Origin of the sequence: Ruegeria sp. HKCCA4633 (assembly GCF_013034605.1) — a bacterium.
Taxonomy (GTDB): Bacteria; Pseudomonadota; Alphaproteobacteria; order Rhodobacterales; family Rhodobacteraceae; genus Ruegeria.
Genome location: NZ_WQGJ01000001.1, coordinates 854,198 through 908,680, shown reverse-complemented (window position 1 = coordinate 908,680; position 54,483 = coordinate 854,198). Strand labels below are relative to the sequence as shown.

The 54,483-nt window shown below is 57.9% G+C and carries 59 protein-coding genes and 3 tRNA genes (2 of these 62 only partly in view); 40 read left to right on the top strand and 22 right to left on the bottom strand.

Annotated elements, in window-relative coordinates:
- Nucleotides 1-399: the final stretch of a proline--tRNA ligase gene (gene proS / locus GOV85_RS04525; RefSeq protein WP_171175410.1), read on the top strand. It extends 942 nt beyond the left edge of the window; only the last 399 of its 1,341 coding nucleotides appear in the window; its start codon lies off the left edge, out of view; its stop codon occupies nucleotides 397-399.
- A gap of 91 nt (nucleotides 400-490) precedes the next feature.
- On the opposite strand, the gene GOV85_RS04520 is transcribed toward proS, so the two are convergent.
- The gene (locus tag GOV85_RS04520; protein ID WP_171175409.1) at nucleotides 491-850 is read right to left on the bottom strand and encodes a hypothetical protein; all 360 of its coding nucleotides are present in this window, start codon (nucleotides 848-850) and stop codon (nucleotides 491-493) included.
- Between the two features lie 357 nt (nucleotides 851-1,207).
- Between GOV85_RS04520 and GOV85_RS04515 the strand changes: the two genes are divergently transcribed.
- Together GOV85_RS04515 and GOV85_RS04510 are read left to right on the top strand one after the other, a co-directional pair.
- A complete protein-coding gene (locus tag GOV85_RS04515) occupies nucleotides 1,208-2,503 on the top strand; it encodes a lipoprotein-releasing ABC transporter permease subunit (protein ID WP_171175407.1) in 1,296 nt (431 codons plus the stop codon).
- On the top strand, nucleotides 2,496-3,182 hold the full coding sequence (locus GOV85_RS04510) for an ABC transporter ATP-binding protein (RefSeq protein WP_171175405.1): 687 nt from the start codon (nucleotides 2,496-2,498) through the stop codon (nucleotides 3,180-3,182). The genes GOV85_RS04515 and GOV85_RS04510 overlap by 8 nt, the downstream gene beginning before the upstream one ends.
- Here the strand turns inward: GOV85_RS04510 and GOV85_RS04505 are convergent.
- The gene (locus GOV85_RS04505) at nucleotides 3,166-3,603 is read right to left on the bottom strand and encodes a DMT family transporter (protein ID WP_171175403.1); all 438 of its coding nucleotides are present in this window, start codon (nucleotides 3,601-3,603) and stop codon (nucleotides 3,166-3,168) included. The genes GOV85_RS04510 and GOV85_RS04505 overlap by 17 nt on opposite strands.
- Nucleotides 3,604-3,695: 92 nt before the next feature.
- Here GOV85_RS04505 and GOV85_RS04500 point away from each other — a divergent pair, with 92 nt between their 5' ends.
- Nucleotides 3,696-4,100, top strand: a complete 405-nt coding sequence (locus GOV85_RS04500) for a cytochrome c (protein ID WP_171175401.1) — start codon at nucleotides 3,696-3,698, stop codon at nucleotides 4,098-4,100.
- Here the strand turns inward: GOV85_RS04500 and GOV85_RS04495 are convergent.
- From GOV85_RS04495 to GOV85_RS04485, 3 genes are all read right to left on the bottom strand, one after another.
- Nucleotides 4,091-4,783: a hypothetical protein gene (locus GOV85_RS04495; RefSeq protein ID WP_171175399.1), complete on the bottom strand. Its 693-nt coding sequence runs from the start codon at nucleotides 4,781-4,783 to the stop codon at nucleotides 4,091-4,093. The genes GOV85_RS04500 and GOV85_RS04495 overlap by 10 nt on opposite strands.
- 42 nt (nucleotides 4,784-4,825) lie before the next feature.
- Nucleotides 4,826-5,488 (bottom strand): DNA-3-methyladenine glycosylase I, encoded by a 663-nt coding sequence (locus GOV85_RS04490; protein WP_171175397.1) that lies wholly within the window; start codon nucleotides 5,486-5,488, stop codon nucleotides 4,826-4,828.
- A gap of 176 nt (nucleotides 5,489-5,664) precedes the next feature.
- A complete protein-coding gene (locus GOV85_RS04485; protein ID WP_171175395.1) occupies nucleotides 5,665-5,907 on the bottom strand; it encodes a hypothetical protein in 243 nt (80 codons plus the stop codon).
- Between GOV85_RS04485 and GOV85_RS04480 the strand changes: the two genes are divergently transcribed.
- The 5 genes from GOV85_RS04480 (at nucleotide 5,906) to GOV85_RS04460 (ending at nucleotide 11,339) form a co-directional block, all read left to right on the top strand.
- Nucleotides 5,906-6,856, top strand: a complete 951-nt coding sequence (locus GOV85_RS04480; protein WP_171175393.1) for an ABC transporter substrate-binding protein — start codon at nucleotides 5,906-5,908, stop codon at nucleotides 6,854-6,856. The two genes, GOV85_RS04485 and GOV85_RS04480, sit on opposite strands and share 2 nt — an antisense overlap.
- A gap of 8 nt (nucleotides 6,857-6,864) precedes the next feature.
- Nucleotides 6,865-7,914, top strand: a complete 1,050-nt coding sequence (locus GOV85_RS04475) for a glycine betaine/L-proline ABC transporter ATP-binding protein (protein WP_171175391.1) — start codon at nucleotides 6,865-6,867, stop codon at nucleotides 7,912-7,914.
- A complete protein-coding gene (locus tag GOV85_RS04470) occupies nucleotides 7,911-9,977 on the top strand; it encodes a proline/glycine betaine ABC transporter permease (RefSeq protein WP_171175390.1) in 2,067 nt (688 codons plus the stop codon). The genes GOV85_RS04475 and GOV85_RS04470 overlap by 4 nt, the downstream gene beginning before the upstream one ends.
- 105 nt (nucleotides 9,978-10,082) lie before the next feature.
- Entirely contained in the window at nucleotides 10,083-10,748 is a 666-nt protein-coding gene (locus GOV85_RS04465; RefSeq protein WP_171175388.1) for an NnrU family protein, read from the top strand.
- Between the two features lie 69 nt (nucleotides 10,749-10,817).
- Nucleotides 10,818-11,339, top strand: a complete 522-nt coding sequence (locus GOV85_RS04460) for a DUF2478 domain-containing protein (RefSeq protein ID WP_171175386.1) — start codon at nucleotides 10,818-10,820, stop codon at nucleotides 11,337-11,339.
- Nucleotides 11,340-11,658: 319 nt separating this feature from the next.
- On the opposite strand, the gene GOV85_RS04455 is transcribed toward GOV85_RS04460, so the two are convergent.
- Nucleotides 11,659-11,742, bottom strand: a tRNA-Tyr gene (locus GOV85_RS04455).
- Between the two features lie 116 nt (nucleotides 11,743-11,858).
- Here GOV85_RS04455 and rlmB point away from each other — a divergent pair.
- From rlmB to GOV85_RS04435, 4 genes are all read left to right on the top strand, one after another.
- Nucleotides 11,859-12,629: a 23S rRNA (guanosine(2251)-2'-O)-methyltransferase RlmB gene (gene rlmB, locus GOV85_RS04450; RefSeq protein ID WP_171175384.1), complete on the top strand. Its 771-nt coding sequence runs from the start codon at nucleotides 11,859-11,861 to the stop codon at nucleotides 12,627-12,629.
- A gap of 15 nt (nucleotides 12,630-12,644) precedes the next feature.
- Nucleotides 12,645-12,926, top strand: a complete 282-nt coding sequence (locus GOV85_RS04445; RefSeq protein WP_171176233.1) for a hypothetical protein — start codon at nucleotides 12,645-12,647, stop codon at nucleotides 12,924-12,926.
- A 103-nt stretch (nucleotides 12,927-13,029) separates the two neighbouring features.
- Nucleotides 13,030-13,482, top strand: coding sequence for a YHS domain-containing (seleno)protein (locus GOV85_RS04440; protein ID WP_174836676.1), 453 nt, complete (start codon nucleotides 13,030-13,032; stop codon nucleotides 13,480-13,482).
- Nucleotides 13,483-13,678: 196 nt separating this feature from the next.
- Nucleotides 13,679-14,149, top strand: a complete 471-nt coding sequence (locus GOV85_RS04435) for a CoA-binding protein (protein WP_171175380.1) — start codon at nucleotides 13,679-13,681, stop codon at nucleotides 14,147-14,149.
- On the opposite strand, the gene GOV85_RS04430 is transcribed toward GOV85_RS04435, so the two are convergent.
- The 3 genes from GOV85_RS04430 to hisF form a co-directional block, all read right to left on the bottom strand.
- Nucleotides 14,146-14,718: a hypothetical protein gene (locus GOV85_RS04430; protein WP_171175378.1), complete on the bottom strand. Its 573-nt coding sequence runs from the start codon at nucleotides 14,716-14,718 to the stop codon at nucleotides 14,146-14,148. The genes GOV85_RS04435 and GOV85_RS04430 overlap by 4 nt on opposite strands.
- Nucleotides 14,719-14,786: 68 nt before the next feature.
- The gene (locus GOV85_RS04425; RefSeq protein ID WP_171175376.1) at nucleotides 14,787-15,104 is read right to left on the bottom strand and encodes a phosphoribosyl-ATP diphosphatase; all 318 of its coding nucleotides are present in this window, start codon (nucleotides 15,102-15,104) and stop codon (nucleotides 14,787-14,789) included.
- Nucleotides 15,101-15,862 carry an imidazole glycerol phosphate synthase subunit HisF gene (hisF, locus tag GOV85_RS04420; RefSeq protein ID WP_171175374.1) on the bottom strand — a complete coding sequence of 254 codons (762 nt, stop codon included), beginning with the start codon at nucleotides 15,860-15,862 and terminating at the stop codon, nucleotides 15,101-15,103. The genes GOV85_RS04425 and hisF overlap by 4 nt, the downstream gene beginning before the upstream one ends.
- Before the next feature lie 174 nt (nucleotides 15,863-16,036).
- Between hisF and GOV85_RS04415 the strand changes: the two genes are divergently transcribed.
- On the top strand, nucleotides 16,037-16,429 hold the full coding sequence (locus tag GOV85_RS04415; RefSeq protein ID WP_171176230.1) for a DUF302 domain-containing protein: 393 nt from the start codon (nucleotides 16,037-16,039) through the stop codon (nucleotides 16,427-16,429).
- Between the two features lies 1 nt (nucleotide 16,430).
- On the opposite strand, the gene hisA is transcribed toward GOV85_RS04415, so the two are convergent.
- A complete protein-coding gene (gene hisA, locus GOV85_RS04410; RefSeq protein WP_171175372.1) occupies nucleotides 16,431-17,150 on the bottom strand; it encodes a 1-(5-phosphoribosyl)-5-[(5-phosphoribosylamino)methylideneamino]imidazole-4-carboxamide isomerase in 720 nt (239 codons plus the stop codon).
- Nucleotides 17,151-17,284: 134 nt separating this feature from the next.
- Here hisA and GOV85_RS04405 point away from each other — a divergent pair, with 134 nt between their 5' ends.
- A complete protein-coding gene (locus GOV85_RS04405) occupies nucleotides 17,285-17,686 on the top strand; it encodes a DUF2147 domain-containing protein (RefSeq protein ID WP_171175370.1) in 402 nt (133 codons plus the stop codon).
- A gap of 3 nt (nucleotides 17,687-17,689) precedes the next feature.
- Here the strand turns inward: GOV85_RS04405 and hisH are convergent, their stop codons facing one another.
- Both hisH and hisB read right to left on the bottom strand, forming a co-directional pair.
- The gene (gene hisH, locus GOV85_RS04400; protein ID WP_171175368.1) at nucleotides 17,690-18,328 is read right to left on the bottom strand and encodes an imidazole glycerol phosphate synthase subunit HisH; all 639 of its coding nucleotides are present in this window, start codon (nucleotides 18,326-18,328) and stop codon (nucleotides 17,690-17,692) included.
- An 85-nt stretch (nucleotides 18,329-18,413) separates the two neighbouring features.
- A complete protein-coding gene (hisB, locus tag GOV85_RS04395) occupies nucleotides 18,414-19,001 on the bottom strand; it encodes an imidazoleglycerol-phosphate dehydratase HisB (protein ID WP_171175366.1) in 588 nt (195 codons plus the stop codon).
- A gap of 154 nt (nucleotides 19,002-19,155) precedes the next feature.
- On the opposite strand from hisB, the gene GOV85_RS04390 reads away from it, so the two are divergent.
- Nucleotides 19,156-19,395, top strand: coding sequence for an Lrp/AsnC family transcriptional regulator (locus GOV85_RS04390; RefSeq protein WP_050602861.1), 240 nt, complete (start codon nucleotides 19,156-19,158; stop codon nucleotides 19,393-19,395).
- On the opposite strand, the gene GOV85_RS04385 is transcribed toward GOV85_RS04390, so the two are convergent.
- From GOV85_RS04385 to GOV85_RS04375, 3 genes are all read right to left on the bottom strand, one after another.
- Nucleotides 19,392-20,258 carry a GNAT family N-acetyltransferase gene (locus tag GOV85_RS04385; RefSeq protein WP_209509441.1) on the bottom strand — a complete coding sequence of 289 codons (867 nt, stop codon included), beginning with the start codon at nucleotides 20,256-20,258 and terminating at the stop codon, nucleotides 19,392-19,394. The genes GOV85_RS04390 and GOV85_RS04385 overlap by 4 nt on opposite strands.
- An 81-nt stretch (nucleotides 20,259-20,339) precedes the next feature.
- Nucleotides 20,340-20,414: transfer RNA gene (locus tag GOV85_RS04380), tRNA-Gly, on the bottom strand.
- Between the two features lie 33 nt (nucleotides 20,415-20,447).
- Nucleotides 20,448-20,522, bottom strand: a tRNA-Gly gene (locus GOV85_RS04375).
- Nucleotides 20,523-20,670: 148 nt separating this feature from the next.
- Here GOV85_RS04375 and GOV85_RS04370 point away from each other — a divergent pair.
- On the top strand, nucleotides 20,671-20,823 hold the full coding sequence (locus GOV85_RS04370; protein ID WP_171175362.1) for a hypothetical protein: 153 nt from the start codon (nucleotides 20,671-20,673) through the stop codon (nucleotides 20,821-20,823).
- 13 nt (nucleotides 20,824-20,836) lie between these two features.
- On the opposite strand, the gene GOV85_RS04365 is transcribed toward GOV85_RS04370, so the two are convergent.
- The 4 genes from GOV85_RS04365 to GOV85_RS04350 all read right to left on the bottom strand — a co-directional run bounded on the left by GOV85_RS04365 (nucleotide 20,837) and on the right by GOV85_RS04350 (nucleotide 27,834).
- Nucleotides 20,837-21,220 carry an MAPEG family protein gene (locus GOV85_RS04365; RefSeq protein ID WP_171175360.1) on the bottom strand — a complete coding sequence of 128 codons (384 nt, stop codon included), beginning with the start codon at nucleotides 21,218-21,220 and terminating at the stop codon, nucleotides 20,837-20,839.
- Between the two features lie 78 nt (nucleotides 21,221-21,298).
- A complete protein-coding gene (locus tag GOV85_RS04360) occupies nucleotides 21,299-24,736 on the bottom strand; it encodes a pyruvate carboxylase (protein WP_171175358.1) in 3,438 nt (1,145 codons plus the stop codon).
- 161 nt (nucleotides 24,737-24,897) lie between these two features.
- On the bottom strand, nucleotides 24,898-26,019 hold the full coding sequence (locus tag GOV85_RS04355; protein ID WP_171175356.1) for an alpha-hydroxy acid oxidase: 1,122 nt from the start codon (nucleotides 26,017-26,019) through the stop codon (nucleotides 24,898-24,900).
- A gap of 39 nt (nucleotides 26,020-26,058) precedes the next feature.
- Entirely contained in the window at nucleotides 26,059-27,834 is a 1,776-nt protein-coding gene (locus tag GOV85_RS04350; protein ID WP_171175354.1) for a diguanylate cyclase, read from the bottom strand.
- A gap of 180 nt (nucleotides 27,835-28,014) precedes the next feature.
- On the opposite strand from GOV85_RS04350, the gene GOV85_RS04345 reads away from it, so the two are divergent.
- Nucleotides 28,015-30,417: an ATP-dependent helicase gene (locus GOV85_RS04345; RefSeq protein ID WP_171175346.1), complete on the top strand. Its 2,403-nt coding sequence runs from the start codon at nucleotides 28,015-28,017 to the stop codon at nucleotides 30,415-30,417.
- 4 nt (nucleotides 30,418-30,421) lie between these two features.
- On the opposite strand, the gene GOV85_RS04340 is transcribed toward GOV85_RS04345, so the two are convergent.
- Entirely contained in the window at nucleotides 30,422-30,712 is a 291-nt protein-coding gene (locus GOV85_RS04340) for a DUF1330 domain-containing protein (RefSeq protein WP_171175344.1), read from the bottom strand.
- Between the two features lie 371 nt (nucleotides 30,713-31,083).
- Nucleotides 31,084-31,308: a DUF1127 domain-containing protein gene (locus tag GOV85_RS04335; RefSeq protein WP_171175342.1), complete on the bottom strand. Its 225-nt coding sequence runs from the start codon at nucleotides 31,306-31,308 to the stop codon at nucleotides 31,084-31,086.
- Nucleotides 31,309-32,300: 992 nt separating this feature from the next.
- On the opposite strand from GOV85_RS04335, the gene mraZ reads away from it, so the two are divergent.
- The 10 genes from mraZ (at nucleotide 32,301) to GOV85_RS04285 (ending at nucleotide 42,392) form a co-directional block, all read left to right on the top strand.
- Nucleotides 32,301-32,804 (top strand): division/cell wall cluster transcriptional repressor MraZ, encoded by a 504-nt coding sequence (gene mraZ, locus GOV85_RS04330; protein ID WP_171175340.1) that lies wholly within the window; start codon nucleotides 32,301-32,303, stop codon nucleotides 32,802-32,804.
- 4 nt (nucleotides 32,805-32,808) lie between these two features.
- Nucleotides 32,809-33,801 carry a 16S rRNA (cytosine(1402)-N(4))-methyltransferase RsmH gene (rsmH, locus tag GOV85_RS04325; protein WP_171176228.1) on the top strand — a complete coding sequence of 331 codons (993 nt, stop codon included), beginning with the start codon at nucleotides 32,809-32,811 and terminating at the stop codon, nucleotides 33,799-33,801.
- Nucleotides 33,798-34,166 carry a cell division protein FtsL gene (locus GOV85_RS04320; protein WP_171175337.1) on the top strand — a complete coding sequence of 123 codons (369 nt, stop codon included), beginning with the start codon at nucleotides 33,798-33,800 and terminating at the stop codon, nucleotides 34,164-34,166. The genes rsmH and GOV85_RS04320 overlap by 4 nt, the downstream gene beginning before the upstream one ends.
- On the top strand, nucleotides 34,163-35,950 hold the full coding sequence (locus GOV85_RS04315) for a penicillin-binding protein 2 (protein ID WP_171175334.1): 1,788 nt from the start codon (nucleotides 34,163-34,165) through the stop codon (nucleotides 35,948-35,950). The genes GOV85_RS04320 and GOV85_RS04315 overlap by 4 nt, the downstream gene beginning before the upstream one ends.
- A gap of 22 nt (nucleotides 35,951-35,972) precedes the next feature.
- Nucleotides 35,973-37,472, top strand: a complete 1,500-nt coding sequence (locus tag GOV85_RS04310) for a UDP-N-acetylmuramoyl-L-alanyl-D-glutamate--2,6-diaminopimelate ligase (protein WP_171175332.1) — start codon at nucleotides 35,973-35,975, stop codon at nucleotides 37,470-37,472.
- Nucleotides 37,469-38,863 (top strand): UDP-N-acetylmuramoyl-tripeptide--D-alanyl-D-alanine ligase, encoded by a 1,395-nt coding sequence (gene murF / locus GOV85_RS04305; protein ID WP_171175330.1) that lies wholly within the window; start codon nucleotides 37,469-37,471, stop codon nucleotides 38,861-38,863. Before GOV85_RS04310 ends, murF begins: the two co-directional genes overlap by 4 nt.
- A 36-nt stretch (nucleotides 38,864-38,899) precedes the next feature.
- The gene (gene mraY / locus GOV85_RS04300; RefSeq protein WP_171175328.1) at nucleotides 38,900-39,982 is read left to right on the top strand and encodes a phospho-N-acetylmuramoyl-pentapeptide-transferase; all 1,083 of its coding nucleotides are present in this window, start codon (nucleotides 38,900-38,902) and stop codon (nucleotides 39,980-39,982) included.
- A complete protein-coding gene (locus GOV85_RS04295; RefSeq protein ID WP_171175326.1) occupies nucleotides 39,979-40,524 on the top strand; it encodes an AAA family ATPase in 546 nt (181 codons plus the stop codon). Before mraY ends, GOV85_RS04295 begins: the two co-directional genes overlap by 4 nt.
- Nucleotides 40,521-41,918 carry a UDP-N-acetylmuramoyl-L-alanine--D-glutamate ligase gene (gene murD / locus GOV85_RS04290; protein WP_171175324.1) on the top strand — a complete coding sequence of 466 codons (1,398 nt, stop codon included), beginning with the start codon at nucleotides 40,521-40,523 and terminating at the stop codon, nucleotides 41,916-41,918. Before GOV85_RS04295 ends, murD begins: the two co-directional genes overlap by 4 nt.
- Before the next feature lie 99 nt (nucleotides 41,919-42,017).
- Nucleotides 42,018-42,392, top strand: coding sequence for a glycine zipper family protein (locus GOV85_RS04285; RefSeq protein ID WP_171092324.1), 375 nt, complete (start codon nucleotides 42,018-42,020; stop codon nucleotides 42,390-42,392).
- On the opposite strand, the gene GOV85_RS04280 is transcribed toward GOV85_RS04285, so the two are convergent.
- Nucleotides 42,389-43,570, bottom strand: coding sequence for an NAD(P)/FAD-dependent oxidoreductase (locus GOV85_RS04280; RefSeq protein WP_171175322.1), 1,182 nt, complete (start codon nucleotides 43,568-43,570; stop codon nucleotides 42,389-42,391). The two genes, GOV85_RS04285 and GOV85_RS04280, sit on opposite strands and share 4 nt — an antisense overlap.
- A gap of 300 nt (nucleotides 43,571-43,870) precedes the next feature.
- Between GOV85_RS04280 and ftsW the strand changes: the two genes are divergently transcribed.
- The 12 genes from ftsW to ftsZ all read left to right on the top strand — a co-directional run.
- Nucleotides 43,871-45,034: a putative lipid II flippase FtsW gene (ftsW, locus tag GOV85_RS04275; RefSeq protein ID WP_171175320.1), complete on the top strand. Its 1,164-nt coding sequence runs from the start codon at nucleotides 43,871-43,873 to the stop codon at nucleotides 45,032-45,034.
- Nucleotides 45,034-46,131, top strand: coding sequence for a UDP-N-acetylglucosamine--N-acetylmuramyl-(pentapeptide) pyrophosphoryl-undecaprenol N-acetylglucosamine transferase (locus tag GOV85_RS04270; RefSeq protein ID WP_171175318.1), 1,098 nt, complete (start codon nucleotides 45,034-45,036; stop codon nucleotides 46,129-46,131). The genes ftsW and GOV85_RS04270 overlap by 1 nt, the downstream gene beginning before the upstream one ends.
- The gene (gene murC, locus GOV85_RS04265) at nucleotides 46,128-47,537 is read left to right on the top strand and encodes a UDP-N-acetylmuramate--L-alanine ligase (protein ID WP_171175316.1); all 1,410 of its coding nucleotides are present in this window, start codon (nucleotides 46,128-46,130) and stop codon (nucleotides 47,535-47,537) included. The genes GOV85_RS04270 and murC overlap by 4 nt, the downstream gene beginning before the upstream one ends.
- Nucleotides 47,538-47,612: 75 nt before the next feature.
- Nucleotides 47,613-47,861, top strand: a complete 249-nt coding sequence (locus GOV85_RS04260) for a DUF2484 family protein (protein WP_171175314.1) — start codon at nucleotides 47,613-47,615, stop codon at nucleotides 47,859-47,861.
- Entirely contained in the window at nucleotides 47,858-48,124 is a 267-nt protein-coding gene (locus tag GOV85_RS04255) for a DUF2484 family protein (protein ID WP_171175312.1), read from the top strand. Before GOV85_RS04260 ends, GOV85_RS04255 begins: the two co-directional genes overlap by 4 nt.
- Nucleotides 48,125-48,145: 21 nt before the next feature.
- Nucleotides 48,146-48,439 carry a hypothetical protein gene (locus tag GOV85_RS04250; protein ID WP_171175310.1) on the top strand — a complete coding sequence of 98 codons (294 nt, stop codon included), beginning with the start codon at nucleotides 48,146-48,148 and terminating at the stop codon, nucleotides 48,437-48,439.
- Nucleotides 48,436-49,362, top strand: a complete 927-nt coding sequence (gene murB, locus GOV85_RS04245; protein WP_171175303.1) for a UDP-N-acetylmuramate dehydrogenase — start codon at nucleotides 48,436-48,438, stop codon at nucleotides 49,360-49,362. Before GOV85_RS04250 ends, murB begins: the two co-directional genes overlap by 4 nt.
- A gap of 109 nt (nucleotides 49,363-49,471) precedes the next feature.
- Nucleotides 49,472-50,389, top strand: a complete 918-nt coding sequence (locus GOV85_RS04240) for a D-alanine--D-alanine ligase (RefSeq protein ID WP_171175301.1) — start codon at nucleotides 49,472-49,474, stop codon at nucleotides 50,387-50,389.
- A complete protein-coding gene (locus tag GOV85_RS04235; protein ID WP_171175299.1) occupies nucleotides 50,377-51,384 on the top strand; it encodes a cell division protein FtsQ/DivIB in 1,008 nt (335 codons plus the stop codon). Before GOV85_RS04240 ends, GOV85_RS04235 begins: the two co-directional genes overlap by 13 nt.
- A gap of 8 nt (nucleotides 51,385-51,392) precedes the next feature.
- A complete protein-coding gene (gene ftsA / locus GOV85_RS04230; protein WP_171176226.1) occupies nucleotides 51,393-52,727 on the top strand; it encodes a cell division protein FtsA in 1,335 nt (444 codons plus the stop codon).
- A complete protein-coding gene (locus GOV85_RS04225) occupies nucleotides 52,714-53,133 on the top strand; it encodes a hypothetical protein (RefSeq protein WP_171175298.1) in 420 nt (139 codons plus the stop codon). Before ftsA ends, GOV85_RS04225 begins: the two co-directional genes overlap by 14 nt.
- Nucleotides 53,134-53,480: 347 nt before the next feature.
- On the top strand, nucleotides 53,481-54,483 hold the 5' portion of the coding sequence (gene ftsZ, locus GOV85_RS04220) for a cell division protein FtsZ (protein ID WP_171175296.1). The gene runs 602 nt beyond the window's last position; only the first 1,003 of its 1,605 coding nucleotides appear in the window; it begins with the start codon at nucleotides 53,481-53,483; the stop codon falls past the right edge of the window.

Here is a 54,483-nt window from a genome sequence, read left to right as displayed (position 1 = left end):
GGCAGCCACGGTATCGGCGTCAGCCGCTTGGTAGGTGCGATCATCGAAGCAAGCCATGACGATAAGGGCATCATTTGGCCCGAGGGAGTAACGCCGTTCCACTGCGGTATCGTGAATCTGAAACAGGGTGATGAACGAGCAGATGCGGCCTGTGACAAGATATATTCGGCGCTGACCGCTTTGGGTCTGGAGCCGTTGTATGATGATCGAAAAGAACGGGCTGGGGGCAAGTTTGCAACCATGGACCTTATCGGTCTGCCTTGGCGCATCACCGTGGGTCCACGTGGTCTGAAGAATGGTGTGGTTGAACTGACTTGCCGCCGCACTGGTGAAAGCGAAGAGCTAAGCCCCGAAGCGGCTGTCACCAAAGTTGCAGAAATCTATCAGCAGATCGCCTGATCGCGATCATCGGATGCTGCGCTGACAGTCACGGCGAGTACATCAGATCTGGCCGCTAACTGAGGCCAAAGCAAAGCGACCGGCCCGGGCCTTAATTTTGGTCTGGTGTCGGACGCTCTGCCAGAACGTCGCCATCGGCGTCGTCGCCTCGAGCGACCACAATGGGACGACCCAGACGGCTGACCAGTTCACGAAACTCGAGGCCCAGAAACCGTAGCCCACAAACGCGTGCGTCGGTTGTTCGATCCGTGATGCACAAACGGCCCTGGCGAAACACCAGTCGATATCCTTTTTCTTTTAGGATGTCTGCCAAATTGCTCCAGCTTGCCGCGCTGACAAAGATCGGCCGAATGGCCGCGCGCAGCAGTGCTGCTGTTTCACAATCCAGTTCTGTTGATGCCCTGCGAGTCGGAATTGAGCCCGCGCCATTGGTAGAAATTTGAAAATTCATTGAGCGACCCCCGCTCGTTAAATGCGTTCCCCCGTAGTTAGGGTGACAAAGTTTCCAAAAATAATCAAAATGAGTAATAAAATTTCACCATCATTGTTGCCTTTTCGATTCACAGACTCACGAAGCGCGATGATTAACTTCATAACTGAAACAATCCGGTCGTGTCTGTGAAGGTCTTCACAACTCATGGTATAACGCTACGTTTCGAAGTCATCCATTTTGCGGCGACTTATCTGTGGTGACCCGAATCAATGCGGCTCATTCGGGCCGAGGTATGGGGTCTTTGCGACTACCGGCTTGACCATCGGGAGAAATGCCGAAACTGTCGCCGCAAACAAGAAACACCCCGGAGCAGGCATGGCCAAGACACCCCCGCCCTTTGCCCCTTTTGAATGGAAGATCGCCTGGCGTTACCTTCGGGCCCGCAGGGCTGAAGGTGGTGTAAGTGTGATGACGTGGATTTCTCTGATCGGTATCACGCTTGCAGTGTTCGCACTGATTGCGACGTTGGCGGTTCGGTCGGGCTTCCGTGCGGAATTTGTGGGCACAATTCTGGGTGCCAACGCACATGTGACAGTCTATTCGTCCGGGGAAATTGATGATCAGGGTCAGGTCGACCGAACGATAGCCGATTACGAAGATCGCGCAGCCCGGATCGCGCAGGTCGCCGGAGTTGAACGGGCTGCGCCTTTGGTAAAAGGGCAGGTGTTGATCACCAATCGCGACCGCAGCAGTGGGGTTGAGGTGTTTGGCATCCGACCCGACGATCTGTTCGATTTGCCGGGTATCGCCCAGGCAGAGCAGGCCGCAGGCGATCTGACAGAGTTTCAAACAGGTGAAGATGTCATCGCCATTGGATCCGGTGTTGCGCGCAGTATCGGAGTCACCGTGGGGGATGTCGTCAAGCTGACCTCGCCAAATGGGGTCAAGACCGCCTTTGGCACTTCACCGCGTGTAAACGCGTATCGCGTTGTCTATGTGTTTTCAGCTGGTCGCTACGACATCGACCGCACCCGCGTGTATATGCCGTTTTCGCAAGCTCAGAGTTTCTTCAACCGTGAAGGTGTTGCGGATGAGATCGAAGTGATGGTGCAGCAGCCGGAAAGTCTGGGTCCAATTCTGATTTCGATCATTGAGGCCTCGGGCGAACGCAGTCAGATATGGACATGGCAGGATGCGTCCGGCGGCTTTCTTCGCGCGCTGGAAGTTGAAGACAACGTGATGTTCATCATCCTTTCGATTCTGGTTCTGATTGCCGCGATGAATATCGTTTCGGGCCTGATCATGCTGGTTAAAAACAAGGGTCGAGACATCGGCATCCTGCGGACCATCGGTCTGAGCGAAGGGTCCGTTCTGCGGGTCTTTTTCATCTGCGGTGCATTCACCGGCCTGATAGGAACGGCGATGGGTGTTATTCTGGGATGCCTATTCGCAATCTACATCGATCCGATCTTTTCTTTTGTGAATTACGTGATGGGCGGTGGTGTCTGGGACCCGTCGATCCGCGGCATTTACGCTTTACCGGCCGAGTTGCACCTGAGTGACGTGCTCAAGGCCATCGGCCTGTCGCTTGGCCTGTCTTTCATCGTCACCTTTTTCCCAGCCCGTCGTGCGGCACGGCTGAACCCGGTCGAGGCGTTGCGTTATGAGTGATGTCACATTGCGTCTGAGCGGGCTGACCAAAACCTACCTAAAGGGCACACCGGGCGAGGTGCAGGTACTACGTGGGGTCGATCTGGACTTACGCGCGGGGGAGGCCGTTGCGATGGTTGCTCCGTCAGGTGCGGGCAAATCAACGCTTCTTCACATCGCGGGCCTGTTGGATAGGCCCGATGAAGGCTCGGTCGAGATTGCCGGTCAGAGCGTGACCGGCAAGGGTGATCGTACCAGAACTGCACTACGTCGGCGGGACGTCGGGTTCGTGTATCAGTTTCACCACCTTCTGCCCGAATTCACAGCTTTGGAAAACGTCACCCTGCCACAACTGGCGAATGGCGTTTCTGAAAAAGCTGCGCAGGCACGGGCTATGGACCTTCTGGATCGGGTTGGCGTCGCCCCACGTGCCAGCCACCGCCCTGCGGCGTTGTCGGGCGGGGAACAACAGCGTGTGGCCTTTTGCCGGGCGCTGGCCAACGCACCGCGTGTTTTGTTGGCGGATGAGCCGACCGGCAATCTGGACCCGGAAACCTCGGATCAGGTTTTTGACGCGCTGATGGCACTGGTGCGCGACGAAGGGCTTTCGGCCTTGATTGCGACCCACAACCTGGATCTGGCGGCTCGTATGGACCGAATGGTCAAGCTTGAGGGCGGGGTGCTCAGGCCAGTTGCGTGATTGCAACGCCTATGGCCATTACGGCGATTCCGCCGGCTCGTATCCATGTCAGTGGCGTGATCTGAGCGCCAAATAGGCCGAAATGGTCAATCGCCGCTGTGCTGATCAATTGCCCCAGCAATACAAAGAAAACCGCGTTACCGACACCGAAGTGCGGGGCCACGTGGGTGATCGACAGAACATAGAACGAGATCAGAACACCGGCCAGCAACAAGTGTTTCGGGGTCGCAGCCACCTTGGAAAGCGCTTCGAGACCCGGAAATAGAAGCATCACTAAGGCCGACGCGATAAAGGCGATCGCAAACAGGATCACGGCGGCGGTGGTTGGGGAGCCAATCAGCTTGCCTAGGGCCGCGTTCAACGCCGCAAGAATAGGGACGCCGATCCCGGCTGCCAGCATAATCGCTGCGTATTGTGTCATGGCCCGTGCCCTCCGCCTGCGTTGATCTGGATCATTGCGCCAAGACATCCGCCGGGCAACCCTTCAATTGTCAATCTTGACAGGAGGATAGGATGTTCAAGGCAACCCTTGGTGCGCTGGTATTGTCGGTTTCAGTCGTATCGTCTCAGGCCGCTTTGGCGCAGGACGCCAAGATCGGACAAGAACTTTACATGCACTATTGTGCAACCTGTCATGGGATTGATGCGACCGGGCAGGGGCCTATGGCCAGTGTGTTGGTCGTGCAGCCGACTGATTTGACCGATTTATCCGGCCAGGATGGTCTTTTCCCAACCGCCCGCGTAGTTGGCCGGATCGATGGACGGGACCCTTTGGTCAGCCACGGCAGCCCGATGCCGGTGTATGGCCCGTATTTTGATGGGCAGGACACATCGATGAAAACGCCGCAGGGACAGCCGATCCTGACAAGCCAGCCTATTGTGGATCTGGTGGCCTATCTGGAAACGCTTCAGGACTGACTGCAAATCCCGTCTACTTCGGCTTCGCTCCACGGCAAAAGAACCGCTCGTTCACGCCCTTTTTCCGGCAACGGAGACAGGTCGAAATGTGCGCCCAACATAGTGTGGAGCCTTGCTGTGCGTTCGGCCTGAGGGTCCAGCGCACGGCAGCAAACGTATTCTTCGACGATCGCGCCCTGCTGTTCGAAGCCGTAGGACAAAAAGTCAGGCGAGGTGTCCAGATCGAACAGATACGGATCCCGCCGCCCGCCATGCTCCGCCGCGGCCCGTAAAGGGTGATAGCCGGTGGTTGCGCGATTTTGCCATTGCCAGACATGGGTCAGTTCATGGGCCAGCAGCATCGCGGCAATCAGGTTCATCTGATCGGGGAAGTCGGTCATATAATCTTCCAGATACCAGTCGCGCGCAAAGTAGACCTTGTTGAAAAGGGCGACGGCAGCTGGTTTGCCTGTCACAAGCCCAGCTTCGACCGGCGGCAGAATAAGCTCGCGGCAAGCCTGACGTGGGCGTTCCTCTCGGAAATACGTCACCGGGGCGACCGGAGCCCCTTCGACCAGACGCACACTATCCAGGTTCAGTGTTTCTCCTTGGATGCTTTCTGCAAACACGCGCTCTGGCTCTGTCAGCGGACGACCGCAGGACGATAGAAACAAGAAAGAAACTAGAAATACGCGCAGAACCATACGTAGAATCCTAGTCTGCCGCGCCGGTTCCGCAAACCGTTTTCACAGGCTCATGGCCAGCACCCGGCTGATTTCGGTCAAGGACCGCCCGGATTGGTCCATCCATGTATTAAAAGCTTTCTGGACGGCCAACATCGCTTTCTTGGACGTGGCAGGTTTGTCGATCACGCCTTCGGCGATCAGCCGGGCGGTAACGTCCTGGGACAGAATAAAACTGTCACGTCCTATGAAACGCATCGCGTATTGCGCAGACGCACCGCCCAGTCGCGACCCGCGCTTGGCCAGCAGTGCCAGCAAGTTGATGTAATCTGCCGAGGGCCAGCCCCCCAGTACTTTGCCCGCACCGCCTTCTTCGCGCAGTTCCATCAGAAACGCGGCATTGTCACGAACGGCTGCGATCTTGGTGCCGTTGCGAACGATTCGTTTGTCTTGCAGCAACGCATCGAATTTTTCGTCATCCATAAACGCGCATCGACCCACGTCGAACCCGTCAAATGCCACCTCGAAACCATCCCATTTGTTCTCGATGACCTTCCAGTTGAACCCGGCCTGAAAAACACATTTGGTTAACATGGCAAGCCAACGATCTTCGGGTATTGCTGCCAGTTCCTCAGGGCTTTTGGGTTTGTGCAGCATGGCTTGCAATGCATCCGGCCCGCCGTGCCGTGATGCTGAGATGTCGAAGATTTCGTCAAAGGTGCGCATTTGTTCAATCTCAAGGTTATGCTGAAAATGTTTATCGTTTGTTCCGGTTTTGCAATGGGGAATCAGTTCTTGCGCGTTGAATCGGTGGATAACGGGCTTTGACCTTGACGATGAAAAAACGGGCTTTTGCAAAGTATTTCTCGACAAACGGTCGAAATTTGGTTTTGATTGACTCGTCAGTCAATGTCCCGTGTGAAAAACAGGGGCATGGGACAGGTCGGGTTGAGCGCCGCAAGTGCGCTTAAGTGGAGCGAAAAAGAAAGAGTAGGGCGAAAGACTTTGCTTTTCACAATCGCCACACTTTCCTTTTCCGACAAAGTTTGTGCATGTTGCGACATGATGGTGTCGTCAAACAAGAGACCCGGCAGGAAGGTCATAACCGGGTTCAGGAAAACAATTAAGACTGGGAGAAAGTCCATGAAGAAACTGAGTGTAAGCCTAATGGCTCTGAGTGTTGCAGGTGCGGCGCAGGCGGCGGACATGGGCGCTGTGGATGAACCGATCAAACTGGCGATCAATGAATGGACCGGTCAGCACGTGACCACACATGTGGCGGGTGAGATGCTCAAGGCAGCTGGGTACAACGTCGAATATGTGACAGCGGGTATGATGAACCAGTTCCAGGCGCTGGCCGATGGCGACATCGACGCGACACTGGAAATCTGGTCGTCCAACGTGTCAGACGAATACGCCAAGAAGATCGACGAAGGCACCGTGGTTGAAATCGGTGATTTGGGCTTGGATGCCAAAGAGGGCATTGCGTACCCGGCACACGTGGCGGATCTGTGCCCGGGCCTGCCCGCGTGGGAGGCACTGAAGGATTGTGCGCAGGTTTTCGCAACCGCTGAAACTCTGCCCGGTGGCCGTCTTGTCGACTATCCGGCCGATTGGGGCACACCCGGCGCAGACCGCATGACCGGCCTGGAACTGCCGTTCAAAGCAGTTCCGGCGGGGTCCGAGGGTGCCCTGATCGCCGAACTGCGCGCCTCGACCGAGCGTAAATCACCGCTGCTGATCACCTTCTGGCAGCCGCATTGGGCGATGTCGGCCTACGACGTTCAGTTCGTCGACCTGCCTGCGGGAGAAGAGGCGTGCTTTAATGATCCGGCATGGGGCCCGAACCCCAATGCAGTGAATGACTGCGATTTCTCGCCGTCTCGCATCTTCAAGGCCAGCTGGAGCGGTATGGAAGACAAGTGGCCCGCCGCTTATGAAATCCTGTCAAACTATCAACTGGCGGTCGAAGACCAGCAACCGATGATGGGTGCGATCGACGTTGATGGCGGTCAGGTCGAAGAAGTTGTTGCTGCGTGGATGGCCGAAAACGAAGGCAAGTGGCGTCCGGTTGTTGACTCAGCGACGCAGTGAGCACGTAAGTGACTGACGCGACTATGCCAGCCATTGCCTGCCAGAACCTCTGGCAGGTCTTTGGCCCCGGCGCTGAAAAGGCCCTGACCGACGCGCTGTCTCGGTCAGGGAATGACGCTGATAAGGCCGCCTCCGATCTGCGGGAAAACGGATTCATCCCGGCGGTGCAGGATGCCAATTTCGAGGTCAAAGAAGGCGAACTGTTCGTCATCATGGGCCTGTCAGGCTCGGGTAAATCCACGTTGATCCGTTGTATCTCGCAACTGTTGCCCGGCACGGGAGGCGAGATTCGGGTCGACGGCGCAAATGTCATCGGAGCCTCAAAGAAGGCCTTGACCGAGTTGCGCCGCAAAAAGCTGGGTATGGTGTTCCAGCACTTTGGCCTGTTCCCGCACATGACCGTTGCCGAAAACGTCGCTTATCCGCTGCGCGTGCAAGGCGTGAGCAAAAAGGAACGTCTGGCAAGGGCGCAAGAAGTTATCTCACTCGTCGGTCTGGAAGGGCGCGAAGACAGCTTTCCTCGCCAGCTTTCAGGTGGTCAGCGTCAGCGAGTAGGCATCGCGCGGTCCTTGGCCGTGAACCCCGATATCTGGTTTCTGGACGAGCCATTTTCGGCCCTCGACCCGTTGATCCGTCGCCAGTTGCAGGACGAATTTCTGCGCATTCAGGCGACATTGAAGAAGTCTATCGTCTTCATCACCCACGATATTCAAGAGGCGCTGAAACTCGCTGACCGCATCGCGATCATGCGCGACGGCAAGATCGTTCAGATCGGTACCCCAACTGATATCGTGCTGCGACCGGTTGATGATTATGTGCGCGAGTTTTCCAAGGACGTGGCCAAGGGTCAGCACGCCAAGGTCGCTTCGGTCATGCGGAGCGAGGCGGAATGTGGTCCGGACGATCCCGGCCTGACCACTTCGATGACGCTGGATGCCGCCCTTGCGCATTGCATGGAACTGTACGAGCCCGTGCCGGTGCGGGATGCCAGCGGCAATGTCGTCGGCACGGTTCATCCCTCGGATCTGGCCTCCGCATTGCAGGTGGACGAAGCATGACCGCTGTCACTGATCTTCCGACGCAACACAGCGCGTACCTGACGGCGGGTGCGAAGGCTGCTTTGATCACGGTCATCGTCGGTGCGGTTTGCCTTGCGTTTGAGGGCATCGCCCCGTGGCTGGCCAAATGGCCTGCCGCATGGGAACTGCCTGCAACCCAATGGGTTGGGGCATTTCTTGACTGGTTTCTCAACCTGATCAAACCGGCGATGCGGCTGTTCTCGGACATGATGACCTATCCAATGAACTGGGCGAATTTCGTGTTAGGCAATACGCCATGGCCCATTCTGATCGGGATTGTGACCGCGCTGGGCTGGTATCTGGGCGGAATGCCCATGGCCGCGTTGGGTTTTCTGGGGCTCAGTTTTGTACTGGCGTCCGGCTATTGGGCTGAGAGCATGAATACGCTGGCCCTTGTTGCCGTGTCGGTCCCGGTGGCACTTATTTTGGGGGGTGGTATCGGCATCCTTGCCAATGAAGTGCCGAAGGTTAAAACCTTTGTTCAAGCCGTTCTGGATGTGATGCAGACGGTGCCGACCTTTGCGTATCTGACACCGCTTTTGCTGCTGTTCGGCTTTGGGCCTGTTGTTGGCCTGATCGCCTCGGCCATCTACGCTGCGCCGCCTATGGCGCGCAATGTGATGCTGGGGTTGGAGCGGGTCGAGCCCGAGATCAAAGAAGCCGCCATCATGTCTGGTGGCACTCGGTTCCAGCAATTGTTTCAGGTCGAAATCCCTGCTGCCACAACGCAGATCATGGTCGGTGTGAACCAATGTCTGATGGCCGCCTTGTCGATGGTCATCATTGCCGCCGTTATCGGAGGTTTCAACGATATCGGCTGGGAGGTTCTGCTGACCATGCGCAAGGCGCAGTTCGGTGAATCGCTGATGGCTGGTCTGGTCATCGTGGTCTTTGCCGTGGTGATCGACCGGATGAGCGGCACGCTGGCAACCGAGCGCAAGCGCTATGACAGCCGCGTTGTCTGGGCCATGCTGGGCTTTGCTATTATCTTCACGGCCGCCTTCTGGGCGTGGCTGCCGAACCCGTCCGAACTGACCCTTCTGGACCCCATGGCCGAAGCCGTAGACAGCGGCCTGACGGCGTTTACGCAAAACAATGGCCCCTGGCTGGATGCGCTGAAGAACAATTCGCTGTTCTATGTGCTGCTGCCTTTGCGGATCGGGCTGGATCAGGCAGTTCTGCCTTTCACCTGGGGCTTTCAGTGGACAGCGGGCATGAGCTACGGCCTGTTCACCGTTGGTGCTGTGATTACGCTGCTGATGGCATGGCGTGGGCGGCTGACGGGTGGCTTGATTGTTTTGATCCTGATCGGAATGCTGGAAACCGGCATCGCGAACCTGCCATGGCCTTTTGTCTTGACCGGAGCGGCTGCTCTGGGCTGGGTTGCGGGCGGTTGGCGTCTTGCCGCGCTATGCGTGGGTCTGCTGTGCACCATTCTTGTTTCAGGTCTTTGGGAAAGGGCGCTTCTGTCGCTCTACCTCAGTGGTGCAGCAGTGTTTTCCTGCGCAGTTGTCGGCGGTCTGATCGGCCTTGCCAGCGCGGTATGGGAGCCTGTGTGGAAAGTGGTCCGCCCGATCTGCGATATGCTGCAGACGATTCCATTGTTTGTGTTCCTGATCCCCGTGCTGATGGTGTTCCAGATCGGTGAGTTCTCGGCCTTTCTCGCAATCTGTGCCTACGCCATCGTCCCCATGATCCGCTATACGCGGCATGGGCTGGTCAACACGCCAGAAGAAATGATGGAGGCCGCTGTCTCCAGCGGTGCGACCGAGTGGCAGATCATGCGGGATGTACGTGCACCTTATGCTGCACCGACCATACTGCTGGGGCTGAACCAAACCATCCTTTATGCCTTTGCGATGCTGGTCATCGCGGCGTTGATCGGGACCACCGGCTTGGGTCAGTCGATCTATCTGGCGCTGGGTCAGGCGGATGTCGGGCTGGGAATTTCGGCCGGGGCCGCGATGGCGATTCTGGCACTGATCGCAGACCGCATCGTGCAGGGCTTTGCCGAAGAACGCCGCGCGGCACTTGGCTTGTAACACAGGGCAGGGGCGGCATGTCTGCCCCTGCGCAAAACTTGATTTCGGACAAGGAAGTCGCCGCCATCCTGATCTAGACCGATCCCAATACGTTCGGAGATCACCATGACCGGTTGGGTTCTATTTCTCGCAGCGCTTGTCACGTTCCTTCTCAGCCACGCAATTCCCGTGCGGCCGGCGGTGCGCGGGTGGCTAATCGGAACGCTGGGGCATCGCGGGTATTTTGCAGGGTATTCGATCCTGTCGCTGGCTGTGTTGGTCTGGCTGATCATTGCAGCCGCAAACGCACCTTATGTGGAGGTCATTCCACCGTTTCCAGTATTACGTTGGGTGCCAGTTCTGATCATGCCGGTCGTCTGTTGGCTGGCCCTTGCGGGGCTTGCCATTCAAAATCCGTTCTCGTTTGGCGGGTTAGGCAACCGGACCTTTGACCCAGAGCAGCCCGGTATCCTGCGCACCACCCGCCACCCGGTCCTTGCCGCGTTGATGTTGTGGGCATTGGCACATTTGCTGGCCAATGGCAGCCTGTCACATGTCATCCTGTTTGGCCTGTTTGCCGGTTTCGCAGCCATGGGCATGTCTTTGATCGACCGTCGCAAACTTAGCGAAATGGGGATTGAATGGGTCCGGTTGTCTCGAAATACTGCGCGCTTTTCACTCCGTGCGCCGCGCTCTTGGCCACGTCCCTGGGTATGGATGACCGCACTTGCCGCCTATGCGGTTCTTCTTCACCTGCACGCTCCTGTGATCGGTCTGTCTCCGTTTCCGTAGCTGGGGGAGTGGTCGGATACGCCTGAGCGTGCTATTTGAAATGTCGAAATGAAAAACAAGAGGTCCAAGATGAATCTGGCCTATGTCACCACTACCGATCGCGGCGCCACTGATCGCCTGTTAAGCGCTGTTGCAGAACACCTGCTGGCTTCGGGCGCGAAACTGGCGGGCGTTGTTCAGACCAACACCGAATGCGCGGACAGCAGCAAATGCGATATGGATGTGCGCGTGCTGCCAAAGGGTGAGACCATCCGCATTTCGCAATCTCTAGGAACACAGTCGCGCGGTTGCCGCCTGGACCCCGCAGCGCTGGAACAGGCGGTTGGGTATGTGACTGCTTCGCTTGAAAAAGCACCCCAGTTGCTGATCATCAACAAATTCGGCAAGCACGAATCGGATGGCCGAGGATTCCGCCCTGTGATCGGCGAAGCATTGGCGATGGACATCCCGGTGCTGGTCGGCGTGAACGGGTTGAACGAAGAAAAGTTTCAGGCGTTCGCGGACGGCGCTGCGGAAGCCCTCCCGGCGGACCTAGATGCAATCGAGGCGTGGTTCAACAAGGTTTCAGAACTGCGCACGGCGGCAGAGTAAGGTAGTAAACCCCTAAAAACAGGGTAAAAAAGGCGCCGAAGCGCATTCAGCGCCTTTTTTCGATATTGCAGGGGCTTCAGCCCGGAAAAAACCAGACAGACTTGGACTGCGTCTTACAGGCGGTGATGCTGTCGCGGCTTCAATACCCCTCTGGAAACGAAAATGATCAAGGGCACCGGGAAGTGCTTCGCAACAGTGTAATCAGATCAAACGGTTGGTTCTTAAACCTTGGTTTTTTTCAACCGCGCACAACGCCAACCAACCCGATCACAGCGTGCCAAAAACACACTCTGCACATCTTCACGCTCAGTTGGAAAGATGGTGGGCGACCCTGGAATCGAACCAGGCGTGCGTCTCCGCGAGGGAGTTACAGTCCCCTGCCACACCTTGCGGCCTGTCGCCCACTGTCAGGCGTTGCACCTGACGTGGAGGCGTGATTACTAGCGCACCAAAGGAGCGTCAACAGGAAAATTTCGCTTTGGCGCAGGAAACCGAATTCTCGGCCCGGAGGCCCATAAAATGAAGAAACCCAAATGGGTCGTCGAAAAGGAACAGGCGCGTAAAGCCGCTGCGGCCGAAACCGTCTGGCTGTTCGGCTTGCATGCGGTGCGGGATGCTTTGATGAACCCAAATCGTCAGAAATTGCGCCTGATCGTGACACGTAACGCCCGTGACAAGCTGGCGGAAGCCATTGAGTTTGCTGGGATTGAAGCCGAGATGGTTGATCCACGCAAGTTCACCGCGCCTATTGATGCTGGTTCGGTTCACCAGGGTGCTGCGCTTGAGGTCAAGCCTTTGGATTGGGGCGGTCTGGCCGAAAACTGTATCGGTCGGGAAAACCCGCGCGTCATCCTGCTGGATCGCGTGACCGATCCGCATAACGTCGGGGCGATTCTGCGCTCAGCCGAAGTTTTGGGGGCCAGCGCTGTGATAGGTACGCGGCATCACTCTGCACCTGAAACAGGGGCGCTGGCCAAAACCGCCAGCGGTGCGCTGGAACGCCAACCATATTTGCGGGTGCGCAACCTTGCAGACGCGATCATCGAGCTTCAGGGCATGGGGTTTCTGGTTCTTGGACTGGACGGCGAAGCCGATATGACGATCGAAGGTGCGTTGGTCGAGGGGCATGATCGCCCCGTGGCGCTTGTGCTTGGTGCCGAAGGCCCGGGCTTGCGGCAGAAGACCAAAGAAACCGTCGATCAGTTGGTGAAAATTGACGCAGCAGGCGGGTTTGGGTCACTGAATGTCTCAAACGCGGCGGCAATCGCCTTATATGCATCTCGTTCCTGAGCAAAGGAGAGCGCCATTTCCGGTCCATCCAAAATCGCCACCTGCTGTTATTGCGGCACTCGTGCGGCCCTGGTCCTGAAGGGAAAAGAGCGGCATGAGCTTAGCTGTTCAAGCTGCGGTGCTCCGCTACATGATCTCAAGATGATTCCAAAGCGTAAGGCCGTGAAAGAAAAACAGGCGCGACCTGCCGTGTCTCATATGGTGCATTCAAGGGCAAAACGTAAAAAGAAGAAAAAGAGCGTGTTCTCACGTGTGTTTGACGAAGCCTGGGACGTGATTGAGGATATTTTCGACTAGGCGCCCTTGCGTTGAAACTCGATCACATCCTTGTCAACGGGGCTTCCGTTACCGCCGAAAACTTGCATGTTGATACCTCAAGGCTCCAGATTCTGACGTGGCGATGCTGATCCAACGTTCCATCCTTGGCGCGCTAAGCGCTGTATTCCTTTCTTCTGCCGTTTCCGCGCAGGACAATCCCGTCTATTTCGCCACCGAAGGTGTGGCGATGGCCGGGTATGATCCCGTGACCTACTTCGAAGGCGCGACGCCCGTTATGGGTGCCCCGGAAAACGCTGTGATGTGGAAAGGGGCAAAATGGCATTTTTCATCTGCGGAAAACCGAGAGCGCTTTGAAAGCAACCCCCGGGCCTTTGCTCCGCAGTTTGGCGGGTATTGTTCTTACGCGATGGCCAAAGGGGTTCTGAAAAGCACCGATCCCAATGCGTGGCAGGTGGTCGATGGCCGCCTGTATCTGACGCACTCAAAGCAGATTGAGATGATGTGGCAGCAGGATAGGGCGGAATTCATTGAAATGGCAGAAGAAAACTGGCCGGTGATCTTGTACCACAACTAGGCAAGAATCAGCTAATTGTGAAAAGTCATCACAAAAATGCGCGCCCCCTCTTTTTTTTCACCAACTCATGCCTAAATGTCACAGTGACCGCGGAACGGAACTGCCGCGGGTCATTTCACTGTCCCTCGTTCCAACAACTGGCGCCCAAGCTGTCTTGGGCGCTTTTTTCTTTTGATAACCCTGTTAAGGATAGGGCATGTCAAATTATCCCGATCAGCACCTCAAGACCATTCTGCAACGCACCAAGACGGTTGCCGTTGTAGGAGTGTCGTTGAACCCTGTGCGACCCAGTTTCTACGTGGCGCGCTATCTAACCTTGAAGGGATTTGATGTGATCCCGGTCAATCCAGGCCATGCAGGCAAAGACCTATTCGGTCAGACAGTGCGAGGTAGTCTTTCGGACATAACCGAGCCTGTGGATATGGTGGATATTTTTCGGCGGTCCGAAGCTGTGCCGCCTATCGTTGACGAAGCTCTGGACGTTTTTCCCTCTCTCAGCACGATTTGGATGCAGATCGGGGTTGAACATGCCGAAGCGGAGGCAAAGGCCGAAGCACGGGGCGTTGACGTAGTGATGAACCGCTGTCCCAAGATCGAGTATCAGCGCCTGTTTGGCGAGCTGCGCATGGGCGGATTTTCGACCGGAATCATCTCGTCCAAACTTTAGGGCGTTGCTGGCTGATAGGGTTTCAGCCGGGCCACCTGTTCCTGTCGCCGCTTCTCTAGCACCACGTCGCGCGGCACCCATTCGTAACGGGTGTCCTCGACCAGCGGAGACCAGAATAACACCCCGCCATAGCGCCACGGGTCCAGTACGACACCGTCATACAACGATTCCCCCTTGCGGCTGATGATCGCTGTGGAGTGGTCGATTCTCAGCGGATTATCGGCATTGGCTATGGCGCGATGCATCTCAAGCGTTTGGAAATTTTCCTGCTTCAGACGACGCTCAATGTCCTCGGCCCAGTGCCAGCAGAGCCCGCGTGGGCGCACGCCTTTGTTGACCTTTGCGTTGTGGATCAATGGCGGGTCAGTGATCTGGTATTCATCGACCAGCTGTGCGGTGTAGGCGTAGGCAACCTGCGCCGCTCGTTGGGCTTCTTCGGGATCTATGTCAGGACCCAAACTTTGAATTTCAGTTGCCAGGCGTTGAACCTGGTCCCCGGTCGAGGGCGGTGGCGCAGAGCAGCCCGCGACGATGGCAAGCGTTGCCACAAGCATCAAAACTCGGATCATGTCGCGCCCTCGGCTGCCAATCTGACGTCCAAGTATAGCGGTCCAAACAGCGACGCGGAACCCAGGTGTTACCTCTTAGGGCGGGAAGCCTTTTCCGCGATACCGCTGACGCCCTGACGACGTGCCAGTTCGGTCAGGACATCATCCAGTGCCACGTTCCGCGAGGCCAGCATGACCAGAAGGTGATACAGAACATCAGCCGCCTCAGAGGTCAGCCTGGTTTTGTCATCCTTGACGGCCTCGATGATCGCCTCAACAGCTTCTTCGCCAAACTTCTCTGCACATTTCTCGGGACCTTTGGCCAGCAGCTTGGCTGTCCAACTGGAGTCCGGGTCTGCGTCTTTGCGGGCCTCAATCGTGAAGGCCAGATCGTGCAGGATGCTCATGTTAGCCTCATCGGAATGCGCGCAGCGGCCATGTGTTCCTTGGCTTCGCGGATGGTGTATTCGCCGAAATGAAAGATCGAGGCCGCCAGCACGGCGCTTGCGCCGCCTTTGGTGACACCTTCCACCAGATGGTCCAGATTGCCGACACCTCCGCTGGCGATCACCGGTACATTCACCGCGTCGGAAATGGCGCGGGTCAGGGGCAAGTTGAACCCGGCTTTTGTGCCGTCACGATCCATCGAGGTCAGAAGGATTTCTCCGGCCCCTTTGGCAACAACTGTTTTGGCAAAATCGACCGCATCAATACCGGTAGGCTTTCGCCCACCATGGGTGAAAATTTCCCACTTTCCGGGGCTGACGGTCTTGGCGTCTATGGCGCAAACGATGCATTGACTGCCAAACTGGTCAGCCGCTTCCGCGATCACGTTCGGGTTGGCGACGGCGGCCGAGTTGAAACTGACCTTGTCCGCCCCAGCCAGCAGCAGGGCGCGCACATCTTCCTTGGTGCGTACACCGCCACCCACTGTCAGTGGGACAAAGCACTGCTCAGCCGTGCGCTGCACCACATCAAACATCGTTCCGCGGTTTTCGTGGGTCGCATGGATGTCCAGAAAACATATCTCGTCAGCGCCGGCGGCGTCATAGGCCTTGGCCGATTCCACCGGGTCGCCCGCGTCGCGCAGGCCAACGAAATTCACGCCTTTGACCACGCGGCCATCGGCGACATCAAGACAGGGAATGATCCGGGTTTTCAGCATCTGGGTGTCCTTCGTTGCCGGACCTTTACCGGCAAAGCACCGCTGATGCCAGACTTGTGATTGTGATCCATCGTGAAGCCATGGAAATTAGGGGTGAAATTCATGAAAAGGATTATCGAGATGAAACATCTTCTTCTGGCTTCAATTCTAACATTCGGGGGCGCACTATCCGCCATGGCTGACGACATCATCAAAGTTCAAACAAGTAAATCCGTGGCTGAGGCGCTGGATGCGTTGGAAGCAGCAGTTGGCAATGCCGGGGCCACCGTGTTTGCGCGAATCGACCATGCGGCCGGAGCGGAAAAGGTCGGTACGCCCATTCCTGCCAATCAGGTGCTGATTTTCGGTAACCCTGCGCTGGGCACGCCAGCCATGCAGATCGACCCGCGTGCTGGGTTGTTCCTGCCGCTCAAGGTGCAAGCCTATGAGGACGCCAGCGGTCAGGTCTGGCTGGCCTATGAAGACCCCAAGGAAACGATGGATGAGCTGGATGAGGTCGAAAAGTCACCCGTCATCGAAAAGATGCGCGGCGCTTTGGCGAAACTGACTGCCGCTGCCGCGCAGTAGCTCAGTTAAGGGCGCGAATGGCCTCGGCCAGGTCAATCGCGCCATCATACAGCGCCCGACCCGAGATCGCGCCGTCCAGTTCGACACCACAGTCGCGCAGGGCGATCAGGTCTTCCAAAGAGCTGACGCCACCCGACGCAATCACGGGGATAGAAACCGCCTGAGCGAGGGCTGCTGTCGCCTCGATGTTCGGGCCCTGCATCGCGCCATCACGGTTGATGTCAGTATAGATGATTGCGGCCACGCCTGCGTCTTCGAAACTGCGGGCCAGATCGGTGACCTGCACGTCAGTCTCTTCGGCCCAGCCTTTAGTCGCCACCATACCGTTGCGCGCATCAATGCCCACAGCGACTTTGCCGGGAAAAGCTTTCGCCGCTTCGCGCACCAGATCAGGGTTTTCGACCGCAACTGTGCCCAAAATGACCCGCGCCAAACCCTTGCCGATCCATGTTTCGATCGTGGCCATGTCGCGGATACCGCCACCCAACTGAGCGGGCACGTCGCAGGCTTTCAGTATCGCCTCGACCGGGGCGGCGTTAACCGGTTCACCCGCAAACGCGCCGTTCAGATCGACCAGATGAAGCCACTCGCATCCCGCCTCGACAAAGGCGCGGGCCTGTGCGGCAGGGTCTTCATTGAACACGGTGGCCTTGTCCATTTCACCGCGCAGCAGGCGTACGGCATTGCCGTCTTTGAGGTCGATGGCGGGGTAGAGGATCATGTCGGGCGGCCCTATATCTTTGTTACACGCGCGGGATATCGCACAGGCAGGGCAGGGGATGCAACGCGACGCTGGGTCATTCTTGCCCGTCGGTCCTTGGCGGGTCAGACTGCCCTCAAAACAGGGAGAAAATCATGAAGAAATTTACGTTTGCAGCGGGTTTGTCGCTTCTTGCGACCAGTGCTTTGGCAGCAGATCCTGTTGACGGGCTATGGAAGACTGCGCCGGGTGACACGGGTGGTTACCTGCATGTCACGATTTCCGAATGCGGGAGCGCGATTTGCGGCACAATCGACAGCGCCTTTGATGCGGATGGGAACCAGCAGCTGGAATACGAAAATCTGGGTAAACAGATCATCTGGGACATGGTGCCCGAAGGTAGCGGCAGCTATGACAGCGGCAAGATCTGGGCCCCGGACCGCGACAAGACCTACAATTCGAAAATGTCGCTGGACGGGCAGAACAAGCTGACCGTCAAGGGTTGTGTGGCGGGTGGTTTGATCTGTCGCGGCCAAACCTGGACGCGCGTCCAGTAACCCTCAGGGGTTCCAGGTCAGGAAGTTGCCCAGCATACGCAGCCCAACGTCCTGACTTTTCTCGGGGTGGAACTGCATCCCAACCATCGTGTCGCGGCCAATCACGGCCGTGACCTCTTGCCCATAATCAACGTAAGCCAGCCGCTGTGCTGGGTCGCTCACACGAAAATGGTAGGAGTGGACGAAATACGTGTGATCACCGGATTTCACCCCATCGAACACTGGATGATCGCTTTCCAGGACCAGATCATTCCAGCCCATATGGGGGACTTTTAGGGCTGCATCCGAAGGCTCAATTCGGACAACATCACCTGCAACCCAGCCCAAACCATCGGTTTCGCTGTATTCATGGCCCTTGGTGGCCATCAGTTGCATCCCAACGCAGATGCCCAGAAACGGTCGTCCCTTTTGCTCGACTGCCTCGACCATCGCATCATAGATACCTCTGTGTCCCCGCAGCTCGGCGGCACAGGCCGGAAAGGCCCCATCACCCGGCAACACCAAACGATCCGCACGCGCCACGACGTCTGCGTCCGAGGTCACAACAACCTCACCGGCATCCAATTCACGCGCCATGCGCTGAAAAGCCTTCTCGGCCGAGTGCAGATTGCCCGACTCATAATCAATGATCGCAGTCAACATGATACGGACCTGTTCTTCTTCTTGTTCCAAATACGGCGGGGTGAATTGGCCAAAGGCCAAGAGGGGCGGCGCCCCTTACCACCGCCTACAAAGCACCCTTGGTCGATGGAATCGCATCCGCCTTGCGTGGATCGGTTTCGACTGCATCACGCAAAGCGCGCGCGACAGCTTTGAAAGCCGCCTCGGCAATGTGATGGCTGTTGAAGCCGTGCAACTGGTCGATGTGCAGGGTGATGCCGCCATGTGTGCTGAGCGCCTGAAAAAACTCTCGCACAAGCTCTGTGTCGAACGTGCCGATCTTCTGCGTGGGCAAGTCTACATTCCAGATCAGGAACGGACGGCCCGACAAGTCCAGCGCGCAGCGCACTTGTGCGTCGTCCATAGGCAGATGACATTCGCCATAACGGCGGATGCCTTTCTTATCGCCCAGAGCCTGCGTCAGTGCCTGACCCAGCGCGATGCCGGTATCTTCGACCGTGTGATGGTCGTCGATGTGATAATCACCCTTGGCACTGATCGTCATGTCGATCAGCGAGTGGCGCGCCAGCTGATCCAGCATGTGGTCAAAGAAGCCAACACCGGTCTGGTTGTCATAGGTGCCGGTGCCATCCAGATTGACCTGAACCGTGATCTCGGTCTCGGCGGTCTTGCGGCTGATCGAAGCGCTGCGCATGGGCGAATTCCTTTTGCTACAGGCGCGCTTATAGACGGGGTTGGGCTGCCTTATCCAGACCATAGGTGGCATTCAGGCCAAACTGTTGCAGGGGATTGCACCCGGCTGTGCCCCGTGTCAGCTTGCAAGCAACACGAACCGATAGGGTCACACTATGTCCACCTGCGTTTTTATCCAGATCCGCTGCAAACCCGGCACCACTTATAAGGTGGCCGAAGAAATCGCCCTGCGCGAAATTCATTCCGAACTGTATTCCACCAGCGGCGAATATGACCTGCTTCTGAAGCTATATATCCCCGAGACCGAGGATGTGGGCCACTTCATCAACGAACACTTGCTAGTGATCCCTAACATCGAACGCTCGCTGACCACCATGACATTCAAGGCGTTCTAGCCCAGTTCGAACGTCGTCACGCCAAAGATTCGGTCCAGATCGATATCCGGCTGATGGCTGGAATACATCCGGGCGGTTTCAAACACTTTGTCCAGTCCAAGCGCGTCGGCCAAAGCGAAGGCTGATGTGTTGGGCTGTGGCATGTCCACAAAAACCTCATGCTCGTTGTGGTCTTCGGGAATCGCCGTCAGCAGAGCTGCTAACAGAGCCCTTGCAATGTCGGTATTGTCTGCAAACAGCGGACCAACCTTGTATCCGGTGATGCAAGGGCGCAGCGTTGCGTAGCCTTGGATTCTGCCATTGTCGGAATAGACCTTTGATACGTGATTGTAAGCGCTGAGCCAGCTTTCAAGGAACAGATCGCGTGCAGCGGGAAACATGTCGCGGTCATAGGCTTTCAATTCATCTGACGCACTGCTCAGATCCGCTACGCAATCATTCGAAGATGTACCCAGCTTCGCCAGCATCCGCGTTTTTGTTCCGGCAAATCGGTAGTTGTTATACGCGAAGGTAAAGCCGGATTTGCGATAATTTTCCTGCTGCTCGACAACGCCATCCAGACCCATGTTACGACTGCCGCAATGAGCAAGCGCATGTTGCGCTATCTCAAGCCCATGACCATGGTGCCGGAACTCGGGTTTAACGATGTAAAAGCCCAGAAACGCGAAATCGGCGTTGTAATTCACCGCCGAGACCGAGGAAATCATCTCTCCATCCAGAAATCCGCCCAGAAACCCGTCCGGGTCCGTTGGGCGAAAGCACTCGGCGTCGTGTACGCCGGGGTTCCATCCTTCGCGACCGGCCCAATCCACAGCGTGCTGGACTTCGGCAGCAGTGAGTGGGCGAATGATATAATCAGACATCGGGTAATCCTGCATTGCGTAATGCGACCAGAATGGCGCAACGCGCTGCAAAGAACCAGCATGTTCGGATCGGTTGGTATCTGGAGCGGGCGAGGCGATTCGAACGCCCGACCCTAACCTTGGCAAGGTTATGCTCTACCCCTGAGCTACGCCCGCATCAGATACATATGTGGTCCAAAGACCTCTCAATGGAGCGGGCGAGGCGATTCGAACGCCCGACCCTAACCTTGGCAAGGTTATGCTCTACCCCTGAGCTACGCCCGCGCCGTTGAGTGAGGAGGGATGTATAAATTCCCACGCGAGGCTGCAAGCGGAAAAACGCAAAAAAGAGGAAAAATCTTTCGACGGAAATCCGAGCCCAGCTCGTTGAAAATCTAGAGCGTGAAAAAATAAGAGGGGCTGAAGAATGAAAATGGCACGTATAGCTGATATGAAAATGGCGCTGTTGGCCGCGCTGATCATATTGACCACGATGCTATGCGCACGGGTTGAGGACAAGGTGGTCGAGGTCGACCCAGTCCTGATGCGCGCGCCACTGGTCGAAACGCTGGTGTTGGCGGGATAAACCCCGCCTACAGTCAGAGGGCCAGGACCAGATTCGCGATCGCGGTTACCAATATTGCTGTGAACGTCAGCCCCATTCCAAGCTGTCGCAGAATGACGATCTGCGGCGTTCTGCCAAAACCGTATGCGTGCAACAGACGCCCGGCCAACAGCATCAGGCCCAACACGTGTAACGTCAGGCTACCTGCGCCTTGCAACTCTACCATTGCGATCAGCAAAAGGCCGATGGGTGCGTATTCGGCGCAATTGGAATGCGTGCGTATCGCCTTGATCATAAGTTTGCTGCCGCCATCGCCGACCGAAATTTTGTCGCTACGGCGCTGTAGAATCACTTTGACGCTGAGCGCTACGTACAGGATTGCGATCAGGGCCGCGTAGATCGGTGTGATTGCAAGCATGGTCTGTCTCCGTTCCAGCATTGAAAAGGGCCGCACGGTTTCCCGCACGGCCCTTTGAACTTTAGCTGGTTCGACGGCTTATTCCAGTTCGACGAGCAGGTCTTTTGCGTCGATCTGGCCGCCTGGTTGCACGTGAACAGCTTTGACGGTTGCGTCGCGTTCGGCGTGGATGCCGGTTTCCATTTTCATCGCCTCGATGGTCAACAGCATGTCGCCTTCCTTGACCTCTTGTCCCGCAGTTACGGCAACCGTTGCCACGACCCCCGGCATTGGTGCGCCGACGTGATCGGGGTTGCCGGTTTCAGCCTTGGGCCGGGCCTGAGTGCTTGATGTGACCATCCGGTTCGGTACCCGGATGACACGGGGTTGGCCGTTCAGTTCAAAGAACACGCGGACTTCGCCGTTTTCATCGGTCTCGCCAATCGCCTGACAGCGGATCTCCAGCGTCTTGCCCGGGTCAATCTCGGCCGTGATCTCTTCGCTCGGCTCCATGCCGTAGAAGAAGGTGCGTGTAGGCAGAGTTCGGACAGGGCCATAGATCCGATGACGTCCCATGTAGTCCAGGAACACCTTGGGATACATCAGGTAGCCGTTCAGGTCCTCGTCATCGACGTCTTTGCCTTCCAGCTGCTTGGACAGTTCGGCGCGGGTGGCTTCCAGATCAACCGCAGGCACGTCCTTGCCGGGGCGTTCTGTGTTGGGGGCCTCGTCCTTCAGCACCTTCTTGATGATGGTGTCGGGGAACCCACCCGGAGGCTGACCCAGATTGCCACGCATCATGTCCACGACCGAGTCGGGGAAGGCGACGTCAGTTGCCGGGTCCTCGACCTGTTCGCGGGTCATGTTTTGGCTGACCATCATCAGCGCCATGTCGCCAACAACCTTCGACGACGGCGTCACTTTCACGATGTCACCGAACATCTGGTTTACGTCGGCATACATCTGGGCGACCTCGTGCCAGCGCTCTTCCAGACCCAGGCTACGCGCCTGCGCCTTGAGGTTGGTGAACTGACCCCCGGGCATCTCGTGCAGATAGACCTCGGACGCCGGGGCCTGCAGGCTGGATTCGAAGGCCGCATACTGACCGCGAACCGCTTCGAAGTAGTCGCTGATCTCGCGGATTGCCTTGATGTCCAGCCCGGTGTCGCGGTCGGTGTGGCGCAGGGCCTCGACCACGGTGCCCAGCGTTGCCTGTGACGTGTTGCCCGAGAAGCTGTCCATCGCGCAGTCCACGGCGTCCACACCCGCATCGGACGCGGCCAGAATGGTCGCGCTGGCGATACCGGCGGTGTCATGGGTGTGGAAATGGATCGGCAGGCCGACCTCTTCTTTCAGCGCGCGGATCAGGATCTTGGCCGAGGCTGGTTTCAACAGACCCGCCATGTCTTTCAGGCCAAGGATATGCGCACCTGCGTCGCGCAGCTCTTTCGCCATGCCGACATAATACTTCAGGTCGTACTTGGCCCGATCCGGGTCAAGGATGTCGCCCGTGTAGCAAACCGTGCCTTCGCAGATCTTGCCGTTCTCGACGACAGCGTCCATCGCCACACGCATGTTCTCAACCCAGTTCAGCGAGTCGAACACGCGGAAGACATCAATGTTCTTGGACGCCTGGCGTACGAATTCCTGCACCACGTTGTCGGGGTAGTTGGTGTAGCCGACCCCGTTTGCTCCACGCAGAAGCATCTGGGTCATCAGGTTCGGCATCGCTTCGCGCAGGTCGCGCAAACGCTGCCACGGGCATTCCTGCAGGAACCGATAGGCGACGTCGAACGTTGCGCCGCCCCAACATTCTACACTGAACAACTGCGGCAGGTTGGCCGCATAAGTCGGAGCAACCTTGATCATGTCGATCGACCGCATCCGGGTCGCCAGCAGTGACTGATGCCCGTCGCGCATGGTGGTGTCGGTGATCAGCAGTTGACGCTGCGCCTTCATCCAGTCGGCCACAGCCTGCGGGCCCTTTTGCTCCAGCAGGTTGCGGGTGCCCATTTGTGGTTCGGCCTTTTGCGCGGGGGGTTTGGCCTCTTTCAAGTCGGCGCGCGGTTCGGGGCGATCCTTGGTCTCGGGGTGCCCGTTCACCGTAATGTCCGCGATATAGGTCAGAACCTTGGTGCCCCGGTCGCGGCGGCGCTTGAACGCGAACAGATCGGGTGTCGTGTCGATGAACTTGGTGGTGTATTCATTCGACAGGAAAGTTGGGTGTTTCAGCAGGTTGATGACAAAGTCGATATTGGTGCTGACACCGCGAATGCGGAATTCACGCAGGGCGCGGTCCATGCGGGCAATTGCGGCCTCAGGCGTCGGGGCCTTGGCCGTCACCTTGGTCAGCAGCGAGTCGTAATACCGCGTGATCACCCCGCCCGCATAGGCGGTGCCGCCATCCAGACGAATGCCCATGCCGGTGGCCGAGCGATAGGCGGTGATGCGGCCATAGTCGGGGATGAAGTTGTTCTGTGGGTCTTCGGTCGTAATCCGGGTCTGCAGCGCATGGCCGTTCAGATGCACATCCGCCTGGCTGGCAGCGCCGGTGGCTTCGGCCAGGGTCTTGCCTTCAGCGATCAGAATCTGTGCTTGAACGATGTCGATACCGGTGACTTCCTCGGTGACAGTGTGTTCCACCTGCACGCGCGGGTTCACTTCGATGAAGTAGAACTTGCCGGTTTCCATATCCATCAGGAACTCGACAGTGCCCGCGCACTCATAGTTCACATGGGCGCAGATTTTGCGCCCCAGTTCACAGATCTCAGCGCGCTGCTCTTCGGACAGGTATGGGGCAGGGGCGCGTTCGACCACCTTCTGGTTGCGGCGCTGGACCGAGCAGTCACGCTCATAAAGGTGATAAATCTCACCATGCTTGTCGCCCAGTATCTGAACCTCGACGTGGCGGGCGCGGGTGATCATCTTTTCCAGATAGCCCTCACCATTGCCAAAGGCGGCTTCGGCCTCGCGACGGCCTTCCAGCACCTTTTCTTCCAATTCGTCCTCGGACTCAATCGGGCGCATACCCCGACCACCACCGCCCCAGCTGGCCTTGAGCATCAGCGGATAACCGATCTCGGCGGCCTCGGCCCGGATCGCGTCCATGTCATCACCTAACACTTCGGTTGCGGGGATGACCGGAACGCCAGCCTCAATCGCCACACGCCGCGCACTGGCTTTATCGCCCAGAGCGCGCATGGTTTCGGCTTTGGGGCCAATAAAGGTGATCCCGTTCTGCACACAGGCATCCACGAAATCCGGGTTCTCGGACAGCAGGCCATAGCCCGGATGGATCGCGTCCGCGCCACACTCCTTGGCCACGCGGATAATCTCGTCAATGCTCAGATATGCAGCAACCGGGCCCATGCCTTCGCCAATGCGATAGGCCTCATCGGCCTTGAAACGATGCAGGCCAAGCTTGTCCTCTTCGGCAAAGACAGCAACAGTGCGTTTGCCCATCTCGTTCGCTGCGCGCATAACGCGAATGGCAATCTCGCCGCGGTTGGCGATCAGGATCTTGGTGAAGTCTGTCATATTAAGTCCCGGTCTTTATGTGTTTGGGCGTGTTATTGGGCGAACAATACGCGCAGGTATATCCGTTCTTCTGGGTAGAACCGGCATGTTACCGCTCGCAAACGCCCTTTGGCCGCTGTAGCCTTATACGCATGCCGCGCCGCAGCATCAAATTATTAACATCATCTCTCAATTTGAGACAGTGCCGCCAGACCCATCTGACCCATATTTGCGTGCAGATCCTGTCTCAGAACATCGATGACATGCGCGGGGCCGCAAGGGCCAAGTGCCGCCAACCCGTACAAAAAAGCGCGCCCAAGCATGACAAAATCGGCGCCTAGGGAAAGCGCGCGCAGTACATCCAGGCCACTTTCGATACCGCTGTCAAATATTAGCGGTAAATTGGTGGCGTCGCGAATAGCTGGAAGAGCTTCAATGCTGGCCGGGGCTGCGTCAAATTGGCGACCTCCGTGATTCGAGACCCACAGGGCGTCCACACCCACCCGTTCCAGTCTGTCAGAATCTTCGGGACGCAAGATGCCTTTGACCACAAAGCCTCCGTCCCAATGATCGCGCAGCCACGATACATAGTCCAACCCCGGTGATGTCCTCAACAGGTACCCAATATGGGCCGTCGGCGGCAGATCGCCCGGATCTTCGATATACTTGTCCAGAGTGCGCATATGCGGCACGCCATTGCGCAGCATACCCATGGCCCAGGCGGGCTTTGTCGCAATCTGTGCCAGCAAACGCGGCGTCAGCTTTGGTGGCTGCCTCAGGCCCGAGCGGGTTTGTCGTTCCCTGCGTGAGGCTACTGGGACATCCACAGTCAGCACAAGGGTTCGAAACCCGGCCTGATGCGCCCGACCCAACATATCCTTGCGAATGTCTGGGTCGCGCGGCGGGTAAAGCTGAAACCAGGCGTTTGGTCCCAGGTGTGGTGCCAGGTCCTCAGGGCTTTGGCTGGCCACGGTGGACAGGGAATACGGAATCCCTTCCCGCGCGGCTGCCTGAGCCAACAGGCGCTCCGCGTCGGGCCAGACCAACCCCGACATCCCGATCGGCGCGATCCCAAAGGGCAAAGGGTAATCACGGCCCAGTAAGGTCCTCGATGTATCAAATTCCAGTTCGCCGTGCAGGATCGAGGGCGAAAGGCGGACGTCATCCAGCGCCTTTCGATTTCGTATCAGAGTCGTTTCTGCCCCTGTACCGCTTTCGACATATTCCCATACGAAATGCGGCAGGCGGCGGCGCGCGTGACGTTTCAAATCCGGTATGCCGGGAAAGGTGCTGTGCAGGTCCATGCACATTGATCCGACCCGCTGCGTGATTCGGCAAGGGTATTAGGCCGCGTCCGGGTGGGTCTGCTTGCCTTTGGCGAGGGGTCGCTTGACCTGATTCTGGGTTTCGCTGGCTACCTCAACCTGGTTGCGCCCTTTGTCCTTGGCCACATAAAGCGCATCGTCGGCCGCGCGCATCAGATCCTGTGGCATGGTTCCGTGCTTCGGGTAATGCGCCACCCCGACCGAGATGGTGATGCGGGGCAAGGCCTTTTCGCCATAGCGGACGGTGACGGCTTCGACTGCCTGTCTCAGCTGCTCTGCGCGGGTCACAGCGTCTTCGGGGGTGTTGTCGGGTAGGATCAACATAAATTCTTCACCGCCGATGCGGCAGGCCACCTCGTCGCGGTCGCAGCCCTGTTCCAGCGCGGCCCCAACCGCACGCAAGACCATGTCACCTGCGTCGTGCCCATGCGTGTCGTTGAACTTTTTGAAATGATCCACGTCCACGGCGATCAGACTCAGCGCCGCTCCGGTCTTTTGGCTGCGGCTGATCGACTTGCGTAGCGTTTCCGTCAAGTGACGACGATTGAATAGGCCAGTCAGAGGGTCGCGTACCGATTGGTCATGCAATTGATCGCGCATTCTGACGTTGGCAATGGCCATGCTGATCTGCTCGGCGCACAGCTGCGCGAGTTTACGACTTTTGTGAAAACATGCGTCACGCCCGGCAAGCGCCCTAAGATGCAGCAGGCCGACGGTTTCGCCATGCGCGAGGATGGGAAAACAGAAATAGGGTCGCCCATCATGCGGTTCGGCGTGTTCACAGACAAAGTCGATCTCGGATGCGCCGAATTCATAGGTGCGTCCACGCCGCAATCCCCAGCAGCCTTCGGGGTGAATATGCGACTCGTGCGTGCCGCCATTCCAGCTGGCGCAACCGTCCAGAACATCGCGAGAGTTGGAATAGACATAAACGCTGCCCTCTGCCTCGGGCAGGATGTGGGTCATGAAGCGTGACACCATATCGAACAGCTCATCCAGCGATCGACTGGATTGCAGCCATTCATTCAACTCACCCAGCAAGCGTACTTCGCGGGCCAAGCGCAGCTGTTCGTCCATCAATTCCCGCTCTTTCACGGCTCGTTTGCGAAGGTCGCGCACTTGACGCAGGTTGGTGCGGTGGACAATCAGGATCACAGTTGTCAGGGCCAGCAACGCCACTCCGCTGAGGATAGCCAGAGACAAGCGCACCCGAGTGATGAACAGATTCCTTAGGTCCGTGATGTCCGAATAGAATTCGATTGCCCCCAGAAACGTCGCATCTTTGATAATCGGTGTATAGACCTCGGCGACATGACGGCTGTTCAGCCCCTTATTCCCGCGGGGATCGGGGTCAAAGGAGTCAATTTCCGTGATAGGTTTCTCTTCGTGTTTGTAATAAAGGCCGCCGGCGGCAACGACAGACTTAAAGTAAGGTTTTGTGTTCACCGAGCCAACGTCACTGCTGCGGGTCGACCAAAATACGTTGCCTGATGCATCGAACAGTTTGAACCGGTAGATGTCCGAGGTTTCTGGCAACAGATTCAGAAAATCCTGGTCATGCGGGCTGAGCGAATGATCGCGGAATGTCGCCTCCAGACTGCTTAAATTGCTTTCGACCTGACGGCTCAGCCGCACGGCGCTTTTGCGCAGGTCTGCTTCCAGCATGCGATCCACCACCGGTGCCGGGACCGCGTAGATGCCCCAACCGGCTGCTACCGTCAGAACGACCAGCATCAGGCCCGCACCCACCATTTTCAAACGCGATGATCCTGTCGTCGGATTCGTCTGTTCCATCTTTCCCGCTCCCACAGCAATGGGATCAGCATCCGGCCCTGAGTTTGACAGTGGGTTAACTTTTGAGCGGCGATGGTCGTTTCTTTGTTTCGAATTAATGCAAAAAGAAGTGTTAAAAGCCTGTGAACAAGCCGTGAACAAACTCTTTCCCTTCGGGCTGATCCAGCGTAGTTTGGATCCATGAGCAGTTTTGACGAAATGGACGCCTTCGAGGGCGCATCGCTGTCGGCGCGGGCTATGGCTCGGTTTTCAGAGCCGAAAGGCGAGTACAAGAAGGGTCTTAACCCTGCACAGGGAGATGCGGTCGAAAAAGTCGACGGCCCCCTTTTGATATTGGCCGGTGCGGGTACAGGAAAAACAAGGACGTTGATGGCACGTGTTGCGCATCTGATAGAGCAACACGGGGTCAGGGCGAACGAGATTTTAGCAGTGACCTTCACCAACAAGGCCGCGAAAGAGATGCAAGTTCGTTTGGAGAATACTCCTTATTCGGTCCAAGAACCTGTGCGTTGGCTTGGTACTTTTCATTCAATTAGCGCTAAATTGCTTCGACGTCACGCAGAGTTGGTCGATCTTAAATCAAACTTCACTATTTTGGATGCGGACGACCAACTGCGGCTTATAAAGCAGTTGCTGAAAGTGAATAACATTGATGAGAAGCGTTGGCCGCCGCGGCACTTGCTGGGGATTATTGACGATTGGAAGAACCGCGCGCTGACACCGGACAAGGTGCCTTCTGCCGATGCTGGGGCCTACAACAATAAGGGTATCGAGCTTTACGCTCAGTACCAGACGCGCCTGCGACAGTTGAATGCGGTAGATTTCGGCGACCTTCTGCTGCATATGGTCACGATCTTCCAAACCCATCCGGACGTTTTGGAGCAATACCAACGCTGGTTCCGCTACATTCTGGTGGACGAGTATCAGGATACCAACGTCGCCCAATACCTTTGGCTGCGATTGCTGGCCGGTGGGCACAAAAATATATGTTGTGTGGGGGACGACGATCAGTCGATTTACGGCTGGCGCGGGGCCGAAGTGGGCAACATCTTGCGGTTCGAAAAGGATTTCCCGGGCGCTTATGTGGTGCGGCTGGAGCAGAACTACCGCTCGACCCCGCATATTCTAGCAGCTGCATCGAACGTCATTCGAGGCAACGAAAACCGGCTGGGCAAAGAGCTCTGGACCGATGCTGAGGAAGGTCACAAGGTCAACCTGATCGGCCATTGGGATGGCGAGGAAGAGGCCCGCTGGATTGGCGAGGAAATCGACGCAATGCAAGGCGGTACGCGCGGTATCCGCCCGGTGAACCTGGATGAAATCTCCATCCTCGTCCGCGCCTCGCACCAGATGCGCGCGTTCGAAGACCGCTTCCTGACCATTGGTCTGCCTTACAAAGTGATCGGCGGCCCGCGATTCTATGAACGGATGGAGATTCGCGATGCCATGGCCTATTTCCGGTTGGTGATCAGCCCCGAAGACGATCTGGCCTTTGAGCGTATAGTGAACACTCCAAAACGCGGCCTTGGCGACAAGGCGCAGCAGACCATTCAGATGACTGCACGTGAAAACGGTGTTTCTCTGGTTGATGGGGCACGGATCGCCGTCGACAATGGGCTGATCAAGGGGAAGGGTGGCAAAGCCCTGCGCGAGTTGATTGATGGGCTGGCGCGGTGGAACGCGATGACGCGCGGCCCGCGGATCGAGGTAGACGACGACTCGGTGATTGATGACGGATCACCCCTGCGGTTCGGTGCGCCCGAGCATACGCATATCGAACTGGCCCAGATCATCCTCGACGAATCCGGCTACACTGCTCATTGGCAGAACGACAAGACCCCTGAAGCGCCGGGGCGTTTGGAAAACCTTAAGGAACTGGTCAACCAACTGGACAATTTCGAAAACCTTCAGGGGTTTTTGGAACATGTCAGCCTTGTCATGGACAACGAACAGGATTCGGATGGGGCCAAGGTTTCGATCATGACCCTGCACGCCGCCAAGGGGCTCGAATTCCCGGTTGTTTTCCTGCCAGGATGGGAGGACGGGTTGTTCCCCTCACAGCGGTCGATGGACGAATCCGGGCTCAAGGGGCTCGAGGAAGAGCGTCGCCTGGCCTATGTCGGCATCACCCGCGCGGAAGAGGTTTGTACGATTTCCTTTGCCGCCAACCGGCGGGTTTTTGGGCAATGGCAGAACTCCATGCCTTCGCGTTTCATCGACGAATTGCCGGAAGAGCATGTAGAGGTTCTGACTCCTCCCGGCCTCTATGGCGGCGGGCACCAGACAGCGGGAATCGAATCCCGCGCAGCCGAAGCCAATGTCTATAACTCACCGGGCTGGAAACGGATGCAAGCGCGGCAGGGGCAATATGGCACGTCACAACCCCGCGAAAGTCGGAACACGGTGATCGACGCCACCGCCCTGGCCAGCTTTACGCTGGGTGAGCGCGTTTTCCACCAGAAATTCGGCTATGGCGCGATCATCGGTATCGAGGGCGATAAGGTCGAGGTCGATTTCGATAAGGCGGGCACCAAGAAAGTGGTGTCACGATTCCTGACCAACAAAGATGACGTTCCGTTCTAAGGCATCATAATCCTTCAACAAGAACCAGATTGGTCGATGCCGTGGCCTGTCGGATCGTTGCCAGTGCGATGTAGTCGGGGTCATCTTTCCAGGCTTTCGCTGCGGCAAGGTCCGGAAACTCCATCAGCACAATTCCACCTTCCGGCCAATCGCCTTCGATACGTTCGACCGGTTTGGAAGAAACGGTGAGCAAACGGCCGCCGTGGCGATCAAAGATCGGCATGAACCCCGCCAGATAATCCTGATACCCATCCGGGTCGTGGATGTCGATCTGCGCGATGAAATAGGCGGCCATGGCGTCCTCCGGATCAGAAATCAGAGGGCCATCTTACACCAGTGTCAGAAAAACAAAAAACGGCGGTTCCCAGGGAGGAGGAGGGAACCGCCGTCTTGTCAACATCAGAGCAGGGAGGAAGAGAGCCCTGATGTATACGAACCCGGGTTTGAGCCCGGTATGGGGAAGACGCGGCGACGTCAGGGAGGAGGACGACGTCGCCGCGCGCTTTCAACATCAAGGCAGGGAGGAGGAGAGCCTCGATGTATCACGTTCCGGCATCTTGAGGCCGGTATAGGGTGCGGCAACGTCAGGGAGGAGGAAAGACGTTGCCGCTGATTACAGACCCTAATGGGAGGAGGAAGGGCCTGATCTCGGTATCTCTGGTGCGCTTAACGCGCGGTGTTGTCTTCTGCCGCCTGCATTGCGACCCGGCGGATAATCGAACGGTGCAGGCCCAGGTCGGCCAGTTCGCGGTTCGACAGGCTGGACAGTTCATTCACAGTCTGACGGTACATGCGATAGCGTGCAAAGCGGGTCTTGGCGGTTTCGACCAGTGTGCTCAATCCGAACGCCGGTGCGCTCTTGGGGGCTGTATGTGTGCTTGCGATTGCCATTTTCATCATCCGTCTGTCTTGCGTTACCGATGTCATTCGGCGTTTGCTTGAGCCTGAAGATAGGCAAATGCTGCAATTGCACAATGGGTCACTTCATCAATGCTGCTATGCAGCAAATGCATAGATTGGTTTGGTTTTTCCCGACACAGAGATATACACCTTTAAAATATAGGTTTTACCATGGGGTGCCTTTGAAGGCCTGAAAAAGGCGCTGCTGTGGCCTGCCTTTGAATTGAGCGCATTCGGCGCGAATTTGTGCGACTTATATCGTGGACAGCCAGTGCCTGACGTTTCGGTGGATCCCTGGAATGACATTTAGCGAGGTGGCGACGTCTTGATGATTCCGGGTTTCTGGGGTGGAGCGGAACCCAAGCCCCGCTTCCTTGCTTGAGCTGGGTCAGCTTACGGGAATTTATGGGCGGTTCTGGTTTGAGCGGGGAATCGCGGCCTAAATCTCTAGTTTTTTTGAGTTACGATTCGATGTGACGACTGTCCGCAGCGAGCCAAAAAATCCAGCCTAAGCGAAAACTTCAGAAAAAACGGGAAAACGTGGGAAATTTTTTCCATCGAGCATTTGTCTATATATTGATGTTCAAAATTAAAATTTTCTATTTGTAGTGCCTTGGTGGCGAATCTTCCACATTTGGTCATGTCGAAGCCGTGTTTCATGCAACACGGTTGGAAAAATTCCTGTTGATTTCCATGAATTCCCATGGCATCCCTTGTACATCCGATGAGGACGAGGCAGCAGGGGCACCAAACGACCCCGAACCAAAAATACTAATCAGGTTTCATACAGGCATCTCGCTTTCATCAACCAAGAGATCCGGCGCGCGGGCGAGCAGACATCCCCCCAGGTGGCGCGTGCAGCTGGACATCCCGCAAAGCGGGTCAATGCGGCGGGTTGATCAGTGGCAGCAGATCAACTCGCCGTTTTTCATCGGGGGGAACGTGAATTTTGAGGTGGGGCGCAAGCGAAAGGGACAGTCGTCTTGGCGCGCAGGTTTAGAGGTGAAAGCCACCATAAGGTGGATACGAAGGGCAGGGTCTCGATCCCGGCCTCGTTTCGCCGTGTGCTTGAAGCGTCCGATCCCAACTGGCAGCCCGGTGACAATCCAGAGCTTGTGATCGTCTACGGCGACCACCGCCGCAAATACCTTGAATGTTATACGATGCAGGCGATTGACGAGGTTGACGCCAAAATCGACGCTCTGCCACGTGGGTCGATGGAGCGTAAGATGCTGCAACGCATGTTCCACGGTCAGTCCTTCCCGACAAACGTGGATGAAACCGGACGTCTGGTCTTGCCTGCCAAGCTGCGCAACAAGATTGACCTTGAGAATGAGGCCTTCTTTATCGCCGCGGGTGACACCTTCCAGATCTGGAAGCCCGAAACCTACAATGTTGAAGAACTGGCCAAGGCTGAAGAGTGGATGGACGATCTGCCCGACGATTTTGACCCGATGGTCTACCTCGATGGCATCGGGGACGCGTGACGGCATGTCCGGCGCTGTCCCTCCCTCCGATAAACCCCATATCCCTGTTCTGCTGCGCCCACTGCTGGCCGCAGTGTCTCCGGTATCGGGTGTTTGGCTGGATGGCACCTTTGGGGCAGGCGGATATACGCGCGGGTTGCTGGATGCAGGGGCAGACAAGGTGATTGGCGTCGACCGTGATCCGCTGGCCTTTGAAATGGCCGCTGATTGGGCAGGAGAGTATGGCGACCGGTTGGTGATGCAGCCCGGTGTGTTCTCGCGGATGGACGAATACGCGCAGGATCTGGATGGTGTGGTGCTGGATCTTGGTGTGTCTTCGATGCAGCTGGATCAGGCCGAGCGTGGGTTTTCTTTCATGAAAGACGGCCCCTTGGACATGCGCATGAGTCAGGAAGGCGAAAGCGCCGCCGATCTGGTGAATGAGGCGACCGAGGCGCAATTGGCGGATATTCTGTTCCATTTCGGTGAGGAACGCGCGAGCCGTCGGATCGCCAAGGCCATCGTGAAGGCGCGAAGCGAAGAACCAATCACTACGACCCTGCGTTTGGCCGAGATCATCGAGTCCTGCCTGCCGCGCCCCAAGCCCGGGCAATCGCACCCGGCGACACGCAGCTTTCAAGGGCTGCGGATCGCGGTCAATGCCGAATATGAAGAGCTGTTTCAGGGATTGATGGCCGCGGAAAGGGCATTAAAGCCTGGCGGGCAACTGGCCGTTGTGACCTTCCATTCCATCGAGGATCGGATGGTCAAGCGGTTCTTTCAATCCCGCGCGGGTAAGACAGGGCGTGCGAACCGTTACGCGCCTGAAATCGAGCAGGATCAGCCGCAATTCACGCTGAAGACCCGTAAGGCCGTAGGCCCGGATGAGCTGGAATTGCAGGAAAACCCGCGTGCGCGCTCGGCCAAACTGCGCGTGGCAATCCGAACTGAGGCACCGGCAGGGGAAATTGAGGCCCGCGCCATAGGGATGCCGCAACTGGGGGGAAGGGCAAAATGAAGAGTATTTTGTATGTGTTGACCGCTCTGTCCGTTTTTGGATTGGCGCTGTGGGCCTATCAGGAAAACTACCGCACCCAGCAGGTGGTTAAAGAAACGCAGAAACTCCAGCGCGAGATTGGCATGGCACAGGTTCGGCTGGCCGTTTTGAACGCGGAATGGGCCTATCTGAACCGTCCTGACCGACTGCGCGAATTGGCAGATTTGAACTTTGAGCGTCTGGGACTGTTGCCGCTGCGGGCGGAGCAGTTTGGGCGTGCCGATCAGATTGCCTATGCCGAAGACCCCGATCTGCCCATCGTTGATCCGATTGAGTTGCAGGCCATCACTGACATTAAGGCGTTGGGCGAGGTGCAGATTCCATGACACGCACGCCTCTGCGCCCCCTGGCCCGAATTCTTGATGCTCGCGCCCGAGGTGAAAATCCAAAGGCGATTGAACGGGAAAACATCCGCAAACGCCACGAGGATATGAAAGACCGCGCCCGCGCCCGCGCCGAAGGGCGCCTGTTGGTGCTGGGCTTCTTCTTCTTCTGCGCTTTCTCGGTTGTTGGTGCCCGCATGGGTATGCTGGCCACGTCCGAGGCGCAGGAGCCAGTAGCAAGTGCGCCGGGTGCGACCATTGCCATGCAGCGCGCCAATATCGTTGACCGCGAAGGGCGCATCCTGGCAACAAATCTGGACACCTATTCGGTATACGCGCAGCCGCCCCTGATGATCGACCCGATTGCCGCCGCAGATCAGTTGGTGGCAATCTTCCCGGATCTGGACAAAGAGCGTCTGGTCAAGGACTTCACGGGCAAGCGTAAGTTTCTGTGGATTAAAAAACGCATCTCACCCGAACAGAAGCAAGCCGTACACGACATCGGCGATCCGGGCATTCTGTTTGGCCCACGCGAAATGCGCCTTTATCCCAACGGCAAGCTTGCCGCGCATATTCTGGGCGGGTCCGGCTTTGGTCGTGAGGGCGTCAGTGCCGCCGAAGTAATTGGTGTTGCAGGTGTCGAGAAACAGTTCGACGACTATCTGCGTGACCCGGCCAACGGCAACAAGCCGCTGCAATTGTCGCTGGACCTGACCATTCAGGCGGCTGTGGAACAGGTGCTCTATGGCGGTATGAAGATCATGAACGCCAAGGGGGCCTCGGCCGTTCTGATGAACGCACACACGGGTGAGGTTGTCTCAGCCGCGTCGCTGCCCTCGTTTGATCCAAATGACCGCCCGCGCCCGCCGACCTCGGGGTTTGATCCATCAGACAGCCCACTGTTCAACCGCTATGTACAAGGTGTCTATGAACTGGGCTCGGTCTTCAAGATTTTCACTGCAGCGCAGGCCGTGCAACTGGGGCTTGTGAATTCCAATACCATCATCGACACGTCGGGCCCTATGAAGATCGGTCGTTTTCCGATCGGAGAGTTCAACGGCAAGAATTACGGCAAGATCAGCGTTGCGGACGTGATCGTACACAGCTCGAACCGGGGTACGGGCCGTTTGGCGTTGCAGATCGGTGCGCAGCGACAGCAGGATTTCCTGAACACGTTGGGCATGTTCGATCCAACACCGTTTGAAATTGTCGAGGCCAAAGGTGGCGTACCGCTCAAGCCCAAAAAATGGGGTGAACTGAGCACTGTAACCATTTCCTACGGTCATGGTCTGTCGACCAGCCCGATGCATCTGGCGGCCGGTTATGCGGCCATTGCCAATGGCGGGCATTATGTCAGCCCGACCATTCTGCGGAAAAACGGCCCGCAATACGGCCCTCGGGTCATGTCGGAAAACACCGCAAGCCAGGCCCAGAAAATGTTGCGTAAAGTGGTGACAGACGGCACCGCCAGCTTTGCTGAGGTCAAAGGCTATGACGTGGCTGGCAAAACCGGCACAGCGGACAAGCCAAAGCCGCGTGGCGGGTATTACGATGACAAGGTCATAGCGACCTTCGCGACGATCTTTCCGGCCTATGATCCGAAATACGTTCTGATCGTCACATTGGACGAACCTTCGATCCTGGCATATGGCGAAAAGCGCCGCACTGCGGGCTGGACCGCCGTGCCTGTTGCCGCCGAACTTATTGGTCGCGTCGCACCCTTGCTGGGCCTGCGTCCTCGGCTTGAGCCTGAGGCGGGCGCTGCTATAACGCTGACCTCAAACTAGGCTGTCCGGCAAGAGGTGGGTCATGGGCACAAGGACAAAGAAACTCAACCAACTGGCCCTGACCGCGCGCGGGGGCGCAAACCCCGACATCACAGGTTTGGCTGTTGACAGCCGTGAAGTGAAAGACGGCTTCCTGTTCGCGGCCCTTCCCGGCACGCGGGTGCATGGAGGGGAGTTCACCCAATACGCCCTTCGAATGGGAGCATCCGCGATCCTGACAGATGCCGAAGGGGCCCAGATCGCCGAAGCCGAGCTTTCTGAATCAGGCGCGGCACTTATTGTGGTCGAAGACCCGCGTCAGGCGCTGGCCGGTGCAGCCGCGTTGTGGTTTGGAGCACAACCGCAGACCATCGTCGCCGTCACCGGTACCAACGGCAAAACATCTGTTGCCACCTTTGTGCGCCAGATCTGGACTGAGCTGGGCCACGCCGCTGTCAACCTCGGTACGACCGGGGTCGAGGGTGCATGGACCGCACCGCTGGCCCACACCACCCCTGAACCAATCACCCTGCATCGCTGTCTGGCAGAGGCAGCTGAAAATAGTGTGACCCATGCCGCGATGGAAGCATCGTCCCACGGCCTGGAGCAACGCCGCCTGGATGGCGTGCACCTGACAGCCGCAGGGTTTTCAAACTTCACTCAGGACCATCTGGACTATCACGAAACCTTCGAGGCGTATTTTGCCGCCAAGGCTGGGCTGTTCGACCGCGTGTTGCCGCAAGACGGTACAGCGGTGATCAATCTGAGTGACCCTAAGGGCGCGCAGGTCCAGCGGATCGCAAAGTCGCGAGGCCAATCGGTGCTGACCGTTGGTCTTGGCGATGCCGATTTATGCCTAATCAATCAGCGGTTTGACGCCACAGGACAGGACCTGCGCTTTTCCTGGCGAGGCCGAACTTTCCAGACGCGTCTGAATCTGATCGGCGGGTTTCAGGCTGAAAATATCTTGCTGGCCTGCGGATTGGTCATCGCCGCCGGCGACAGCCCTGAGCGGGTTTTTGAAACTCTGCCGCATCTGACGACGGTACGGGGACGGATGCAACTGGCCGCAACACGCGACAACGGCGCAACGGTTTTTGTGGACTACGCGCATACGCCCGATGCGGTGGCTACTGCCCTCAAAGCGCTGCGCCCGCACGTGATGGGGCGTCTGATCGCCATCGTTGGAGCAGGCGGTGATCGCGACGCCACGAAACGCCCTCTGATGGGCAAGGCGGCGGCGAACCATGCTGATTTGGTGTTTATCACCGACGACAACCCACGCAGCGAAGACCCGGCCACTATCCGTGCGGCCGTCATGGCAGGTGCGCTTGAGGCCGCAGGTCAGGCCAGTGTGACCGAAGTCGGCGACCGTGCCGAAGCCATCCTGCGTGGCATCGACGCGCTGCAACCGGGCGATGCGCTGCTGATTGCTGGCAAGGGACACGAAACCGGCCAGATCGTCGGGGATCAGGTTCTGCCTTTTGATGACGTTGAACAGGCCAGTATTTCTGTGGCCGCGCTTGACGGGAGGGTTGCATGACACTCTGGACAGCATCCGAGGCCGTTGAAGCGACAGGCGGTCAGGTCACGCGTGACTGGATCGCAAATGGTGTATCGATCGACACTCGCACCCTTCAGCCCGGCGATCTGTTCGTGGCGCTTAAAGCCGCGCGGGACGGTCATGATTTTGTCGCGCAGGCGTTGGAAAAAGGCGCCGGGGCTGCGCTGGTTTCTCACATTCCCGAAGGTGTCCCCGAAGGGGCACCGTTGCTGGTCGTTGACGACGTGCAGGCAGGTCTCGAAGCCTTGGGGCAGGCGGCCCGTGCGCGAACGGATGCGCGCATAGTGGGTGTCACGGGCAGCGTCGGCAAGACCTCGACCAAAGAAATGCTGGCGAAAATTCTTGAAGCCCAAGGCAAGACCCATGCCAGCGTGGCCAGCTACAACAACCATTGGGGTGTACCGCTGACTTTGGCGCGGATGCCGCGCGATACTGAGTATGCCGTGATTGAGATCGGCATGAACCACCCGGGCGAGATTGCCCCTCTGGCCAAACAGGCCCGTCCGCACGTGGCGTTGGTCACGACTGTCGCGGCGGTGCATCTGGAAGCTTTTGCTTCGGTCGCAGGCATCGCCCATGAAAAAGCGGCGATCTTCGAAGGGTTGGAGCCCGGCGGGGCCGCGATTGTCAATGCAGACATCGAGCACGCTGAAATTCTGCGTCAAAGTGCACGGGACTGCGGGGCGGGGATCGTCGATTTTGGCCGCAAGGCTTCGGATTATCGTTTGACCGATGTGCAGCAAGCGTCCAACGCCGTGAACGCTCAGGCCACTGTTGGTGATCAACTCATCCGCTTTGAGATCAACTCTGCCGGCACCCATTTTGCCATGAACGCGCTTGGGGCTCTGGCGGCCTGCGTGGAGCTGGGTGTCGATCTGGATCAGGCGGTCGCGGGACTGCGAGCGTGGTCGCCGGTCAAGGGGCGCGGCGTACGCGAAAACTTGCCGTTGTCTGGTGGTGGCCAAATCGAACTATTGGACGACAGCTACAACGCCAATCCGACCTCGATGGAGGCCGCGCTGGACGTGTTGGCCGCCTCGCAAGGTACCCGCCGCATCGCGTTTTTGGGCGACATGAAGGAACTGGGCTCGCAGGAAGTGGCGATGCACGCCGAAATGGCGAATGTTGCAGCCATGGAGAAAATAAATCAGGTGCATTGCATCGGCCCCTTGATGCAAGCCCTGCACAAGGCGCTACCCGATGACAAGCGCGGGCTCTGGTTCGAAACCAGTGCTGAGATGGCCGAACACTTGCCCTCATTGATCTGCGATGGCGACACGGTGTTGGCAAAGGGCTCTCTCAGCATGGCGCTGGCTACGATTGTTGACGGTCTGCGCAAAATGGGGCAAGGGAGCGCGCTTGATGGGTGATCGCGCCCAGACGTCGCGTGTGAGAAAGGTATTGTCATGCTGTATTGGTTGACCGCCCTGTCGGACGGAGGGGATTTCTGGAACCTCTTCCGCTATATCACCTTCCGCGCGGGCGGTGCCTTTATGACGGCGCTGATCTTTGGGTTTCTGTTCGGAAAACCCCTGATCAATGTTCTGCGCAAGCGACAGGGCAAAGGTCAACCGATCCGCGATGACGGCCCCGAGGGACATTTTTCCAAGGCAGGCACGCCCACCATGGGTGGGTTGCTGATTGTAGGTGCCCTTGTGACGTCGACCCTGATCTGGGCACGGTGGGACAATCCCTATGTCTGGATGGTGTTGTTTGTGACTTTGGCCTATGCGGCCATCGGGTTCGCGGATGACTACGCCAAGGTGTCGAAGCAGAACACCAAGGGTGTTTCGGGCAAGATGCGTCTGGCGCTGGGCATTATCATTGCGGTTCTGGCCTCGCTCTGGGCATCTTTGCACCATCCCGAGGCGTTGCAGAACCAACTGGCGGTGCCAGTTTTCAAGGACACTCTGGTCAATCTTGGCCTGTTCTATATTCCGTTCGCGGTCGTTGTGATCGTTGGTGCTGCCAATGCAGTAAACCTGACAGACGGCCTGGATGGGCTGGCCATCATGCCCGCAATGATTGCCGCCACGACCCTTGGAATCATTGCCTATGCGGTCGGACGTGTGGACTTTACCGAGTATCTGGACGTGCACTACGTGCCCGGAACCGGTGAGATATTGATCTTTACGGCTGCTTTGTTCGGCGGCGGTTTGGGCTTTTTGTGGTACAACGCACCACCCGCGGCGGTCTTCATGGGTGACACCGGTTCATTGGCTCTAGGTGGTGCACTGGGTGCGATTGCCGTCGCCACCAAGCACGAGCTTGTTCTGGCCGTGGTTGGCGGTCTGTTCGTGGTCGAGGCGTTGAGCGTCATCATTCAGGTCCTCTACTTCAAACGCACCGGCAAGCGGGTTTTCCTCATGGCCCCAATCCATCACCACTATGAGAAAAAAGGCTGGGCTGAACCGACCATCGTCATCCGTTTCTGGATCATCTCGCTGATCCTGGCGATGATCGGACTGGCAACGCTGAAGGTACGGTGAGCAAACGTCGCATTGTGCTGTCAGGCTGTTCAGGAGGCGGTAAATCCACCCTCCTGCAAGAGATGGCGCGGCGCGGCTATGCGACTGTCATAGAATCCGGCCGCCGAGTCGTAATCGCGGAACAGCAGGTCGGTGGAACCGCCTTGCCCTGGTCAAATACCGAAGCGTTTTGCCGGAAAGTCATCGAGACGGCTTTCAACGACATGACCCAAGCCCCGGACGGTTTGGTTCTATTCGACCGATCGGCACTGGACGCCTTGATCTGGTTTGAGCGTACTGACACTGATCTGGACAAAGCCTTGAAAGATCGGATTGTCCGGCTTGACTATGACCGTCAGATTTTTCTGTTCCCGCCATGGCCTGAAATCTATGTGAAAGACAGTCAGCGTAAGCACGATCTGTTTGACGCTCTTGCGGAATATGAGGGTTTGTGCGACCGCTTGCCCAAACTTGGTTTCAAGACCACCCTTGTTCCAAAGCGGCCTGTCGAAGAACGGGCGGATTGGCTTGAGGCACAGCTAGACGAAGGAAATAAGACATGATCCCGGTCAAAGGCTTTTCAGGGCAGAAAGTTGCAGTTCTGGGGCTGGGCCGGTCGGGCTTGGCGACAGCACGCGCCTTGCGTGCTGGCAAGGCTGAGCCTGTGTGCTGGGACGACAACCCGGCAGCTCGTGAAACTGCCGAAGGCGAAGGGTTCACTTGCGCCGATCTGCATAAACACGGCGCGTTTGACGGCATTGCGTCGCTGATCGTCTCACCGGGGATTCCGCATCTTTATCCTGAACCGAACCCTGTGGTGGCCGCAGCTCTGGACGCTGGTGTGCCGGTGGACAACGATATCGGCCTGTTCTTCCGTTCCTTCGCGGGGTCGGAATGGAACAACTACGACACGCCGCCGCGCGTGATTGCGGTGACGGGATCGAACGGGAAATCCACCACAGCGGCGTTGATCCACCACATTCTGACCGAAGCCGGGCGCGAGGCGCAATTGGCAGGCAATATCGGGCGCGGGGTTCTGGATATCGATCCGGGTGGTGACGGTTCGGTCGTGGTGCTGGAACTCAGCAGCTATCAGACCGAGTTGGCCCGTGCGTTGACTCCCGACGTTGCTGTGTTCACCAACCTTTCGCCCGATCATCTGGACCGCCACGGCGGCATGGGCGGCTATTTCGCGGCCAAACGACGCCTGTTTGCCGAAGGCGGGCCAGACCGCGCAATCATTGGCATTGATGAGATCGAAGGTGCGTTTCTGGCCGGGCAACTGGCCGAAGGGCCAACGGATGACCGGGTGATCCGTATCTCGGTTGCGCGCAAACTGACAGGTCCGGGGTGGCAGGTGTTTGCTCGCAAAGGTTTCTTGTCGGAATACCGCAAGGGGCGTCAGGCAGGTTCCATCGACCTGCGCGCGATCAAAGGTCTGCCCGGTGCGCATAACCATCAAAACGCCTGCGCGGCCTACGCCGCCTGCCGGTCGCTGGGACTTGCCCCGCGCGTGATCGAGGATGCGCTGCAGTCCTATCCGGGCCTGCCGCACCGCAGCCAGATCATTGCCGAAGCGGGTGGGGTTACTTACGTCAACGATTCGAAGGCGACCAATATCGACAGTGCCTTGAAGGCGTTGAGCGCGTTCAAGAATATCCGCTGGATTTGCGGTGGACTTGAGAAAGAGGGCGGTATCGCAGCTCTGAACACGGCAGCGGATCAGGTGCGCAAAGCTTACGTGATCGGTCGCGAAGCGGCTGGTTTTGCGATGCAACTGGAAGCGGACGCCCTGGTTTGTACCACGATGGAGGCCGCCGTAGCGCAAGCTATCGAAGACGCGGAAGAGGGTGACACGGTGTTGTTGGCACCGGCGGCTGCCAGTTTCGATCAATATGACAATTTCGAGCGACGCGGCGATGACTTTACCGAACAAGTGCGTAAGCGGCTGACGTAAGGCGACGCTCTGCCGGTTGATCTGGACTTTTCCCAATCAGATTGACACTTTGTGGGAAGTAAGGTTGCGTCACCTTCAGTTCACAAAGAGGTAGAGGATATGTCTGCACGCAAAATTTTCTTCGCCCTTCCTGTCGTTGCGCTGGCCGGAGCCTGCGCCAATAGCGGGGCGAACTATGTCCCGATCATCGACGGGGCGGTAGGGCCTAATTATCAGTCCGATCTGGCCAATTGTCAGGCGCTGGCGCGATCTCAGCCGACGCTCGACAGCAACACTGCAGGCGCCGCTGCCATCGGCGCGGCCGGTGCTGCGGCAACCACTGCAATCATTGACAACAGCGCCAGTGATCTGGGTCGGGCAGCAGCAGCCGGTGCGCTGATCGGTGCTGGTGCAAGCGCGATCAACAACACTCAGAATCAGGAAGTGATCGTGCGAAACTGTATGCGCGGGCGCGGGTATAACGTCGTCGGTTAATCCTTGGCGGCAATGGCAACACCAGCGGCATGGCCTGACGACCATGCCCACTGGAAATTGTAGCCACCCAACCAGCCGGTGACATCCACCGCTTCGCCAATCGCGTAGAGGCCAGGGACATCCTTGGCCTCCATGGTTTTAGAAGACAAATCGTCGGTGTCGATCCCGCCCAGCGTGACTTCGGCTGTGCGATACCCTTCGGTTCCCGATGGCACCAGCAACCACTCGGATAAGGCTGTGGTCAGCTCAGAAAGTTTCGCATCTGACTGATCCGCAAGGTTCCCGGACATCGGAATGACCTTGCTCAGATAGTCTACCAACCGGGCCGGCAGATGGCGCGCCAGTTCGGTTGTTAAAGCCTTTCGCCCACCGCTCTGACGCTGTGTCCGCAACAGATCGAACAGCGGCAAATCGGGGATAAGGTTTACCCGGATCGCCTCTCCCTCGGACCAGTAGGATGATAACTGCAACACCGACGGCCCGCTAATCCCGCGATGCGTGAACAGCAGCGCCTCGTCAAAGCTGGTGCGGTCGTTCGACAGCCGAGCGGGCAGGGAAACACCGGACAAGTCCTTGAATCGACCATCCGAGAAGGTGAACGGTACCAGCGCGGCGCGCGTGTCGGTCACGCGCAAGCCGAATTGCCCGGCGATGTCATAGGCCAATCCGGTCGCACCCATTTTCGGGATCGACTTGCCGCCGGTGGCCAGCACCAGTTTGGCGCAGGTCAGGTGCTGACGCTGCCCGTCGTGTTCGACCTCCAGTGCAAACCCGCTTTCGGTCTTGCGCAGATCGCGCAGAGACGTTTGCACCCACAGCTCTGCTCCTGCATCGCGCATCTCGTCCAGCAGCATCTGTATGATCTGTTTCGATGACCCATCACAAAACAGCTGCCCCAGTGTTTTCTCGTGCCACGCGATGCCGTGCCGACCGACCAAATCGATGAAATCCCACTGGGTATAGCGCGCCAGTGCGGATTTGCAGAAATGCGGGTTCTGCGACAGAAAGTTACCCGGTCCTGCATACATGTTGGTGAAGTTGCAGCGCCCGCCGCCCGAAATGCGGATCTTTTCGCCCGCTGCCTTGGCGTGATCGATCACCAATACGCGCCCGCCGCAATGGGCTGCGCACATCATACCGGCCGCACCGGCCCCAAGGATGATCGTATCGAAGGTCATGGGCGGGGGATGGCGTTGTTTGGATAGGATAGCAAGTGGCAGAACAATCAATCGCTAAATTATTCTTAAGCTCCATCGTCTTTCCACTCTTGCCTGTGCGTGCCAACAGCTCATCAAATCGTGTTCCTTCTGGTTCTCTATTTCACGATTGGGCGCAGCCCAGGACCACGGAACCATTATTTGCTGCACAGATTTTCAAAGCTGCTCTTCATCCTACTAGCCCAAACGCCAAAATCCCTGTAGACTCTCAAACAGATCCCGAAAACGGGACGTGAACGAGGCAGAGAGTGGCGGTATCTCATGACTGAGATGGTGTATGGCGCGGTCCAGGACCAGCGCGGAGAACCGATTCTACCGAAGTGGTGGCGTACAATTGATCGCTGGACGATGTCCTGCGTTCTGATCCTTTTTACCATTGGGTTGCTGCTGGGCTTGGCCTCATCGCCGCCGCTGGCCGGACGCAACGGGTTCGATCCTTTCCATTATGTCGAACGTCAGGCCATCTTCGGCGGATTGGCGCTGATTGCGATGCTGCTGACATCGATGATGTCACCGACCTTGGTGCGGCGTCTGGCCGTTCTTGGGTTTTTGGTGTCATTTGTGGCGCTGGTTTTTCTGCCGGTCTTCGGAACCGATTTTGGCAAAGGTGCTGTCCGCTGGTATTCGTTGGGCTTTGCCTCTCTGCAACCGTCCGAATTCTTGAAGCCCGGTTTCATTGTCGTGGCCGCATGGTTGCTGGCGGCCTCGCAAGAGATCAATGGCCCTCCGGGGCGTATCTGGTCCTTTGCGCTGTGCATGTCGATCGTAGGGATGTTGGTGATGCAGCCCGATTTCGGTCAGGCCTGCCTGATCCTGTTCGGCTGGGGCGTGATGTATTTCGTGGCCGGTGCCCCGATGCTTTTACTGGTCGGAATGGCTGGCGCGGTGGTGTTGGCAGGTATGTTTGCCTATTCAAATTCCGAACACTTTGCCCGCCGCATCGATGGCTTTCTGAACCAAGAGGTCGATCCGACCACCCAGCTGGGCTATGCCACCAACGCCATTCGCGAAGGCGGGTTGTTCGGCGTTGGTGTCGGGGAAGGGCAGGTGAAATGGTCGCTTCCCGATGCCCATACCGATTTCATCATTGCTGTCGCGGCTGAGGAATACGGCCTGATCCTGGTGCTGATCATCATCGCGCTCTATGCGTTGATTGTCGTGCGCTCGTTGCTGCGGCTGATGCGCGAGCGGGACATGTTCATACGTCTGGCAGGAACCGGATTGGCCTGCATGTTTGGCGTTCAGGCGATGATCAACATGGGCGTCGCCGTGCGCCTGTTGCCCGCCAAGGGCATGACGTTGCCTTTCGTCAGCTATGGCGGGTCGTCCCTTATCGCGGGCGGTATTGCCATCGGCATGTTGCTGGCCTTTACCCGAACCCGTCCACAGGGCGAGCTTGGCGATATTCTGCGCGGAAGAGGATAATGGGGAACCCTTACCTGTTGATTGCGGCTGGCGGAACCGGGGGCCACATGTTCCCCGCTCAGGCCCTGGCCGAGGCATTGCTGCACAAGGGCTGGCGCGTGCGCCTGTCCACCGATGCACGCGGTGCGCGCTATACCGGCGCCTTCCCGGATGCGACCGAGATTACCGAGGTGTCCTCGGCCACCTTTGCGCGCGGCGGTTTAGCAGCCAAGGCGCTGGTCGGCCCCAAGATCGTGGGCGGCGTGACCAGCATGGCGTTCCAGATGATGCGTGATAAGCCCGACGTGGTTGTCGGGTTTGGTGGCTATCCGTCGATCCCGGCGCTGGGCGCGGCAACGCTGCTGAAAATCCCGCGCATGATCCATGAACAGAACGGTGTGTTGGGCCGTGTGAACAAGCTGTTCGCCACTCGCGTTGCACAGGTTGCATGCGGTGTCTGGCCAACCGATCTTCCCCAGGGCGCACAGGGCGTCCACACCGGCAATCCGGTACGCGCCGCCGTTCTGGACCGCGCCGCCGCGGGATACATTCCACCCGGCGATTATCCTATGTCGATTTTGGTCATGGGCGGCTCACAAGGCGCGCGTATCCTGAGCGATGTGGTGCCCGAGGCCCTTGCCGCCTTGCCTGAAAACATCCGTAACCACATCCGCGTTTCACATCAGGCCCGGGATGAGGACAGCGCGCGTGTGACAGCGTTCTACAATGATTATGGCATCCGCGCCGAAGTTCAGACCTTTTTTGCAGACGTGCCCCGTCGCATGTCGGACGCCCAATTGGTCATTTCGCGTTCGGGTGCATCCAGCGTGGCCGATATCTCGGTTATTGGGCGACCCTCGATCCTGGTCCCGTTTGCCGCCGCTGCCGGAGACCACCAAACCGCCAATGCGCGTGGATTGGTGCAGGCGGGCGGTGCGATCATGATCCCCGAAAATGCGCTTGACGTTCGCGCCTTGACGCAGCAAATCACCACGGTTCTGACCAACCCCGAAGCCGCACAGAAAATGGCCCATGCCGCCCTTTCGACCGGTGCCCCCGACGCGACCGAGCGTCTGGTGCACCTTGTCGAACAACTGGCGCAGAAGGAGACCGCATGAATCCTGCAACCAAACTGCCGCAAGACGTAGGACCGATCCACTTTGTAGGGATCGGAGGGATCGGGATGTCCGGGATCGCCGAGGTGCTTTTAAATCTCGGGTATCGGGTGCAGGGCTCGGACCTGAAGGCATCGAAGATCACTGATCGGCTGGCGGGTTTGGGGGCTGAAATCTTCGTCGGGCAGCGGGCTGAAAACCTTGAAAACGCTGCGGTTGTGGTTGTTTCGACTGCAATTAAACCCGGCAATCCGGAATTGGATGAGGCACGCGCAAAAGGGCTGCCCGTTGTCCGACGTGCTGACATGCTGGCCGAGTTGATGCGCCTGCGCTCGAACATCGCGATTGCGGGCACACATGGCAAGACCACCACGACCACGATGATGGCTGAGCTAATGGTGGCGGGTGATTTCGACCCGACCGTGATCAATGGCGGCATCATCCACGCCTATGGTTCGAATGCGCGCATGGGGCAGGGCGAATGGATGGTGGTTGAGGCGGATGAATCCGATGGCTCGTTCAATCGTCTGCCCGCGACCATCGCCATCGTTACCAATATCGACCCCGAGCATATGGAGCATTGGGGGGATTTCGACAAATTGCGTGATGGCTTTCACGAATTCGTCTCGAACCTGCCTTTCTATGGTCTGGCCGTTTGCTGCACGGATCATGCCGAGGTGCAGGCTTTGGTCGGGCGCATCACGGATCGCCGTGTGCGCACCTATGGCTTCAATGCTCAGGCAGACGTGCGGGCCGAGAATCTGACCTACAAAAGCGGCGTTGCGCATTTCGACATTCACCTGCAATACGAAGACAAAGTGATCGAAGGTTGCACCCTGCCGATGCCTGGCGACCATAACGTCTCGAACGCATTGTCCGCTGTGGCTGTTGCCCGCCATCTGGGTATGAAAGCGACTGAGATTCGCGACGCGCTTGCCAATTTTGGCGGCGTCAACCGCCGCTTCACCAAGGTCGGAGAAGTCGACGGTGTCACCATAATCGACGATTACGGCCATCACCCGGTCGAAATCGCTGCTGTCCTCAAGGCTGCGCGCCAAGCGACTGAAGGCCGCGTCATCGCTGTACACCAACCTCACCGCTACTCACGTCTGTCCAACCTGTTCGACGACTTCTGCACCTGCTTCAACGATGCGGATGTCGTGGCCATCGCCGAGGTTTTTGCCGCCGGTGAAGATCCGATTGAAGGGGCCAGCCGCGATGATCTGGTGCAGGGGCTGATCCGCCACGGCCACCGCCATGCCCGCGCGCTTTTTGACGAAAACGATTTGGAACGTCTGGTGCGCGAGCAGGCCCGCCCCGGCGACATGGTCGTCTGCCTTGGGGCAGGGACAATCAGTGCCTGGGCTAACGGGCTTCCAGAGCGGTTGCAGAGGAAACAAGCTGTTTGACATCTCAGCGTGTTAATGCGCAACCATAAGGTGTGTTGACGTAGTTGTTTCTATCGCCTGCCCTCGGAGGGGGAAATGGATTATTCCGTGATCATGGCTGCCTTATGGGTGATCTGCGCCACCGTTGTGGCGATGCTGCCGATGCGCCTGCAATTTCCGCCGGGGATCCTTTTGCTGATCTGTGCGCCGGGTTTGATCATATGGTTGGGCTATGTTCATGGTTGGGTTTGGTCGGTTTTGGCGTTGGGTGGGTTCGCTTCAATGTTTCGTAATCCGATCCGGTATTACTGGCGCAAATGGGTGCGTGGTGAGGTGATGGAATGAGTCTTTCTCTTGCCCTCGCGGCCCTCTGGGGGCTTACCGCCAATATTCTGGCAATGCTGCCCAGCAAGGACAACCATTGGACCCGCGCCTATTATCTAATCGCAGTGGGCATCCCCATTTTGGGTTTTGTCACATATGAAAACGGCCCCTGGATCGGGTTGCTTGTTCTTGTTGCAGGCATGTCGATGCTGCGCTGGCCGGTGATTTACCTCACCCGTTGGACAAAGGCGAAAATGCAGGGCATGAAGGCGGCCAACAAGTAACGGCCATTTTCAGGAGGCCCCATGGTCGACATCGCCACTTTTGCCTACTTACCGCTTATCTCGCTGGTCCTGGGCGCGGTTGCCGGATTCGTTGCCGGGCTCTGGATTGGGATTAAAGGGTTGCTCTGGCTCATCGGTCTGACTTCAGCTGTTGCGTTGGTCCTGATCGTGATGTTGGCAGGCGTCGGAACAGGTGAAGAAGAACAGGCATTCGGCCCGTTCATCTGGCTGACCGGCTCGGTTCTGCCCTTCCTTCTTGCTGTTATCGTAGGGGGTGTCGGCGGGCGTGGGCTGGCGGCAAAGTCGAACGCATGAGTGGTCTGCCCGAAGTTCGGGGCCGTCTGACCCCGGCACGCCCGCTGAACGACCTGACCTGGCTGCGTGTCGGCGGTCCGGCGGACCACCTGTTTCAACCCGCCGACCTCGAAGACCTGCAAGCGTTTTTGCGCGATCTTCCGTCAGATGTGCCAGTCTTCCCAATGGGAGTCGGTTCGAACTTGATCGTGCGGGATGGTGGCTTGCGCGCGGTGGTGATCCGTTTGGGGCGGGGGTTCAACGGTATCGAAGTCGCCGGCACCACTGTGATCGCCGGGGCTGCAGCGCTGGATGCTCATGTAGCACGAAAGGCGGCGGATGCTGGGGTTGACCTGACGTTTTTGCGAACCATTCCTGGTTCAATCGGCGGGGCTGTGCGGATGAACGCAGGGTGCTATGGCAGTTATACGGCGGATGTTTTGCGCAAAGCCACAATCGTCACGCGGCAAGGCCAGGTGCAGCACCTGACACCCGAAGACTTGAACTTTCGCTATCGTCAGTCCGATTTGCCCGAAGGCGCAGTTCTGGTTTCGGCGACGTTCCAAGGGCCTTCTGGCGACCCCGCAGAGCTTCACGCCCGCATGGAAGCGCAGCTTAAGAAGCGCGATGAAACTCAGCCGACCAAAGATCGCAGCGCCGGGTCGACTTTCCGCAACCCGGCAGGGTTTTCTTCGACAGGGCAGGCGGATGATGTGCATGACCTCAAGGCGTGGAAAGTGATCGATGACGCCGGAATGCGTGGCGCGACGCTGGGGGGTGCACAGATGAGCCCCAAGCACTCGAATTTCCTGATCAATACCGGTGCGGCCACCGCTGCTGACCTTGAAGGGTTGGGCGAAGAGGTGCGAAAAAAGGTTTACGAAACAAGCGGCATCACGCTAGAGTGGGAAATCATGCGGGTCGGTGATCCGCTGAAAGAATAAAGCCCCAACCGTCAGACCAATAACAGGCTAATTCAGGCGACGGATCAAAGGCATAAACGCAGTACGGACCACCACATAAGGTCCGGGGACATTGAGGCGCACGTTGGGAATGTCGAGCAGGACAAACCCCAAAGTGGCGGTATTGATGGGTGGACCCTCGGCGGAACGCGAGGTGTCTCTCAGCTCTGGGCGCGAATGCGCAGCCGCCCTTGTGGGAGAAGGCTTTGAAGTGGTCGAACTGGACGCAGGTCCCGACCTTTATGCGCGCCTTTTGGATATTAAGCCGGATGTGGTTTTCAACGCCCTGCATGGCCGCTGGGGTGAAGATGGCTGTGTGCAGGGCCTGCTGGAATGGATGCGGATTCCGTACACGCATTCCGGCGTTCTGGCCTCGGCCCTTGCGATGGACAAACAACGCAGCAAAGAGATTTACCAGTCCGAAGGCCTGCCTGTTGTGCCCAGCGTGATCGCACCCAAGGTCGAGGTGATTGAGGTTCACGTGATGGAGCCGCCTTACGTTGCCAAGCCCAACAACGAAGGCTCCAGTGTTGGTATCTATATCGTCCATGAAGACGCAAATGGTCCGCCGCAGCTGGACGAGGCGATGCCCGACCATGTGATGATCGAGAAATATGTGCCAGGGCGCGAGTTGACGGTAACGGTGATGGGCGACCGCGCCCTGACTGTGACCGAGATCATGACCGACGATGGCTGGTACGACTATGACGCCAAGTACAAGCCGGGCGGATCGTGGCACGTGCTACCTGCTGACATCCCGCAGGACATCTTTGACCGCTGCATGGATCACGCTCTGCGCGCGCATGATGTTTTGGGTTGCAAGGGCGTCAGCCGTACGGATTTTCGCTGGGATGATAGCAAGGGACCGGACGGGCTGTTTCTGTTGGAAACCAACACCCAGCCTGGCATGACGCCAACCTCGCTGGCCCCCGAACAGGCCGCCCATCTAGGCATGACATTCGGCCAGCTTTGTGCCTGGATGGTGGAGGACGCCTCATGCGACCGTTGACCGCCAGCCGTTCGCTGGAAATCCATCGCAGTAAACCCCTTGCGGGGCCTGATGCTGATTTCGCATCGGCTGACACCGAAACACATGAAGCAGAGCCGCTTTTGCGGCTGCGTGGGGCGCGGGTGTTTTCCCGCACCGCGCGCCGCAGCGATCCTGCACCGTCGCGCCTGAGCTACCGACTTCAGCGCTGGATGCTTACGCCGGGCATTCGCATGGGCGTCAAGGTAGGTCTGCCAATCTGCGCCGCGGCAGCAGCTGTTGGGCTTTACTTCGCCTCGGAAGATCGGCGCGAGGCTGTCACTGCCTTTGTCGCTGACATTCGAACTTCTATTCAGGAACGCCCCGAGTTCATGGTCAACCTGATGGCCATTGATGGAGCGGGCACCAGTTTGTCCGAGGATATTCGCGAGGTCGCACCTTTGGATTTCCCGATCAGTTCCTGGGATCTGGATGTCGAACACATGCGCGACACGATTACCGGATTGGACCCGGTGAAATCCGCAACCGTGCGTATCCGACCGGGCGGCATTTTGCAGGTGGATGTGGTCGAACGACAACCCGTGATCGTTTGGCGCACCCGTGATGGGCTGGAGCTGCTTGATGAGACCGGCGCTCATGTCAAGGAAACGCCATCGCGCAAGGACCATATCGGTCTTCCGCTGATCGCGGGCAAGGGCGCTGATGTCCATGTGGCGGAAGCGCTTGAGCTTTTCCAAACCTCGCGCAGTCTGGGCAATCGCGTGCGCGGGCTTGTGCGCGTGGGCGAGCGGCGCTGGGATCTGGTTCTGGACCGCGGCCAGCGCATCATGCTGCCGACCGACCGGCCGGTGCGTGCGCTGGAACGCGTGCTGGCTGTCAACGAAGTGCAAGACCTTCTGGAGCGCGACGTGGCTGTGGTCGATATGCGCCTTGGCCAGCGTCCGACCATACGAATGAGCAAAGCCGCCAGTGAAGACTGGTGGAATACAAAAGTGAACGTGAGTAACGGGCAGTAACGACCATGATGACCGATCTTTATCAGTCCCAACGCGCCATGCGTCAGATGCGGCGGCAGGCATTGCAACGCGGTGTCATCGCAATTCTGGATGTAGGCAGCTCCAAGATTGCTTGCCTTGTTTTGCGTTTTGATGGCACGGGTCGGCTGAGTGAAGACAACACTATCGGCTCGATGGCCGGTCAAACCGGGTTCCGCGTCATTGGCGCGGCGACCACGCGCTCTCGCGGTGTGCAATTCGGTGAAGTCACCGCCATGCAGGAAACTGAACGCGCCATCCGTACCGCACTGCAGGCAGCGCAGAAGATGGCGGATATTCGTGTCGATCACGTCATTGCGTGTTTCTCGGGGGCCAACCCACGGTCTTACGGGTTGGACGCGCAGGTAGACCTTGACGGTCAGCTTGTGACCGAAGCCGAGGTCGGCCGCGTTTTGAATGCCTGTGACGTGCCCGATTACGGCGAAGGGCGCGAGGTGCTGCACGCGCAACCGGTGAACTTTGCGCTGGACAACCGTTCGGGCCTGATTGATCCGCGTGGGCAACTGGGCCAGAGCCTTGCGGTCGATATGCATATGCTGACCGTCGACGCGATGGCGATCCAGAACATTGTGCGTTGTATCAAGCGCTGTGATTTGGAGCTGGCGGGTATTGCCAACTCAGCCTATGTCTCGGGCATCTCGGCATTGGTTGAGGATGAGCAGGAACTGGGCGCGGCTTGTATCGACATGGGCGGTGGTACAACCAGCGTGTCGATCTTCATGAAGAAGCACATGATCTACGCGGATTGCGTCCGTATGGGTGGAGATCATGTAACCAGCGATATCTCGATGGGTCTGGGCGTTCCAGCAGCCGTGGCTGAACGGATCAAGACCTTTAATGGGGGCGTGCATGCAACCGGGGCCGATGACCGTGATATGATTGATATCGGTGGCGATACGGGCGACTGGGAACATGACCGTCGCACTGTCAGCCGGGCCGAACTGATCGGTATCATGCGCCCGCGCGTCGAAGAGATTCTGGAAGAGGTCCGCGTTCGTCTAGACGCCGCCGGGTTCGATCATATGCCAAGCCAACAGATTGTTCTGACCGGGGGCGGTAGCCAGATCATGGGGCTGGACGGGCTTGCCACCCGCATTCTTGGGCAGCGCGTGCGCCTGGGACGGCCTTTGCGTGTGCATGGCTTGCCGCAATCAGCGACAGGCCCTGCTTTCTCTTCTGCTGTGGGTCTCAGCCTGTTTGCGGCCCATCCTCAGGATGAGTGGTGGGATTTCGAGATCCCTGTCGACACCTATGCCGCGCGCCCGTTCAAACGCGCAGTGCGGTGGTTCCGTGACAACTGGTAAGCACTTGCGAAGGGCCGCGCTGTGCGCTGCCCTGCTGCCCGGTGGGGTCATGGCCCAAAACATCATCACACCGGACGCGTTTCTGGACGCTGCAGTCGGCAAAACGCTTACATTCTACGAGATTCGCAGCGGTGATCTTGTCGGGACCGAGCAATTTCTGAACCGCCGCGTCTCGGTCTGGCGTGAAGAAGGGCAGGGCTGTGTCTATGGACAGATTACAACGCCACACGGTCAAATCTGTTTTCTCTATGACAACGACCCGGATGGGATTCCTGTGTGTTGGTGGCCCTTTTTGCACGAAGGTCGCCTGATGGTCAGGCTCGCCTCGTTCGCTGACGGAGAAATCCAAGAGGTGGGCAGCATCACGGAAAGCAGCCTGAACTGTCCAAATGCCCCGACCAGTTGAAAAATCCGGTTGCGGTGCGCTGATTTATCCCTCAAGATATCCACAGGGCCCGTCAGAGGTCTCGCGGCAGGACCTGAGCAGTTTTCCGCAGTGTAATTGACGGCTAGTCAGAGCGTGAAGGGGGAATAAACCTTCGCGGCCTGCTGGGTGTCTTGTGATGGTCGCCAACGTTTTCGCTATATCTGGCACAGCCTGCGAAATGCCGCCGGTTGATGCCTTATTTCCTCCATATTTTGTGGCAAAACGCGATTTTTGACGTGACCTTTTCGCATCATCCGGCTAGAATCGACAAAGGATAGGTAAGAAAAACACCGCTTTGGCGGGACATAAATACAGGCGGACAGAGCATGACATTGAATCTTTCGATGCCCGGGCACGACGAACTGAAGCCTCGGATTACAGTATTTGGCGTTGGCGGCGCAGGCGGGAACGCCGTAAATAACATGATTGAGAAACAGCTGGACGGTGTCGACTTTGTGGTAGCCAACACCGACGCGCAAGCGCTGCAGCAAAGCCAATCGTCGGCACGCGTACAATTGGGCGTAAAGGTCACCGAAGGTCTGGGGGCAGGGGCTCGACCGACTGTAGGGGCCGCAGCCGCCGAAGAAAGCATCGAACAAATCGTCGATCATCTGGCGGGCGCGCATATGTGCTTTATCACCGCCGGCATGGGCGGGGGCACTGGCACCGGCGCCGCACCGATCATCGCACAAGCCGCCCGAGAGCTGGGCGTGCTGACGGTGGGTGTTGTCACCAAACCCTTCCAGTTCGAAGGGGCGAAGCGGATGCGTCAGGCCGAAGACGGTGTTGAAGCGCTGCAGCAGGTTGTCGACACGCTGATCATTATCCCCAACCAGAACCTGTTTCGCCTGGCCAATGAGAAAACCACCTTTACCGAGGCTTTCTCGATGGCAGACGACGTACTGTATCAAGGTGTTAAGGGCGTGACGGACCTGATGGTTCGTCCCGGCCTAATCAACCTCGATTTTGCCGACGTTCGCGCCGTGATGGACGAAATGGGCAAGGCGATGATGGGAACCGGCGAGGCAACCGGCGAAGATCGTGCGGTTCAAGCGGCAGAAAAAGCCATTGCAAACCCGCTGCTGGACGAAATCAGCCTCAAAGGTGCAAAGGGCGTGCTGATCAACATTACCGGCAGCCACGACCTGACCCTCTTCGAACTGGACGAAGCGGCCAACCGCATTCGCGAAGAGGTGGACCCCGAAGCGAACATCATCGTCGGGTCGACTTTGGACACTGCGATGGAAGGTGGAATGCGCGTATCGGTTGTTGCCACCGGCATCGACGCCAGCGAAAAGTCCGCAGATGTCCCGGTTGCGCGCCGCTCTA

Excerpts from the sequence above, each read along its gene's own strand:
- ftsW (WP_171175320.1), top strand. The coding sequence starts at position 43,871 with ATGACTGAGATGGTGTATGGCGCGGTCCAGGACCAGCGCGGAGAACCG.
- GOV85_RS04440 (WP_174836676.1), top strand. The coding sequence starts at position 13,030 with ATGCTGATCCAACGTTCCATCCTTGGCGCGCTAAGCGCTGTATTCCTT.
- GOV85_RS04315 (WP_171175334.1), top strand. The coding sequence starts at position 34,163 with ATGACACGCACGCCTCTGCGCCCCCTGGCCCGAATTCTTGATGCTCGC.
- GOV85_RS04495 (WP_171175399.1), bottom strand. The coding sequence starts at position 4,783 with ATGGTTCTGCGCGTATTTCTAGTTTCTTTCTTGTTTCTATCGTCCTGC.
- GOV85_RS04435 (WP_171175380.1), top strand. The coding sequence starts at position 13,679 with ATGTCAAATTATCCCGATCAGCACCTCAAGACCATTCTGCAACGCACC.
- hisH (WP_171175368.1), bottom strand. The coding sequence starts at position 18,328 with ATGTTGACTGCGATCATTGATTATGAGTCGGGCAATCTGCACTCGGCC.
- GOV85_RS04255 (WP_171175312.1), top strand. The coding sequence starts at position 47,858 with ATGAGTCTTTCTCTTGCCCTCGCGGCCCTCTGGGGGCTTACCGCCAAT.
- GOV85_RS04405 (WP_171175370.1), top strand. The coding sequence starts at position 17,285 with ATGAAGAAATTTACGTTTGCAGCGGGTTTGTCGCTTCTTGCGACCAGT.
- GOV85_RS04470 (WP_171175390.1), top strand. The coding sequence starts at position 7,911 with ATGACCGCTGTCACTGATCTTCCGACGCAACACAGCGCGTACCTGACG.
- GOV85_RS04260 (WP_171175314.1), top strand. The coding sequence starts at position 47,613 with ATGGATTATTCCGTGATCATGGCTGCCTTATGGGTGATCTGCGCCACC.
- GOV85_RS04390 (WP_050602861.1), top strand. The coding sequence starts at position 19,156 with ATGTCCACCTGCGTTTTTATCCAGATCCGCTGCAAACCCGGCACCACT.
- GOV85_RS04270 (WP_171175318.1), top strand. The coding sequence starts at position 45,034 with ATGGGGAACCCTTACCTGTTGATTGCGGCTGGCGGAACCGGGGGCCAC.
- GOV85_RS04360 (WP_171175358.1), bottom strand. The coding sequence starts at position 24,736 with ATGACAGACTTCACCAAGATCCTGATCGCCAACCGCGGCGAGATTGCC.
- GOV85_RS04425 (WP_171175376.1), bottom strand. The coding sequence starts at position 15,104 with ATGAGCATCCTGCACGATCTGGCCTTCACGATTGAGGCCCGCAAAGAC.
- GOV85_RS04460 (WP_171175386.1), top strand. The coding sequence starts at position 10,818 with ATGAATCTGGCCTATGTCACCACTACCGATCGCGGCGCCACTGATCGC.
- GOV85_RS04500 (WP_171175401.1), top strand. The coding sequence starts at position 3,696 with ATGTTCAAGGCAACCCTTGGTGCGCTGGTATTGTCGGTTTCAGTCGTA.
- GOV85_RS04280 (WP_171175322.1), bottom strand. The coding sequence starts at position 43,570 with ATGACCTTCGATACGATCATCCTTGGGGCCGGTGCGGCCGGTATGATG.
- GOV85_RS04235 (WP_171175299.1), top strand. The coding sequence starts at position 50,377 with ATGCGACCGTTGACCGCCAGCCGTTCGCTGGAAATCCATCGCAGTAAA.
- GOV85_RS04520 (WP_171175409.1), bottom strand. The coding sequence starts at position 850 with ATGAATTTTCAAATTTCTACCAATGGCGCGGGCTCAATTCCGACTCGC.
- GOV85_RS04340 (WP_171175344.1), bottom strand. The coding sequence starts at position 30,712 with ATGGCCGCCTATTTCATCGCGCAGATCGACATCCACGACCCGGATGGG.
- murB (WP_171175303.1), top strand. The coding sequence starts at position 48,436 with ATGAGTGGTCTGCCCGAAGTTCGGGGCCGTCTGACCCCGGCACGCCCG.
- GOV85_RS04510 (WP_171175405.1), top strand. The coding sequence starts at position 2,496 with ATGAGTGATGTCACATTGCGTCTGAGCGGGCTGACCAAAACCTACCTA.
- GOV85_RS04490 (WP_171175397.1), bottom strand. The coding sequence starts at position 5,488 with ATGCGCACCTTTGACGAAATCTTCGACATCTCAGCATCACGGCACGGC.
- GOV85_RS04385 (WP_209509441.1), bottom strand. The coding sequence starts at position 20,258 with ATGTCTGATTATATCATTCGCCCACTCACTGCTGCCGAAGTCCAGCAC.
- rsmH (WP_171176228.1), top strand. The coding sequence starts at position 32,809 with ATGTCCGGCGCTGTCCCTCCCTCCGATAAACCCCATATCCCTGTTCTG.
- GOV85_RS04505 (WP_171175403.1), bottom strand. The coding sequence starts at position 3,603 with ATGACACAATACGCAGCGATTATGCTGGCAGCCGGGATCGGCGTCCCT.
- GOV85_RS04355 (WP_171175356.1), bottom strand. The coding sequence starts at position 26,019 with ATGGACCTGCACAGCACCTTTCCCGGCATACCGGATTTGAAACGTCAC.
- GOV85_RS04240 (WP_171175301.1), top strand. The coding sequence starts at position 49,472 with ATGTCGAGCAGGACAAACCCCAAAGTGGCGGTATTGATGGGTGGACCC.
- hisA (WP_171175372.1), bottom strand. The coding sequence starts at position 17,150 with ATGATCCTCTACCCCGCCATCGACCTCAAAGACGGCAATGCCGTACGC.
- GOV85_RS04285 (WP_171092324.1), top strand. The coding sequence starts at position 42,018 with ATGTCTGCACGCAAAATTTTCTTCGCCCTTCCTGTCGTTGCGCTGGCC.
- GOV85_RS04365 (WP_171175360.1), bottom strand. The coding sequence starts at position 21,220 with ATGCTTGCAATCACACCGATCTACGCGGCCCTGATCGCAATCCTGTAC.
- murF (WP_171175330.1), top strand. The coding sequence starts at position 37,469 with ATGACACTCTGGACAGCATCCGAGGCCGTTGAAGCGACAGGCGGTCAG.
- GOV85_RS04335 (WP_171175342.1), bottom strand. The coding sequence starts at position 31,308 with ATGGCAATCGCAAGCACACATACAGCCCCCAAGAGCGCACCGGCGTTC.
- GOV85_RS04250 (WP_171175310.1), top strand. The coding sequence starts at position 48,146 with ATGGTCGACATCGCCACTTTTGCCTACTTACCGCTTATCTCGCTGGTC.
- GOV85_RS04485 (WP_171175395.1), bottom strand. The coding sequence starts at position 5,907 with ATGGACTTTCTCCCAGTCTTAATTGTTTTCCTGAACCCGGTTATGACC.
- GOV85_RS04480 (WP_171175393.1), top strand. The coding sequence starts at position 5,906 with ATGAAGAAACTGAGTGTAAGCCTAATGGCTCTGAGTGTTGCAGGTGCG.
- ftsA (WP_171176226.1), top strand. The coding sequence starts at position 51,393 with ATGACCGATCTTTATCAGTCCCAACGCGCCATGCGTCAGATGCGGCGG.
- rlmB (WP_171175384.1), top strand. The coding sequence starts at position 11,859 with ATGAAGAAACCCAAATGGGTCGTCGAAAAGGAACAGGCGCGTAAAGCC.
- hisB (WP_171175366.1), bottom strand. The coding sequence starts at position 19,001 with ATGCGCAGCGCTTCGATCAGCCGCAAGACCGCCGAGACCGAGATCACG.
- GOV85_RS04345 (WP_171175346.1), top strand. The coding sequence starts at position 28,015 with ATGAGCAGTTTTGACGAAATGGACGCCTTCGAGGGCGCATCGCTGTCG.
- GOV85_RS04430 (WP_171175378.1), bottom strand. The coding sequence starts at position 14,718 with ATGATCCGAGTTTTGATGCTTGTGGCAACGCTTGCCATCGTCGCGGGC.
- hisF (WP_171175374.1), bottom strand. The coding sequence starts at position 15,862 with ATGCTGAAAACCCGGATCATTCCCTGTCTTGATGTCGCCGATGGCCGC.
- murC (WP_171175316.1), top strand. The coding sequence starts at position 46,128 with ATGAATCCTGCAACCAAACTGCCGCAAGACGTAGGACCGATCCACTTT.
- GOV85_RS04310 (WP_171175332.1), top strand. The coding sequence starts at position 35,973 with ATGGGCACAAGGACAAAGAAACTCAACCAACTGGCCCTGACCGCGCGC.
- GOV85_RS04415 (WP_171176230.1), top strand. The coding sequence starts at position 16,037 with ATGGCTGACGACATCATCAAAGTTCAAACAAGTAAATCCGTGGCTGAG.
- GOV85_RS04320 (WP_171175337.1), top strand. The coding sequence starts at position 33,798 with ATGAAGAGTATTTTGTATGTGTTGACCGCTCTGTCCGTTTTTGGATTG.
- GOV85_RS04515 (WP_171175407.1), top strand. The coding sequence starts at position 1,208 with ATGGCCAAGACACCCCCGCCCTTTGCCCCTTTTGAATGGAAGATCGCC.
- GOV85_RS04370 (WP_171175362.1), top strand. The coding sequence starts at position 20,671 with ATGGCACGTATAGCTGATATGAAAATGGCGCTGTTGGCCGCGCTGATC.
- mraY (WP_171175328.1), top strand. The coding sequence starts at position 38,900 with ATGCTGTATTGGTTGACCGCCCTGTCGGACGGAGGGGATTTCTGGAAC.
- murD (WP_171175324.1), top strand. The coding sequence starts at position 40,521 with ATGATCCCGGTCAAAGGCTTTTCAGGGCAGAAAGTTGCAGTTCTGGGG.
- GOV85_RS04350 (WP_171175354.1), bottom strand. The coding sequence starts at position 27,834 with ATGGAACAGACGAATCCGACGACAGGATCATCGCGTTTGAAAATGGTG.
- GOV85_RS04465 (WP_171175388.1), top strand. The coding sequence starts at position 10,083 with ATGACCGGTTGGGTTCTATTTCTCGCAGCGCTTGTCACGTTCCTTCTC.